The organism is Nostoc sp. PA-18-2419 (assembly GCF_005869855.1).
Lineage (GTDB): Bacteria > Cyanobacteriota > Cyanobacteriia > Cyanobacteriales > Nostocaceae > Nostoc.
Genome location: NZ_SZNH01000038.1, coordinates 1 through 57671, shown reverse-complemented (window position 1 = coordinate 57671; position 57671 = coordinate 1). Strand labels below are relative to the sequence as shown.

Here is a 57671-nt window from a genome sequence, read left to right as displayed (position 1 = left end):
TGACTCTGGTGTACCGCGTGGTCATCCATTGATTGCTAGGGTACTGGGTGACGCTGAAGTATTCCCAGATGCAAAACGGCAATTCATAAAAGGTGGCCCTGACGATGTACATGGACATGGTACAAGTGTCGCTGGCATTGCTATCTATGGAAATGTTGAGAGCTGCATTCAACAGCGTTCCTTTAATCCAACAGCTTGGTTATTTTCTGCTCGTGTAACAGATGAGAATAACAAATATGATGAGGATCTTCTCTTAGAAACTCAACTTGATGAAGCCATTCATGCTTTTATTGAAAAGTACCCTAATTGCAAAGTCATCAATATCTCGTTAGGTAATGATGAACAAATTTACCGAGATGGTCTGAAGCAGTTTCGGCTAGCTGCCAAAATAGATGAAATTGCGTATAAATACCAGCATAAAAACATTTTGTTTATAATTTCAGCCGGGAATGCTTTCTATGAAGAGGCAAGGTCAAATGAGCAATTATTAACTGATTACCCAAATTATCTTTTGAACAAGAGCGCTCGAATTATCGACCCAGCAACTTCAGCAATTGCATTGACCGTAGGTTCTTTATCATTTGGTCGTGGTAGTCTTACAGAACCTTCTGATGTTCGTCGTCAGGCGATCGCAAATTTATCAGGATACCCTTCTCCATTTACCAGAACTGGCTTTGGCGTAGATGGAATGATTAAGCCTGATGTTGTGGACTTTGGTGGAGATTTAGTATTAGACCTTAGTTATCGAGAAAGTTTAGGTCTACCTAAAGTCAATGTATTGCCACATAGTGTAGCTGGTGTTTCTGTTCTAACTTTGTGCAAAGATTTCAACAGTTCTTTATTTCACATCTGTAGTGGTACGAGCTTTACTGCGCCTCGTGTTGCTAACCTTGCTGCTCAACTTTCTACAAAATACCCACAAGCTAGTTCTAATTTGATTCGGGCGCTTATTGTTAACTCTGCGGTTCTTCCCAAGGAAATTCCGCCTGAATTTCAATGTAACAGTAACCAATCCCAGAGTTAAAACACAAAGCAAATTGAGAACCAACTAGCAATTTATGGCTATGGACAGAGTGATTTGGAACGTGCAATGTATTCTGCTGAGAATTACGTTGTTTTATCAGAAGACAATATCTTGATTCCGGTAGGCAAGTTTCATATTTATGAAATTCCTCAATTGCCACTTGAATTTTTTGAAGTAAAAGGTACTCGTATACTATCAATCACCTTAGCATTTGATCCACCAACTCGTCCTACTCGTGGAGACTCATATTTAGGAGTCACGATGGAATTCAATCTTTTTAAAGGGATTGACCGCGAAAGTATCGTAAATGCTTATGTAAATGCTAGCAAAACAGATGCCCCTGACAAATTTGCAGAAATATCAATGGAAATTTTGAAGAAAAACAATGGTTCTGGCATCTTGGTCGATTTATCTCCTGGTTCTAACCTTTGGAAAAAAGGAACGGTACAAAGGGGACAAGTAAAAATCTTTCCTCAATCCACAAAATATGATAAAGGGAACATGATCCTGATTGTGAGTTGTAACCGTAAATGGGCAAATCCAGATGAAATAGAAATGCAACGTTATGCCTTAGTAGCTTCCATTAGTCATTCTGATTCTCAAGTTAATTTATATAATCGGATGAGACTCCAGATTAATCAGAGAAGTGATAGAGAGCAAGAGCGACAAAGAGGAAGAGTTTAATTGATGATGGAGTATTACAAGCAACTGCATCATATCTTTATTAAGATACAGGAATTATAGTTTAACTTGTTTTTAGGAATGCGATCGTCATAAATTAAGCTTGCTTTCACAATCTCCAAACTATGGGACAAAGTTTCAAGTTTCAGCGTTATGGGTGCATAGTTGGTGTCAGCTATGCTTTCTACCATTTGCTGAAATGGTAGAGAGTCAAAAACCTATTAACTAGAGTTAAACATGCGCCGTTACTATCAAGTTGACTTTTAGAAGACCTAAATGAATTTACGAAACCGTGAATCGGTGTTGCAATTTATGCCGTTTTGATGCTGGATCAAATTCACGCTGAATATCGTCCCGATCTGCACGTCCTAATCTGCTCCATGTAGTCATTTCTTTAGGATTATCACTCACATCAAATCCATTGTTTAAATTAATACCCATAAGATTGCTAATCAGATATCGATCATGTAACTTATCCCAAACAAACACTTCTACAGTAAGTCCTGCTTGATTAATGACACTAAGTAATTTTCTACGAAAATCTTCTTCATATTGACTTGTTGATATAGAGTCTGCTAAATAGCACATATGAATTTCAATAACTGGTGGTTCATCAGGATTTATAATTGCTGCCAGTAATTTATTGAACTCCCTATAGCTATGTTTCACTGGATCTAAATAGGGATCGATAAACATAATAGAATTGGCATGGCAAACAAGCAACTGGAGATGAAGAAGATAATCGTTTGTTGTTCTGTATTAGTAAACTCAGGGTAACGGCTAATCATTGTTTGAAGTAAGCAAACTGTAATTTGCTGCTCTTGCCGGATCACACTCGGCTTGAGCCAGTAGCTACCATACTGATTTAAAACATCTTGGATTGCTTCTAATGCCTGTTTTGCTAATTGTTCCCTATCCACTAAAAACAGGATTTTTTCGGCATATCCCGATTGAATTAAGCGTTTTAATTGCAAACGAATTAAATCAGTTTTACCTGTTCCAGTTGGCAGTTCAAGTAAAAATCGCCGTTTGCCTAATTCAACTGCATGGTCAATGGCTTGCATAGTTTCCCTTTGATAGGAACGAACTAAGCGAGTTTCACCCTGTTGAGTGTAATACTCAGGAATTTCAATAGTAGCTAGGGGTTGACGGGTTGAGCGCATTTCCAGCAATCGCTCTAAATCCCGCCGTGAGAAAAAAGAATTGACAATCCGCGCATCATCGTTTTGATAGTCCCAGAAATAAATCAGTTCGCCATTACTGAGGAAAATAAACGGTGCTTCCAGCTTCCGAGCATAGGGAAGTGCTTGATTTTTAGCAACATAAGGCTCAATCGCACGCTTCTTAGCTTCAATCACAGCCAAGGGACGACCTCTTTGGTCAAGCAGTACATAATCGGCTCTACCTCTCCTACCATCTGCCATTTGAGCCGAAACCTCAGTCATTACCTGAGATTTATCAGCTGGGTTCCATCCAGCTTGGCGGAGAAGATCATCAATATTAATACGTGCCTCTGTCTCTTTGCTAAAGTCGCTCATCAACTCACTCCTGTCTTACCAAAGTTAGCACGAAGCCCTCAGTGCCATTTCCGCTTTATCCCAGAAGTTTTAACTTTTTCCCAACTTCAGCGCCAACTTTTGATAAATTTCGTCCAACCACACCGGAATTACAGGTTTACCTTCATCTAAAGATGCGATCGCTTGTTCTCGGTCATACACTACAAGATTTAGCGATCGCTTATGCCCCTCAAAAAGTAGCATCCACCGACTACCTTTACCAGATTCAAACAACTCCGGTTCCTTGTCTCTCAAAGTTTTCAGCGTAGTACTGGCAATATCAAAACTCAATCCCATAGACAAAAAATATAACATTGCTGCCAGTTCCATCAAATTCGGCTTTGAGTAATAAATACTACGCCCTGTTCCCGTCTCACCAATAACAGGAACAACCACACCCTTTTCCCGCCAGTACTGGAGTTGACGCAGGGTGCAGCCTGTGATTTCAGCCGCTTGTTTACTCGTAAAAAACGTTTCTTGCATGAAATCATTGTAGGCACAGCAGATAATTAAACATTTGTGCTATTATTAAACATAAATGTTAGTAAAGATATGAGCCAGATTACTATTCAGTGTCGTTTAGTATCAACTGAATCTACCCGCCAACAGCTATGGAAGCTGATAGCAGAGAAAAACACGCCACTGATTAACGAACTGTTGCTCAAGGTGGCTCAACACCCAGAGTTTGAGAGTTGGCGACAAAAAGGCAAGCACCCAGCCAAAATTGTCAAAGAATTATGCGAGCCTTTGAAAACTAACCCCCGCTTCATCGCTCAACCCGGACGCTTTTACACGAGTGCGATCGCCACAGTGAATTACATCTACAAATCTTGGTTTGCATTGATGAAGCGATCGCTGCTTACCATTCCCGCAAAATAAACTGATTGACAAAACACCGAACCTTGACAATAGAATGAAAATATTCAATAGCGCCGCAGTTCATGCTTGTTATAAGTCTCTGTGCTGCGTAAATGTTGGTTAGTTTGACTGCTGTTAAACAGTCTTGCTTTCTGACCCTAGTAGCTGCCCACCTTGATGCTGCTGTCCCTTGTGGATAGGAATTAGGTGCGCCCCCAGTAATAAAGGTGCGGGTTTACCGCAGTGGTGGCTACCCAATCACCTCCGACCAAGGAGGAACCCACCTCAATTATTTTTTGGCATGGTAAAGCGGGGGCGATTTCCCTGGGACTCCTGCCAAAACTTTAAATCGCTTGTTTAATAAGGTTTATAGCCTTTAAAGTGTCAGTTAATTTACTTTTTTTAGTGTTAACTGAGGGGCGATTTTGGGAGACGTGACAAAAATGCTTCAGAAGTATTGGCAAATCTAGGGTTTGAAGCGCAGGGGTTTCAATACCCCTCCCAGCCAGAGGCGGGTTGAAAGTGCCGAATGAGTTTGACGGCGATAGTCTCGCCCTGCCAGTTTCAATACCCCTCCCAGCCAGAGGCGGGTTGAAAGAGTAGCTACTACTGTTACAAGTGCCCATGCCCACAGTTTCAATACCCCTCCCAGCCAGAGGCGGGTTGAAAGAAAAGAGAAAAAAAAGATTGGTTGTATGCCGCAAAAGTTTCAATACCCCTCCCAGCCACAGGTGGGTTGAAAGCCGGATGAATATCAGGAAAGTTATTGAAGAAGGAGTGTTTCAACACCTCTCCCAGCTAAACGCCAACTTTATTATGTAAGGTTTCAAAATTTAGAGGTGGGTTGAAAGGAATGTCACCTTCCCAATTTTTATTCTTGTACAGGCTAGATCAAAGTTTGAGTTGATAATTTCAGGCTCAGCATAGAATAAAGGGAAGTTGGTTGTTGAAGAAGACATTAATTCGTTAAGCCTGACATTAATTTGTTAAAAATGACAATAATCTGTTAACAGTGACAAATAATTAGTTAATGTACAGATATTAAAAGCGGGCAATGGGACTCGAACCCACGACGTTCACCTTGGGAAAGTGACATTCTACCACTGAATTACACCCGCTAGTGGCTGCTAGTCAAAACTTTAATATAATTATATAGTATAACACTATTTACAGCTGTTTTTAATTGACTAAAATACATACTGTTTTCACAACAAGCGATCGCATTTAAACCTTGATCAATATCCATATCCAATACTGGAAGTTATTGAAAAGCCTACACTGCGTTGCTGAAACTCAGTGTAGGATTATCTGACCTAAAGAACAATGTCTTCACCTCGCTCAGTGAAGCGAACCTCCTTAATATTCCATGCGACATTACTTGTTAAAGTTTTGCGGAGGCTACCAAACAGAGCAAACTGTTCACAACTAGAAAGGGAACCTATTTGCCGCTTAGACTCAGGAGATATCCGCAAATCAACTGTTGCGATGCCATTTTTGACGTTAACACGATACCCAGACAAGCTAAAGTCACTTGTATCTCGTTTTTCTATGATTTTACCTACTGCATTTGTCACAGGTTGATCAGCTGGTACTGAAACCTTTTCGGGAATTAGTTCTTGACATTGAGTGTCACTAGTGTAAATTGTGACATTTGCCGTTTTAGGATTTGTAATTTTAGAAGTTGACGAGGAAGCAGTATTTTCCTTAAGAGATTTTTGATTTAAAGATTTTTCTCTTAACTGGGCGACAGTAGGAATTTGGTTGGAAGTTGAAGACGAGGAGCTATTTGTGGGTGTTGTAATAGGCTCTGGGGATAATGTAGTGCTTGATGTTGTGGTAGGGGATGGCGTTTTGCTGTCAATATTATTAGTGGTGGGGTTAGAATTACAACTGCTCAAGCCAAAAACAATTGTTACGGCAATCAGGGGTAAAAAATATCTCTTGGTTGTCTTCATAACTTTGCTCATAAGTCACATCACTGCTACCAACTTCAATATTACTGGTATCAATTCCGCATAAATTTGTGAATTTTCAGCCAGTCTTTAAAGTGTCAACATAGCATCTGGTAAAATTAGTAATTGCAATCATATTCCAAACGATGTCTGTTAAGTCGCTGCAAGGTGGCTAAATTTTAACTTACATGTTTTCTGAAGAATTTAGGATTGGTACGTAACACTATAATCATCAAAATTACATCTTTCTCCAGGATGAACTTGGTAGCATCTAAATTAAGTGAAGTAGGATCCAACAACCTTAGACTGATGGATATTGTTCTCAAGATTGATGCTAATTAAGTACATTTCGGCAATTATGAGATAAAATAAATCAATTTTTAATGTTTTAAAGGCAAAAAAATGAATAGAGGCTCTCAACAACAAACATTAAGAAGGCAAAACACGATTCTTGCTGCCAAGCATTTTTTAGCAGAGATGAGTAAAGGCGCTACTTCAGAAGAATTGAAATTTATCGCTGATAATGTGGGTGAGATTGCACTATTTTGGCACTTGATTGCAAATCCAGAAGAAATTTCTTTGTTGGAGTTGCGACCATAGTCGAAGCATTGCCAAATACGATAATTTTATTTGTTTAATAGACCTAGTTTGAAAAAGAGAGTAGGGTATACTCTTTTTTCAAGCTTGGTTGTGTATTTTTTCATAATTGAATGCTTTGAAAATATGTAGAAAGTGGGAGCGTCCAACTATGCGCTTCTACAAATTTTTCTACCTCATGTGATTGGGAACGGCTATAAGCTGCTCCACATTTAAATTGCATAATTATGGCGGGCAAGATGCCCAAACCACAAGACTTTAATAGAATTTAGATATGCAAAGTAGATGTGGAACAGCTTATTTACTAAACTTATATTTGAGGAGAGCCGACCTACCATCTCTGCGCGATATGAAACATCAAGCTTGCGGAATATGGGTTTCAAAGCTTGCTTAACAGAATTTTTTGTAATCCAGAGGGTTGTACCAATTTCAGCATTTGTTAGTCCTTGCGCTACTAATTGGACAATTTGAATTTCACATTGTGTTAAAGGGTTAGTATTGAGAGAATTGAAGAGTGTTGATTGTAATTGTAATGTTCCACGCCAAGTTGAAATATGAAGACACAAGGCACCTAAATGTTTCAAAGAGAATGCTAATCGTAGCGGATGAGGTATGTTTTTCTCAAATTGCCAAAGCCGATCAAAGAAAAATAGCCCCGAACATTCAGCAGCAAAATACTCAATCAGTTTTGCGCTCGTGTGCAATCGCACCTGTCTTAATGTAAGTTTAGATAAATCCTAAAGAACCCTGCTTCCATTCCTCTTCCCGAAACGGGGAGAGGCCTAAATAACCTTGTTCTTTCATACCAAGTTAGAGATTTTTGTTATCTTGACAGTTATAATATTTGCTGGCTTGTTCTTAACCTGAGTACTCCTAAGTTTTTTGGACTGGTTGACGTGGTTATAAATGTTTTACCAATCAATCAATATTAGCCATAGTGGCTTGATTTTAAATACTAACTTTCTTCTAAAAGACGAATGACTAAAAGACGACAATTTTTAAAAGAAGTAGCAGCACTTTCTAGCTTGTCTTTAACGAGTTGTGGTTGGAGGCTAGCCCAAGTACGCGCTAATTCTACTAGTTACGCTCACAGCGACCAACTTTATATCTATACTTGGACACAATATACTGACAAAGAATTACTAAAAACTTTTAGCACTCAAACGGGTATGAGAGTGTTGGCAGATGTATATGATTCTAACGATGTGATGCTGGCTAAGTTGCAAGCTGGAGGTGGTGGCGCTTACAGCATTATCTACCCATCTGATTATATGGTACAGAAGATGGTAGACAAAGGTTTATTAATAGAAATAAATCACGATCGCCTAATTGGTCTAGAAAATTTATTTCCCCGCTTTTCTAATCCTATCTATGACCCGAATAACCGTTACAGTATTCCTTTTAATTGGGGTACAACAGGTTTTATCTATAACTCTGAAAAAATCAAAGAGCCACCAGAAGATTGGGATTATCTTTGGCAAAACCAAGACAAACTTAATAAACGAATGACTTTGCTTAATGATGTGCGAGAGGTGATGGGTGCGGTATTGCGAATGCTAGGTTATTCTTATAACTCTAAAAACGAATTAGAAATCAAACAAGCTTATGATAAATTGAAAGTGCTAAAACCTGCGATCGCTGCTTTTGATACAGATGCTTGGCAAAATCAGATTCTTGGAGGAGATTTGCTCTTGGCAATGTGTTACTCAGCAGATGCGGTGAAAATATCTAAAGAAAATCCTAAACTCAAATATGTAATTCCTCGCAGCGGTTCTTCATTATGGACAGACACTATTGTAATTCCGAAAACAGCCCCAAATTTTGCTGGAGCTTATGCTTGGATTAATATGATTTTGCAACCAGAAGTATCAAGTCAAATCAGTCAACGTCTAAATATTGCTACGCCTAACAGCGCTGGATTTGAGCAATTACCAAAAATAATACAGAACAATTCTAATTTGTTTCCTCCAGAGTCACTTTTAGCAAATTGCGAACGGATTAGTCCTGTAGGTGAATTTGAAGAAGTTTATGACCGTTATTGGACTCAATTAACCAGTAGTTAAATAGATATATAAGTTAGGAGTTAAGAGTTTGGAATGATTAATATCGAAAAAAATAATATTTCTGAAATAGAAGTACTGCATTCTCCGCAAAGAAATTGGCTGCAACCTTTAGTATTACTCGCGCCGTCTGGAATTTGGTTATTACTTTTGTTGGTATTGCCAAGTTTAATAATTTTCGAGTTAAGTTTGGTTGCAAATATTCGACCAGGAGATGTGGTTAATCCCAATGGATTCCAAAATTATATTCGCATATTCGATCCTCTTTACTTACAAGTAATCGTGCGATCGCTATTTTTAGCGTTTGGCGCTACAATCATTTGTTTAATTTTAGGCTTTCCTGTAGCTTATTGGATTGCTGTAGTTGCACCGAAGCGATGGCAAAATTTGTTGATATTAGGCTTTGTTTTGCCTTTGTGGACTTCTTCGTTACTGCGCTCTTATGCTTGGATTACAATTCTTCGTCCTAGTGGTTTATTAAATAGTTTGTTAAGTTATTTTGGCTTACCTATTTTAGAATTGCTCAATACAACTATGGCTGTATTAATTGGTATGAGTTACAGCTTGTTACCCTATATGGTTTTAATTCTATATGCCTCTCTAGAAAAGTTAGATAAGCGTTTATTAGAAGCAGCGGCAGATTTAGGTGCAAATCCAGTTGAAGCTTTTCTTAAAGTAACTATACCTCAAATTTTTCCTGGAATTGCAGCTGGTTCGATGCTTGTATTTATCACAGGCTTGGGGGATTTTATTGACCCAGAATTACTTGGTGGTGCTTCTAGTATGACGGCAGCGCGATTAGTTTATAACCAATTTCTGGGAGCAACTCAAAATTGGGGTTTTGGTTCAGCTTTGAGTATGACGTTAATTTTAATTGTGACTATGGCGATCGCTCTTTTAATTAAGTTTGGTGAAGCTACACCCAAACGCTAAACTTTTCACAACTCACTTATAATAAGTTCTAAAATAGTTCCAATGCTTACAGTTTTTTAACACAGAGGAACGCAGAGTCAAGCGCAAAGGTACGCAGAGGTTTGCCCAATTTTATTAGCATAACCACAAAATAACCCGTCTGTTACAAGTAATGGGTAATTATTTCTATATCAGTTAAGCCATCTTCAACAACTAAAGCAGTATTCATATCAAACCTATTTAATGCTTTATCAATATGTAAACACAACTGAAATATAAAATAAAACAATTTTGAATTTTAGATTTGTTATTTAAGATTGTTTAAAAGCGATTAGAAATCACAAAGCAGTTGCTACAAAGGAGGAAAGCTCACGAAGTTGCGATTGGCAAATAAAACTTCGGAGCGGGTGTCGTGTTTTCCAATTGTCTGAGGGAAGATGGAACTATATTGTCAGGGTTGTTTATGGTTTTTATAGCTGATAACAGCTGCCCTGAGATTGCCTTGGTGTTCGCCAAGAAGCCGATCGCCTTCGTCTTTTTCTAAACCAGTCCAATGCATTAACAGGGCTAGTTTTACCCATTTACCACTACGTTCCAATAAAAAACCAGCAGCTTCTCGACTTAAACCTGTGAGGTCTTGCAAAATTCGCAAAGCGCGATCGCGTAACTTTTGATTTGTTACCGCCACATCCACCATGCGATTGCCGTAAACTTTGCCCAGGTGGACCATTACCCCACTAGAAAGGATATTTAAAGCTAATTTTGTGGCTGTACCAGCTTTCAGGCGAGTAGAACCAGCGATGATTTCAGGCCCTGTCAATAGGCGAATGTCAACATCAACATTAAAGCTAACTTGTTCGGTTGGAACGCAAGCGATAAAAATAGTAACGGCTCCGCGCTGACGAGCTGCATTCAAGGCACCGTGAACATACGGCGTTGTTCCACCAGCAGTGATGCCAACTACTACATCTAGCTGTGTGATGTGTCGCCCTGCGATCGCAGTTTCACCATCCTCGATGCTATCTTCTAAATCCTCAGAACTGCGTACCAGCGCCCCAGCGCCACCAGCGATAATTCCCTGTACCAACTCTGGGGGCGTACAAAAAGTAGGGGGGCACTCAGCAGCATCTAATACCCCTAACCTACCACTAGTGCCCGCACCAACATAGAACAGGCGTCCTCCGTGGTGCAAACGCTCTGCGGTGCGTTCAATTGCTTGTGCCAACTGAACTTTTGCCGCCGCAACTGCGGCGACTGCCTTTTGGTCTTCGTTATTAAACAGCTCCACTAACTCCAGAGAACTCAACTGGTCTAAGTTCAGACTGTTAGGATTTACTAACTCGGTTAAAAGATGCCCACGTTCTTCTAAGTTTGTCATTTGTTGTTTGTCAATTGTTAGTTGTCAGTTGTCAGTTGTCATTCGTCCTCCGTCCAAGGAACTGACAAATAAAAAAATATCCCAAATTTTCTTGTGGGATGGGTGTCCTCACCCGTCGTATATTCAGGGCCAGCTTTCCTGCCCACCCCACAAGAGGGATAATTTATTCTCTGGAAATCCCTAAAACTCATTACCAATGACTAATGACCAATACTTTTCTACGAGAGGTTGCGCCCTTTGGCTACGCTCTCCCAAAGCTCAGCACAAGTGACCAATGATTAATGACTAATTACAATAATCCTTCAAGTTGGCGACGAATTTTGTCTAGTTCAGAATTAGACAAATCTGGTTCTTCTGCTGGCTGTTGCTTGGGACGGGAAGTGTCCTCAAAAGTATCTTCTTTCTCGACATCTGGTTGCCAGTCGGTTTGTTCAACGTTAACTTCTGGGGGAGTGACAACTGAGTTGCTGTTTTCTGAGATGATTTCCCAGTCATATCCAGCACTTTCGCAAAATTCTTTGATTTCCTCAGCGTTGATCGCCTCTGGTGTAGGTGTGGAGAAATCTTGAGCTTCCAGCATCAAAGCATAACGCGTGGCGTCGTCTTCTGACTCGAACATCAGAATTGTATTGCGTAGCTCGCCGCTGTAGGCATCGCCTCTGCGAATCGTGTGAATCCCTTCGTTTTCTGTTCCGGCATTAAACATTAACACAAAAACACGCATAAATGTAGTTATCTATTATTTTCAGGTCTAGATCTATTTATATTAAAGTTCTAGGCTATCCCTTAAGGAAAGTCACACTCACAATTTTCACTTTATTCAGATTTTCCTGAAAGCGCCAACATCATTGAGCATAAGTATTGGATTGAGCAAATGCCGTAACTTGACCCATGAGTTCTTGGGTTTAGTTAACGTATCCTGGAAATGGCATAGTCAATTTAATGTGCCAGTTAATGCTTGTGTGTGCCAGCTATATCCGGCAATTGATACAGTGAAAGCAAATGACTAAATCTCCCAATCAAAATTGTTACTCCCCTTCCCCCATTCGTAAGCGTCTGTGGTTGCTGGTGTTGAGTCGCGGTGGTATTGCCTTGGGAGGAATTTTGCTGATTGGAATTGTCGGTGGTATTTGGCGGTTGTGGATTTTTGTCCAAAAAGAGTTAACACCCTTGGCACAACAAAGTCTCACCACTACACTCAACCGTCCAGTCGAACTCGGAAAAGTCACACAATTTTCGTTGACGGGAGTGCAGTTTGGTGCATCAGCTATCCCAGCGACAGCTACAGATCCAGATCGAGCCGCAGTCGAGGCTGTGGAGGTGACTTTTGACCTATTGCAGCTAATTTTTAACCGCCACCTCAAGCTAGATGTCACCTTAGTCAATCCAGATATTTACATTCAACAGGATAATCAAGGGCGCTGGGTTTCCACTAATATCGCATCATCAGGTAAAGGTGGCGTCATTAAAACAGATTTGGATAAAGTGTGGTTTCGCAATGCCAAATTGGTGTTGATGCCGCAGAACAGGGATGAGAGGCTGAGGGGCAGAGGAGCAGAGGGGCAGAGGGGCAGGGAGCAGGGGAGCAGAGGGGTGAACAATAACTCCTCACTCAACACTCAACACTCTCCTGTATCATTTTCCCAACTAAATGGATCTGCCCAACTTATAGCAAACAATCAGTTGGTCAGGTTTGAAGTCGGGGGTCAAGCAGACAGTGGTGGTAGTATTTCCGTTCAGGGAGAGACGCGTTCTCAGGTATTAACAGGGAATTTACAGTTGCGAGTACAAGATTTCCTGGCTGCGGATATTACTCGTTTAATTAAGTTACCAGTGAACTTACAAGCGGGTCGAGTCAATGCCGATTTACTGGTTCGGTTGGTAGCACAACAACAGACTTTATTGTTTGGCAATGCTGCTGTTGGTGGAGTAACGGTTGAATTGCCCAAAGTGCCACAACTATTGAGCAATACCCAAGGAAACCTCCGTTTCCAGGGAACCGAATTGCAGTTAGATGATGTTACTACTAACTATGGCAAAATTCCCCTAGTGGGTGGTGGAATCATTGACACTCAAGCAGGCTTGAAGTTGGCAGCGCGTGTAAATGCAGTCAGTTTGGCGAATGCAGTAGATACCCTCAAGGTAAAACTACCTGTGCCAGTAAGTGGGAAAGTACAAGCTTCTTTGCAGATTACTGGCTCGACTAAAGAGCCAATTCTGACAGGCAAAGTTGCCACAATCCAAACTGCCCGAATTGATAAACTGGATTTTAATAAAATTAGTAGTGAATTTGAGCTTGTTACTGGTTCTTCTTTAATTACTCTCAAAGATATTCAAGGGTTCGCTAAAGTCGGTGGTGAAATTACCGGCGCTGGCACAATTGAAATCGGTAAAACCCCACGGCTGGATTTAAATTTTGCTGCTAAGAATGTTCCAGGAGATGCGATCGCTAAACTATACCAAATAACGCCCAGTTTCCAAATTGGTAATCTCTCGGCTACAGCACAACTATTCGGCGCTCCTACCAATGTCCAAACTGTGGTTAAATTCCAAGCTCCTAACGCAACTTATCCCGGAACTGGCGAAGTAGCGATTGCTCCCAATCGTACCCTCTCTTTTAGTAATGTAGCTCTGAATGTGGGTGGTGGTACAGTCCGCGCAACTGGTAGTTATGCCAATGAGCGTTGGCAAACCGTTGCTGTTGCCTCTGGGGTAGAGGTGCAACGTTTTGTAAATCCAAATCAACTCCAAAATGTCTCTTTGGCAGGGGCACGATTTAATGGGCGTCTCATCCTCTCAGGCAGCACAGCACCATTTGAAATTGCCACAATTCGCACTCAGGGCGCAGCAGTCACAATTGGTGGCGGTACAGTTGCAGTTTCCAATATCCAACTCCAAAACAAAAATTTCTCTGCTCAACTTGTAGCTAATAATGTACGATTGGCAAAAATATTGAAACAGTCTTTGCCAGCTTTAAATAATCCTTTGGCTGGTACGTTCAAAATCGCAGGCAACAGAGATAATTTCAGTCTCAAAACTCTCCGTGGCAGTGGTGAAGGCCGCCTGACAATTGGCGGTGGTACGGTTATAGCAAAAAATATCCAACTTGCTGAGGGTTTATATCAGGCACAAGTGCAAGCAAAGAATGTGCCTGTACAGGAGTTGGCAGCAGTACCAAAGCAGTTTCAAGGCGCGTTAACTGGTGAAGTAAACGTGGCGGGTTCTGTTGAATCTTTCCAATTGCAAGCCATCCAAGCCAGTGGTCAAGGGCAAATAAATGTTGGGCGGGGGATAATTACAGCCTCTAATATTCAACTTGTTAATGGTGCTTATCAGGCGCAAATCCAAGCAAAGGATGTACCTGTGCGGCAGTTGGCAGCAGTACCACCGCAGTTTCAAGGTGCGTTAACTGGTCAGTTTAACGTCGCGGGATTAGTTAATTCTTTGAGTCCACAAGCAATCCAAGCCAACGGTCAAGCATTAATAAATGTTGCAGGTGGAACGATCGCAGCCTCTAATATTCGAGTGAGTAATGGTGTATACCAAGCACAAGTTCAGGCAAATAACGTACCGTTGCAGCAGTTGGCAGCAGTACCACCACAGTTGCGGGGAAAATTAACTGGTCAAGTTAGCGTGGCGGGTTCTGTTGAGTCTTTCCAACCGCAAACAATCCAAGCCATTGGTCAGGGAAAAATCAATGTTGCAGGTGGGACGATCGCTGCTGCTAATATCCAAGTAAGTAATGGTCGCTATCAAGCTGTAGTAGATGCCTCAGGCGTAGAATTAAATCGCTTCAATCAGCAATTGCGGGGTCAATTAGGGGGCAAATTGCAATTAGCTGGCACACTGGCATCGTCCCAATTAGCTGATGTGCGTGCTGCTGGACAAGTGCAGTTATCCCAAGGTATCCCTGGACTTGAGCGACCACTGAGTGCGGCGATCGCTTGGAATGGTGAAAGGCTGACCATTGAGCAAGCAACTGCTCCCGGTTTAAATGTGACTGGTAACATCTTAGCCAATGCCAAACAACCGGGGATACCGGAAATTACTGCCCTCAATCTCAACGTCCAAGCCCAGAATTACGATTTAAAACAATTACCGATCAATCTTCCTAATCAGGTTGCGGTGGCAGGGAGAGTAGATTTTAGTGGACAAGTCACTGGCAAGCTACCTTTACCAAATGTAGTCGGAMAAATTAATTTAAGAGATTTGGTTGTTCAAGATATTGCTTTTGAACCGTTGTTAACGGGAAATATTAATTCGGCACAGGGACGAGGGTTGAATTTGAATCTGGCAGGAAATCGCGACCGCCTGGCTTTTAATTTAGATGCCAATAATCGCCCGAAATCTTTTTTAGTTCAATGGCAGCAAGCATTGGCATCAGGTAATGTTCGAGGAAATGACTGGACAATTAAAGTCGCAAATTTTCCCTTACAAATATTAAATTTGACTCCACCACCAAGTACTCGTCTCGGTACTGGAAAAATCGCTGGATTGTTAACAGGAGATTTGCTCTTTAATCAGCAGACATTGGCAACAATTGGAAATTTAGTGATCGCCAACCCAGAAATTGGCCGGGTAAAAGGCGATCGTTTAGCAGCTCAATTCCGTTACAGTAATGGTAAAGCTACACTTACTAGTAGCCAATTTATCAAAGGTAATAGTAGTTATGCTGCTATTGGTACTTTTGCTCAAACTCCCCAAGGGCCTCAACTACAAGGGAAACTCAATGTCACCCAGGGCAAAATCGAAGATGTTCTGGCTGTAGCACAGGTATTTGATTTACAAGATTTGCAAGGTGGTTCGGCCCCAACCTACGGCACAGCTGCGGATCTGACTACCAGCGGCCAAGGCTGGTCAAATCAGCCGCTATTAACCCAACTCCAGCGGTTTTCTGAAATTGAAGCCTTGGTAGCACAACAGGAACAACAGCGACTTGATTCCACTCCCATACCAGATTTAGCTGACTTAAAAGGCACTTTCAACGGGCAAGTGGCTATAGATACGGCTACAGCTAGTGGATTAGCAGTGCAATTTAATTTGAATGGAGAAAATTTTGCTTGGGGTAAAAAGGAGGAACGCAATCGTTTTTATACTGCTGATAAATTGATTGCCGAAGGCAACTTTGAAAATGGTGTTTTGAGTTTGCGACCTTTACGAATCGAATCTGAAAACAGGCTGATTGCTTTCACTGGTAACGTTGGCGGTAATGAACAATCTGGTCAGTTGCGGGTGAATAATTTTCCAGTACAAATATTAAATAATTTTGTCAAACTACCAGTTGGTATTACAGGTAATCTCAACGCTACAGCGGCTTTAGCAGGCAGTATTGCTAATCCCCAAGCCAGAGGAGAATTGCAAATCGCCCAAGGAGCTCTAAATCAGAACCCAATAGAATCAGCAACGGCAAGTTTTAGCTATGCCAATGGGCGCTTAAACTTTGATAGTAATGTAGCAGTTACAGGGCCAGAACCTGTGGATATTACTGGCAGCATACCTTATAAATTACCTTTTGCAACCGTTGCTTCAGACAGCGAGCAAATCAATTTGGATATGAAGTTGCAAAACGAAGGATTAGCACTGCTAAACGCATTGACTAATCAAGTGATGTTTGAAAAAGGTGAAGGAGAAGTAGACCTGAAGGTACGTGGAACATTGCAACAACCACAGGTAGATGGAATTGCTACTGTTAATAATGCTACTTTTTCAGCCCAAGCATTGCCAGGTAAGCTCAGACATGTAACAGGTAAAATACTATTTAATTTTGACCGGATTTTAGTAGAAAATCTTCAAGGTAGATTTAGCCGAGGCAAAGTAGAGGCGGCTGGAGAAATTCCTATTTTTGATAGTAAGAATTTAATTATCAACAATCCTTTGACCATTAATCTCGAACAGCTAGCATTAAATCTTAAAGGACTTTACCAAGGAGGCGCTAGTGGTAATTTGCAAATTACTGGTTCTGCCCTCAACCCACTAATTGGTGGTCGGGTGGATTTATTTGATGGTCAGGTATTGCTAGCAGAATCTACTAACACTACTACATCTGCAAATAATAATGGTGTTGGTTTGTCATCGATAAAAGCCAATAAGCAAACTCAAGCGGAAATTGGAAATGGGATTCCAAATGCGATTGCTAGATTTAATAATCTAGATTTGGAACTAGGTAAAAAGGTGCAAATAACCCGTCCACCTATTCTCAGTTTCCGTGCAACTGGTAATCTCATAGTCAACGGCTCAATTAATCAGCCCATACCCAATGGCACTATCAAATTAGAACAAGGTGGCGTAAATTTATTTACTACCCAATTTAACCTTGTTCGTGGTTATAAACACACTGCAACTTTTAGTCCCTCCCAACCCCGCGACCCTGACTTGAATATTCGACTATTTGCTAAGGTACTTGATATAACTCAAGGTAATGATTTGACCAGGGTAAATTCTACAGGTTTATCAACCTTAGAAAGTGTTCGAGTCGAAGCTACGATTAATGGTCTCGCTAGCAAACTAAATGAAAATCTAGAACTAACAAGCAGTCCGTCACGCAGTCAAACTGAAATTGTTGCTCTTTTAGGAGGTGGGTTTATAGACACCCAAGGACGTGGTGACAGTACTTTAGGTTTAATTAATATTGCAGGTTCAGCAGTATTCAACAATTTTCAGTCAGCTTTTAACCAGATTGGTAGTACCTTTGGCTTGAGTGAACTGCGGATATTTCCTACCGTTATTTCTGAGAATCCTGAAGCGGGAAGACCCAATTCAAGTTTAGAATTAGCAGCCGAGGCCGGAGTTGATATTACTTCTAAAATATCCGTTTCTAGTATTAAAATATTAACCACAAATGACCCATTTCAATGGGGTGTTAATTATCGAATAAATGATGAATTTAGGGTACGTGCTTCTACTAATTTAACCGATGATAGTCGTGCCGTAGTAGAATATCAAACACGGTTTTAAACTATCCAAAATTTAAATTAATATATCTAGAATAGTTTGGATAAAATGTAAAATCCACATTCCACACCTGGAACTGTCGTACACTAGCAAAAAGTAGCTCAAGTAGTACACAAGAACTAAGGAAGATAAATAGTCACCCAGCTTACTGATTATCATTAAGCTGGGTGAGTCAGAAAAAAGGGAAGTTTTGTGATAGATATAGAATTTTTATTCTAAGTTCCCTAAGCTATGCTCTATATGGGCTAGTGCCCTCCCTGGCATTTGGACTGGACGAGTTGGCAAGAAAGACTTCGAGCGATTGCACTTTGATCTAGTTCCAATGGCACAAAGAGGACATAAATTTATCATCTTTGACTACGAAACTTTGTATGATTGTTTTTCACTAAATATAGCTCGTTTGGTAGTTTCATGACTTAAGTAATGAAATGTATCGATTACTCGTGTAAGCTAAATAAGCTGATAATCTCAGCGATTGTATCAAGTAAAAATATAGTTCTACTTAGATATGTGATCGCATATCTTTATTAAAATGCCAAGCTCAAACTTGAAAGATAACCCATTATGGTTCAAAAATGCAATTATCTACGAATTAGGTGTTCGCACGTTTGCCGACAGTAATGGTGATGGTATTGGTGATTTTGCAGGGCTGACAGAAAAACTAGACTACTTACAAGATTTAGGTATTACCGCCATTTGGTTATTACCTTTTTTTCCTTCACCACTTAGGGATGATGGTTACGATATTGCCGATTATACTAGTGTCAATCCTATCTATGGCACGTTAGAAGACTTTAAAGCGTTTTTGAGCGCTGCTCATCAGCGCGGTATTCGGGTAATTATTGAATTAATTATTAATCATACCTCTGACCAACATCCTTGGTTTCAAAGGGCACGTCGCGCCCCGAAAGGAAGTCAGGAGCGAGATTTTTATGTTTGGAGTGATACTCCGGAAAAATACCAAGAAGCGCGAATTATCTTCCAAGATTTTGAGACATCTAACTGGTCTTGGGATTCAGTTGCCCAAGCTTATTGCTGGCATCGTTTCTATTCTCATCAGCCAGATTTGAATTATGATAATCCCTTGGTGCGCGAGGCAGTATTTGATGTTCTAGATTTTTGGTTGGAGATGGGTGTAGATGGACTACGCATGGATGCTGTACCTTATCTCTACGAACGGCAAGGAACCAACTGCGAAAACTTACCCGAAACCCATGCGTTTTTGAAGGAGTTGCGATCGCACATCGACACGAAATTTCCTAACCGGATGTTACTAGCTGAGGCGAACCAATGGCCTGAAGACGCAGCGCAATATTACGGTGCGGGGGATGAGTGTCACATGAACTTTCATTTTCCCCTAATGCCACGCTTGTTCATGGCATTGCGGATGGAAGATAATTTCCCGATTGTAGATATTCTCCAGCAAACTCCATCCATTCCTGATAACTGTCAGTGGGCATTGTTCCTCCGCAACCATGACGAACTGACTCTAGAAATGGTGACAGATGAAGACCGCGATTTTATGTACGGGGTCTATGCACAAGACCCAATGATGCGGGTGAATTTAGGCATCCGCAGGAGATTAGCGCCGCTTTTAGGTAATGACCGCCGCCAAATTGAGTTACTCAATAGTTTACTGTTATCTCTACCAGGAACTCCCGTACTTTACTACGGTGATGAAATTGGCATGGGAGATAACGTTTATCTGGGCGATCGCAATGGTGTTCGCACACCCATGCAGTGGAGTTCTGACCGCAACGCAGGTTTTAGTCGCGCCAACCCGCAACGCTTGTATCTACCCGTCATCGTTGATTCAGAATATCACTACGAAGCACTCAATGTCGAGGCACAACGGACTAATAGTAATTCTCTTTGGTATTGGATGAAACGTTTACTCGCTACTCGTAAACGGTTTCCGGCATTGGGTGAAGGGCGTTTTGAATTGGTACAGTCTAATAATCGCAAAGTTTTTGCCTTCAGCCGAATTACCTCTGAAGAAGATGTCTTGGTAGTAGCAAATTTATCTCGTTATGTGCAAACGGTATCCTTAGATTTATCAACCTTTAATGGGCTAATACCAATAGAAATTTTTGGTTCCACTGAGTTCCCAGCGATTACAGAATCGCCCTATTTCCTCAGCTTAAGTCCTTACGGGTTTTACTGGTTCACCTTACAACGTAAACTTAGCTCAACTCAAGAGCCTAAACCCCATGCAGACTTGAGCTATCTGTTGGTAAACGGTTCATGGCAGAATGTGATTCGGCAACGAGAGTCACAAAGCATTCTCGAATCATCACTGCGGGATTATCTCTATACCTGTAGCTGGTTTGGTGGCAAAACTCAGACTGTACAATCAGTACAAATCATTGAAGCGATTTCTTTACCCTATAACCAGCAGATAGCTGAAATTGTTTGGTTACAGGTAGATTATACCCAGGGAAACCACGAAACTTATCTGTTATTTCTCGCCTATGCAGAAGGTGAGCAAGCAACACATCTTTTAGCAGAAATGCCGCAAGCTGTAATTGCCCGGCTTGAGGTGCGAGGCAAAATAGACACTCCTCCACCCAATACTAAAGAAGTCGGAATTTTATTTGATGCTTTAGCAGACAAGAACTTTCTCACCTCACTACTAGACGATGCGATCGCTAATCATCACTCTTATAAAGGAATTACCGGAGAATTATTTGGCACTACTACTGATTCATTCTCTGAATTACGCCAACAGTTAACCAATAGTGAGCCGACTGTCCTAAATAAAGAAGAAGAAACCAATACTTATATAGTTTATGGCGATCGCTTGTTATTAAAACTCTTCCGTAAAGTTGAGGAGGGTTTGCACCCAGATTTAGAAATCCGGCGTTTCCTGTACCAGAAAAAACGCTTGCAACACTCATTTTTCCTAGCTGGTGCTTTAGAGTACCGCCGTGCAAAAACAGGCAATAAAACTGCCCAAGCCACGACTATAGGCATATTACAAGAGTTTATTTCAGATATTCGCACTGGCTGGGACTACACCCTTGATAGTTTGCAAAAATACTTTGATTTAGTGACCACAGAACACGCCACTATTACCGAGGTGCCTCTGCCATCAGGTTCCTTGTTGGATTTACAGAGAATTGAAATTCCCGAATTGGCAAATGCAACTATCACTTCTTACCTGCAAAGTGTTGAGTTGTTGGGTAAATCTACAGCTGAATTCCATATAGCACTGGCTACAAATACAGATAGCTCAGACTTTGCTCCAGAATCTTTTTCATCACTTTATCAACGTTCGATATATCAAAATGCACGTAACTTAACTGGACAAGTATTTCGGTTGTTAAAAGAACGAGCAAACTACTTACCAGCGGATACTCAATCATTAGCATTAGAAGTTCTTAATAGTCAACAGAAAGTCTTAGAACGCTTTCAGTTAATTGTTGGGCAAAAAATTACTGCATTGCGTACTCGTCATCATGGAAACTACCATTTATCGCAAGTATTTTACACCGGAAAAGAATTTATTATTCCTGATTTTGAAGGCGAAGCAGATCGTAGTTTTAGCGAACGACGGATAAAGCGATCACCCCTACGAGATGTTGCAGGAATGTTGATATCTTTCAACTATGCAGTTAAGGAAGCTTTGGCCTATCAAAAAGAATCTGGGATGATCCTCCCAGAAAATTTACCCCTTATAGAACAATGGGGACAGTTCTGGTATACCTGGGTCAGTACTAGCTTTCTCAATTCTTATTTAGAAACTGCTAGTCAAGAATCTTTCCTGCCAAAGACAACACAAGAACTAGATGTGCTGCTTTTTGCCTATCTTCTAGAGCAAGCGATTGATGCACTCGGCAATGAACTAAATAATCGTTCTGATTGGGTAGAAATTCCACTCCAATTTATTCTGCAATTATTGAGTGAAACTGCTGTTGGATAACAATTAATTTGTCGTGTTATCAAATTAATGTCGTTCAACTTTTAAATTGATGAAATTCAAATCTCAGCTATGTTTTAGCACTTTGGATTCCTTGAGATAACCCTAAACAAAAAAGACTTGCACTGTGTGTGTATATGGGCTAATACTTGATACCTAAGTTGGCACGGTGCATTGTAAAGCGATAGTAATATGTTACTCAAATGTATTACTAACGACAAATATAGGGGTTATCGACCTAATAAGATACAATTTTGACCTCTGTTCAAACCTCTCTCCTAAAATGAGAGAGGCTTTGAATTATTCTCCTTTCCAGCAATAAAAGTTTTCTGCTTCCCTCTTTTTTTAAAGTGACTTCCAGAAAATAAATTATCCAATTTCATGCCCATCAAAAAGACTTTCTCTCCCCCTGCTCCCTGCTCCCCTGCCCTCAAGGCGTTCGCGTAGCGTCCCGCAGGGATGGAATATTTTTTTAATTGGAAGTCCCAAAGTGACGTAAGTTGTACATGACCTTGAGTCTTATTCATTGAGAGTAGTATTTGTGCAAAACTTTTGGCTACACCAAATCCTGGGCTAATTTTCTGATTGAGCTATCAGCTTGTGAGTAAGCTAATTATATTATCTTATAGCATATAGCACATATTATACGTAGATATTTATTAGCGATCGCTTTTCAAAAAAAACTTTTTGATTTACTGATTGTAAATATAAATAGCTAGAATCAAAGTGTTTACTTAACTGAATTTGCTCTAAAAGTTTTGACTACTGTATCTTGTCCCCGCTGCCATCAACTGATTGATAGTCAAGCTATTAGTTGTCCCTATTGCCGGACAACACTCAAAGCTTATGGTCATCCCGGGATTCCATTGCATCGTGCCACTGGGGACGAGTATTTGTGCGACACCTGCACCTATCACGCTGATGATACTTGCAATTTTCCCCAGCGTCCCTACGCCAAAGAGTGTACCCTTTACCAAAGTATTGCACAGACAAAGTTAGATTTAGAACAGCAGCGTTATTCCAAAAGTTTTGTGGTAATTGTGAAAACTTGGCTAAAACGCAATCAGGCTTTGTTGTTGTTATTGGGTTTATTATTATTATGTTTGCTATTCGTTATATTAACTTCCTGAATTTATGTTTTTCCGGAAGTAGTAAATGCGGAAAATGAGTGAGGTGGGGAGATGAAACAAATAACCAATGTCCAACACCCCATACTCAATATCTAATGTCCATTCCCAAACCTTTAGGCTGTGGTGATTGTGGGTGTTTCCGGCTCAACCTGTATCGATGGTGCTTCTTCTTCAAATACAGCTAAGTCGAACCAAAAAGTGGTACCAATGCCAACTTCACTTACCAAATGGACTTTACTACGATGCCTGTCGATGATATTTCTGACAATCGATAAACCTAAACCCGTGCCTTCTAGGGTGTGAACTCGGTTTTCTACGCGGAAGAAGCGGTCAAAAATTGAGTGTTGGTCTTCTATAGCGATGCCAATTCCAGTATCAGAAATTTCAATTCTGACTGGTGAAGRTTGGGCGTGATTGGGCTTAGAATTTAGTTGATAAGCTCGGATTGCGACTTTCCCGCCAGCTTTTGTAAATTTGAGGGCATTACCAATTAGATTACCAAATACTTGTACCAACAAATCATAATTGCCTACCACCAAAGGTACATTAGGGGCAACTTCTTGAATCAGTTCAACACATTTATCTTTAGCATTTAGTTGGTAAGTACGTAATGTTTGCTCGATCGCTTGGGTTAAATCCACTCCATCAAAGCTATAGTTGCGCCCAGATTCGAGTTTTGATAAATCTAAAACATCGTTAACTAAGCGAGTCAGGCGATCGGTTTCATGGTTCACTGTTTGGAGAAACTCTTGGCGTTCTTTGATACCTAAGTCTTCGCCGTAGTCATGCAGGGTTTCAATATAGGTTTTGATGTTGAATAGAGGCGTTCGCAGTTCGTGAGAAACGTTGCTGATGAATTGGCTTTTGGCTTCATTTAATTCCACTTCACGGGTAATATCTTGGACAGTAATCGCAATGCCTTTAATGCTTTCTCGTTGCAAGTTGAGTACTGTAGTCAAGAGAATCCGGATTGTCCGCTGGATGGGTTGGTTGAGAAAAATCCGGAATTCGGCGCTTTCGCATTCGCCTGCGGCCATTTCGTACAAAGGGCGAGTGATTTCCATTTGTATCGCTGGGGGTAAGTGATACAAGACATTGCGGCCTACCACTTCAGCGGCTTCCCAACCAAAAATTTGCTGCGCTGTAGGGTTAACTAAAATCACTTCCATATTGTTATCAATCAACACAGCACCATCAGCGATGGTGGAAACTAAGGTCTCTAACTTGGCTTTCTCTGCGGTTAGTTCCTCGATATTTTGTTCTTCATAGCGCTCTAATCGCTCTGCCATTTCATTAAAGCTGAAAATTAACTCTCCCAGTTCACCCCCTAAAGGTAAATTAATCCGCTGCTTGAAATTTCCAGTTGCAATTTGTTTCACCCCTACCAGCAGTTCTTTAATCGGCTTGGTGATGGTCAAAGCGTTAATCACTCCTGCCAAAATCACCATTACCCAAATCGTAATAAAAACCGCAATGGTGACATCGCGGGTAAAATTCGTAGAAATGACAGCAGTCTGATTGGGATTAATCCCGATCGCTAATACACCTAAGTATTTTTTATCGACGATCAAGGGAATAAATACATCAGTAACCGTCCCTGATGGGGTTGTATGTTGTCGCACCATCGGTTTTTCACCGTCACCAGGGTAATCTTCTGGCAGTTGTATCCGCCGCTCAATGGTAAGGGAGTTTTCTACCTCCGGTTCCCAAAAAGGAATGCCAAAAAAGATTTTTCCAGTTTCATCGGCGTAGAGCATATAGCGCACACTAGAGGTGCTGCTATAGAAACGCTGGGAAAATTGAGCAACCTCAGTCAGATTATTATTAGCCACTAGGGGAGCAACGTTGGCAGCCAGCAGCAGTCCCAAATCACGCCCAAAGCGGGTGTCATTCATCCGTGCATCCTGCTGAATGGTGTTCACAGCCCAGAAGGTCAAGCCACTCATCACTAGGGAAACTACCATTGTCGCCACAGCCAACAGTTTGGTCTGGAGGGTGAAATCAGACCACCAACTAGCTATCGCATCTCGAATTGTTTTTAACAGAGCTAGCATCTTAAATAAAGTTGTTAGTAGTCCTTGTTATAAACCCCAACAACTAAAAAATTAACAGTTAATTTGACAAATATGTTAGAGACGAGGGGGGAATGGCGAAATTCAGTAAATCGTAAAGTTTTTCCAAAGAGCGAGTGATCGCTAAAATGCTACTGCAAAATCTATGTACTGCCGCATCTTCGGCTCGTGGAATGCCAACAATATATCCTGCTTGGCAACACCTGCACGAACTAGGTCAGTTGCGATACCATCTTCTGCCTAATGGAAATCAAGGCTAGCTTTATAACTTATGGGGTTTGCTCCTTCTGCTTTCCACTCAATACTCTATGCCCAATATCTCTCCGGTAATATATCCCCTCAAATTGAATATGTTTTATTCCTGCGTAGGCTTGGGCGATCGCTTGCTGAAAATTTTCTCCAATTCCGGTGACATTTAATACCCGTCCTCCATCTGTGACTATTTGTTGTTGCTGGTTCAATTTCGTACCTGCATGAAATACAGTTGCTCCGGTTTTTTCTGCTTCTTTGATGCCAGTAATTGCCTGGTTTTTCGTGTATTCTCCCGGATAACCGCCGGATGCAGCGACAACTGTGGCAGCTGCTCCTGCTTTCCAAGCAATCGGCGGCAGTTCGCCTAAACGCTGCTCTACGCAAGCTAAAAGCAGCTCTTCTAGGGGTGTATCTAACAGTGGCAAAATCACTTGGGTTTCAGGATCACCAAAGCGGCAGTTAAATTCCAGAACCTTGAAGTCACCATCGGGTGCAATCATTAATCCAGCATACAGTACACCACGGTAGTCGATATTTTTGGATTTTAAGGCTGCGATCGCTTTTTCTAAAACTTCGCTTTGAATGCGTGCCATTAACTCTGGTGTAGCAATGGGTGTGGGCGCATAGGCTCCCATCCCACCAGTATTTTCGCCTATATCGCCTTCACCAATCCGTTTATGGTCTTGCGCTGGCAATAAAGGTCTAATTGTTAACCCATCTGTTAAAGCTAAAACTGATACCTCTTGCCCAATTAAACATTCTTCGATGACCACAAATTCACCAGCGCTGCCAAATTGTCCTTCAAAAATCGCATCAATCGCACTCTGGGCTTGTTCAACTGTTTGAGCCACCGTTACACCCTTACCAGCTGCCAAGCCATCAGCCTTGACAACAATTGGCGCTCCCTGAGATTTTACATAAGATTTTGCTGCTTTTGCCTCCGTAAATACCGCAGCCTGCGCTGTGGGAATCCCTGCTTCTTGCATTAGGGCTTTTGCCCAAGCTTTACTCGCCTCAATCTGCGCTCCGGCTCTGATTGGACCAAATACCATCAGTCCTTTATTTTGGAGATAGTCTGTGATGCCCTTAGCTAAAGGGACTTCTGGACCGACTATCACCAGAGTGATGCCATGTTCTAAAGCGTATCGGCTTATACTATCAAAATCATCTACTGCTAGAGGTAAATTCTGGCAATATTCCATACTTGCTGTGCCCCCGTTTCCTGGCACACAAACAATCTGCTCAATTTGTTCAGATTGCAGCAGTTTCCATGCCAGAGCATGTTCGCGCCCCCCATTACCTACAATTAAAACTTTCACTGATTTCCTCGTGCGTCCCTTGCCAAACGAAAATATCTTAGCGGCTCTTGCGGATCAATTTTTCCATTAATTCTCGCACTTGTGCAAGTCCCTAGGCATTCGATGGAGAGATGAGGGGATGGGGAGGTGGGGAGGTGGGGAGATGAGGATGATGGGGGAAAGAATAATTAATGACAAATGACCAAGGTTATTAATAGTAAAAACTAAATAAATATACTGAAATATTTTGAATATAACTATTTTTTAAGTAATTTTAGTGATTTTTGACTATTGAAATCATTAGTTAAAAAATCCTGCTTAGGTAATGACGTTTATTGGTTACAAGTATTAACCTGTGAATGTAGACATTAATTAAAATATCAAAAAATACGTAACATGGGTAAAATTATCGTCACTGGAGTTGCTGGTTTTATTGGTTCTCATCTTACAGAAACATTGCTGCAACAAGGAGAAGAAGTCATAGGAATTGATGAATTCAATGATTACTACGAGCCAATGTTAAAGTATAAAAATATTGCACACTTGAATGATTCACCTGGCTTTACATTAATTGAAGGAGATATGCAGTTTTTAGATTGGCATCAACTCCTCAAAGATGTTGATGTAGTTTATCATCAAGCGGCACAAGCAGGAGTGAGAGCGAGTTGGGGTAAAGGTTTTGGAGCTTATACAGAACGAAATATTAACGCTACACAAATCTTACTAGAAGCAGCCAAAGATGCCAAAAGTCTCAAAAGGTTAGTATTTGCTTCTTCATCGAGTGTGTATGGTGATGCAGAAACATTACCTACGCACGAAGGAATTTGTCCTCAACCAGTTTCTCCCTATGGCATTACAAAGCTAGCAGCTGAATTTTTGTGTGGGCTATATCATAAAAACTTTGGCGTGCCATCTGTGTCATTGCGCTATTTCACAGTTTATGGGCCGAGACAGCGTCCAGATATGGCATTTCATAAGTTCTTTAAATCAATTTTACAGGATCAGGCGATTCCGATTTACGGCGATGGACAGCAAACGCGAGAATTTACATTTATTAGTGATATTATCGCTGCTAATTTAGCCGCAGCGATCGCACCCCAAGCAGTGGGAGAAATCTTTAATATCGGCGGCGGTAGTCGGGTGGTTTTAGCAGAAGTTTTGAATCAAATTGAAGAAATTGTAGGCAAACCAATTAAAAGGAACTACATAGAACAGGCGATGGGAGACGCCCGTCACACTGCTGCTGATATATCTAAAGCTGAGAAAATTCTCGAATATCAACCGCAAGTCTCCCTAATAGAGGGTTTAACAAAAGAATGGCACTGGATTAAATCCTTGTATTCGTAATATTAAGTATAGGGTGTGGGATTGCGTGGTTAGGGGATATTCCTTTTTCATTCATGGCGGTGAAACTTGTTTCATTGGGACTGCCTTCTGTCCCCTGCCTTCTACCTCCCCTAAAGGGCAGTTAAATGGGCAATAGCTAATTTGCTGAGGCTACGGCATCATCCTAAATTTTCCGTGCGTTAGGACTAACTTCGATAACGCACCCGACAAAACTATTGCCACGAGCGCAATTCATCAATGGTATTACGAATTAGGGAAGTTATTTGAGCGCGACGGGTTTCAAAGTTGGCGGCAATATAAATCAGTAGAATACCAATTAGCAAACCAACAACCCATTTTAAAAATGAGTACTGCAAGCTGAAAATTACCGATTGATAGATAGTAGTAATTAAAAAAGTAGCTGTACCAATGTAGAGAAAAGCCCGCACTCGCAAAGTTAACCCAGCGAAAATGGCGATGAGGCTAAAAATTCCGGGTATCCAAGGCGTATCTTGATGAAAGAAAATTGCCCACCCACAAATCAAACCGCTACCTAGCAAGCGGAAGCTATGACGAACTATTTTGAATTCTGCTAGCCTCAGTTGAGAATCTACTTGAGCAATATAAAGTAGTGATAACCCAATTGGTGTTACATACCACAATGCATCATGCAGATTTAAAACATCAAACCAACGGTACAGCGCCCAATCAATCAGCACTACACTAATATATGTAAAACGGATGTTTTCACCCATTTTTGCCAAGAAGATATAATATCCGGCAGTGAGTACCAAAGTGATTGGGTAAATCTGCAATCTAGTTTGCCATAAAATCAACAGTGGTAAAATATATGCAGCTTTTTGCCAAGGTCTTTTAGACCAACCCCAACTTTCCCAAGGTAAGATATACACGAAGTAGGCGGCTACAGAGGCGATCGCACCATTCCAAGCAAGTAATTGTGTACCAAATAAATGCCCTATTGGTGTCTCTTGCAAGAAAAGACTGAAGACAACTGCCTCTAATAAACCCAGGTAAACCCAAATTTCATCTATTGTCATATCCCAAGCTGAAGATACAGATGGTTGGGGCGATCGCTTTCCCTGAAAAATCGCATAGCGAATCAAAAATACCCCAGTTCCCAATCCCACCAAACGATTAACTCCAATGGGAACGGCAATGGCAGCCATTAAGGTGCAGCTACTCCAAGCCCAGTGAATATCGGCTATTCCTTTGAGTTCTTGGGGAGTTAAGCGTAAGTAGCCCACAAGCCAAGGTGAGAGGATGCGATAAGCATACATAATACTGGCGCCAAGGGCAGACATGGCAATCAATCCATCACCTAATTTTCCTCCTGAAGCTTGTAATATTTGATAGAATAAAAGTTCATAAGCAGAAATTGATACGCCAATAATTCCTAAGTACAGCAGGAGTTTAAAATCTTGTCGGCGTCGCCCCACGCTAATAATTATTAAAGCTACACCCAAGGAACACAAACCCGTCCACTCAGTGAAGGTATCTAAACGCAGTAATACACTGAATACAGCATAAATTAATGGCAGAATATGAAAACTGCTAGGTAAGCTTTGTAATTGATATCGTCGTCGCCACCACTCTCCTACAAGCCCAGTTAGTAAACCCAAGGCGATGTTTGCGATCGCAATCCTCATCATTGATCGCTCACCAAACCCCAATACCTGGGCTGTCAACAATTCTAAACACCAACCAATACCATAAAATGCCCAATTTGTTGGTTGTCGCCAACTGCGATAGACAATGCCTACCAAAATAATACCAGTAGCAATTAAGTACAAAAATCCGGAACTAGTCACCCCTTGGTAAATCAGCACTGAGTGCAGCGTCAGATTAAACAACTCATAACCACATAAAGCGATCGCCCATTTATCGCTAGCAGTTGCGTAAATAAGTGCTAATTGGTTACCGCGTCGCTTGAGTGCTGTGCGGATTAACCATAAACTTAGAATGGCGATCGCTCCGACAACATACCAACCAGTCAGTACCAGACGAGGGAAACCAGGCACACCCGTCCACAGCAGCACTCCAATAAAACTTAAAATAAATCCTTCCGTAATTAGCGCCACTTGGTTTCGCAAATAGCGCGTATTTACCAACATTACTCCTGCACCCACCCCCAAACCAATTAATCTGGTTTCTGGTAGCTGTAAAGTCAGTAATTGGGCAATTCCCACAGCCAAGACACTCAAGTAACGGGCAATAGTTCGATTCTCTATAGTTGCGGCATTAGCAACACCTGCCAAAGCTATAGGCGTAACTAGCCAAATGACTCCCCAATTAGCCCTGCTATCAGCTACACCATACCAAGATGCTTCTGCATTTATCCACAACAGCAAAAAACTAATACCAGCTAGTCCTAAACCCATGTCCCATGCACTACGTCGCCATAGTCCATGCCCGAGGCTAAATCTCCATTCTGCAACCATCAAAGCTAATAAAATGCCTGCCCAGGCTTGTCTACTCAGTGTTGGTGCTAACCAATCGATGATAGAGCAAAACGTCAGTACACCAATGATATGAGTTAGGTATACTAAACGAGGGGATAAAGGAGAGCGGCGTTTGCTAACGACGGCAAGGGTAGCGGTGGAAAATAGTAGATTTAGCGATCGCAAAGTCGGATTAACTATCGCTATTGTGGTGAGAAATGTTCCGAATAATAAAGTCAGTAGTTCGCCAAACTTAGCCAATTCTCGCTTCTGGGCGCGATATAAATTATCTGTCAGTGCCACCATCAAAATTAGGTAGGGAAATAAAACTATACCCAGCAATGCCCAAGGTTCATTTTCAGCATTTATCAGCCGAGTGGCAGTAGCGAGCGCCAATTGCTGTAAACTATCGGGTAATAACCGCCAAAAGAGCCAAATTGTCTGTAAACCAATGATGAAAACTGCCGCTAAGTCAAATTTTAAACTGTAGCGTTGCAAGCGATTTCCTACAAACCACAAACCTAAACCACTCACACCTATAGCCTGCCAGGGATAATTAACTACTGAAACCAACCAACCCAGCAAGAGTAAAATCGCACCGAGTCTTTCCCAGAGTGAGGGGGATGAAGGAGATATTAGTGTTACTTCCTCCTCTTCCCCTGCCCCCTGCCCCCTGCCCCCTGCCCTCTGCTCACTGTGCTGCACTAACCAAGTCACTAACCAGCCGCAAATACCAATGGCTAAGCCAAGTTGCCCTACATCTACCCTGACTATAAAAATCGCCCGCATTAGCAGGACTATTAAAGCGTAAATGATTACTGTTGCGCGTAAACTAATATTTAAGGTATGGCGATCGCTAGCATTTTGCAGATGTGGATCAGGATTATCAAAAACGGTAATTATAGTTGTAGCTATCATTGCCAAATAAACGGCAATTAAGGGAAATCCCTTTAATTGCCAACCCCAATGCAGATAACTCAACCCCAGAATATTTAGTACAGATAACTTTGAGATATCTAAATTGGAAAAAATAGTCCGATTTTTGTAGATTAAAACAGTAATAGCAGTGAGGGTAGGGCAGGCGATCGCAACTACAATCCAATTTAGAGGATTTTCCCATAACCGAAAGCTATCCATCGCCCAAAAGTTGACTGGCACTAATAAAACAGTGACAATCAGTAATGTCTGGGCTGTCAGTCTCAGGTTATTTTGTCTACTCGCCCAAAAGCTTAACCCCCAGAAACTCAAAGTATAAGCAAATAAAACTCCATACTGTAAAGAAGCAGGAAATTTCTCCCACTGACTGGCAGCCAGTACCCCAGACGACACTACTACCAAGAATACCCCTAGAAAAAGCAGCCACCGGACACTCAATTCTGCCCCTAAGGACTGCAACATTGTACCGATAAAGTTGGGCTGAGCTGCTTTTTGTGAGGGTTGTTTAAGGCTACTAGCTTGTAAAGCTGCTACAGGCAACTGTTTCACCAGATCTGAAGTTGCAAATATTGCCTTTGGTTCAACTTTAGCCTGGGGCTGTAAGACTACCGTACAAACAAGAAATTCTTGGCATAGCTGCCTGACTTGGGAATCGGATATCAAACCTAACCGCAGCCATATCTCAAGTCCTTCTAATAACTGAGGATGGAAGTCTGGGAGTCTGATTTCGATTTTTAGCGGGCGCTCAAGAGGCGATGACATAAGCCGCAACAATACAGGTATATACTTAAATCATGGATTAATTAAAGTATATTTATGATCTAAATTTGCCACTTATGAAACTAATTAATATTAATTTTTAATCTCAATACCTCCACCATTTTTTGGTAGATTAAGTTGAGCGTACCCCTACGCTATCTTGCTACGTGTCTTAACCTAACCTCCAAATATATCGTTGTGGAAAGAAGTTATGGGTAGCTTGATTTGCTTGTCTGTGAGAGTACGGTAAGCCAGCTTGTGGGCCTTATCTTCCTCAAAGACCACTAACTGATAAGGGATTAAGTGGATTTTGTGATTTTCCAGAGTAACTTGTCTACCTGCTGTAACTTTGAGTTATAAATTTTCTCAATTCCAGCTTTCAAGAACTCAGTAGGCTGGAACAAGAATATATCACTAAGCCCATTAGTAACCTCTGGTAATTTATTTGGAGCAACAAGTTGGATTTGTACTTTTGGCAGGATTAAGTGACCAAGCACTTGTATTTCTGGAACCATGCTATCAGTATCACTAATTAAAAGTGGTTTGTCAGCTCCAGAAACTATCCTAGCAATTTCTGGATATTGTCCGAACCTCTCTGGATATTTGTTCCACCACATTTGAGATTGAGAACTGAGTAAACAAGATATTACTCCACTGAAGATTATTAACAAAGTTACAACCGACCAAACTTTTTTTTGTAAAATTTTAGTAGAATTGTACTTGATTTTTGTGGCTAATAAATAAGCCACAGCTAACTGTGTACCTAAAATACAGGGAAGTGTATATCGACTAGTACCATATCGCTTTTCGAAGATGAAATCTAATATTATTAAGGGAAGCCCTACAGACCCAATCAATGTCAAAACAAATAACCAAACTTTTTGAGGACTTTTTTTACAGAGGATATAGATTGAGTAAATTATTAAAGTTAAAATTATTGCAATCAAAGGCATTAAAGCATATTTAAGTTTATCAGAATCGCTCGGGCTAACGCCTAAATCAAGAAATCCACGACTAATAAGCCCAGCCCACCTAGTAGCTGAATTCAAAAAAGTTTGTTTAGCATTCGCCCAATATATAGCATCTGAGTGAGGATATTTAATAATAATCAATATCCACGGAAAGAAAGTCATAAATGCTACAAACGATGAAACAAGATAAGAAATCGATGTTTTATTCAATCGGAAGCGTTCAAGTGTAAGTATATAAATTCCCTGTCCGAGAGCAATGAAACAAAAAAATATATGAGTATAAAATCCTACTATTAATGTTGCTGCATAAATGCACCAACCAACYTTTGTTTTTAAGCGCATTGCTYGCAGCAGTGCTGCACTCGATATTAAAGTAATTACTATCCATAAAGTGTATGCCCGTGCTTCTTGTGCATATATCACGTGAACAGGTGAAACAGCTACCAGTGCCATTGCCATCCATCCTGCTAGCGAAGACTCAAATAATTCTTTACACAGCCAATAAATACAAGGAAAGGTCAACAAACTAATAAACGCCGAAAAACTTCTCGTTACAGCTACAGAGTTGCCAAACCACTTCACCCAAAGGCGATTCATTAAGATATGTAAAGGCAAAATTTGTGAGTCTTCTATAACTATGCCGTTAATTACATCAGTTGTAGTTTTTTCATTATTAGGATACTGATATTTATTCAATTCCTCTTTATTTATCAAATGACCATCACCTAGATTTTTAGCCATTTCTGACTCCATATATCCAGATATACGTAATGATGTTAAGACTTCATCACTCCAATAAATTTTTTTGTCGATATTGACGAAGCGAAAAAAGACGCCTATTACTATTAATATGACAATTAAAAAGCGTAGCCAATCTCGAGAACTCAGCCAATTTTGTGATAATGCCTTTTTCATGCAGTTTTCAATCCTGTTAAAGCTTTAGTCAAAAGGGTTATATTCAATTACATATAAATTTTGAGCAATATCCTTGTATGTTGTCACAAAGATTTTGAAGCATTTTGCTGCTTTTGACAATATACTTGCACGCTAAATATAATTGTTTCGTCCTATCATATAATACTAATTAATTGAAATATAAAATACTTTTCTTAAAAATAAAAAGATTTTATAAAGTTTTTATAAACAAAATATAAATACGTCCCACGCAACCTGAAAACAAAAGATACCTTAAGGTTTGTGGAAACCCGAACCCCATGAATTTTTCAAGGATTTGGGTTGATGTTGGGATGTTGACATTAAATAGTACTTTAAGTGTTGCACACGTGATGCATATGAGTATCCTATTTGATAGTCATCTGATACTATTTATCTATATAGCAACCTATTGCATCCACATCAAAATACCAAGTGTTTGCATTAGTTCTATTGTCTTTGTCCCCTTAGCTAACCATATCTGCCAAAAGCCCTCTGTTTTATCAGGGGGCTTTTATTCTGCTTTAACTGACGCTATTGCCAAACAAATATTTTAGCTGTATAGCTTGGTAAATTAGTGACTAGACTATCATCTTGAGCTTCCACTTCACAGTTACCGAACCAATCTCGCCAATACTCAGCAGTTGGAAAATCAGGAATTTCATATCTACTTAAATTCAGAGGAGAAAAATTTACCACGACGACGACATGAGAATCCTGTTTATCCCAACGGCTATAAGCCAAAACTTTATCTTTTGCATTTTCATAGAAAAATTTTATACTATCACTTTGCAAAGCTAAATTTTGCTTGCGTAAAGCAATCAGTTTTCGATAATACTCAAATAAATTATGATTTTGGCTATTTGCTAACAAAGACCAAGTAATTTTTCTTGGTTCGGTCACATCTTCACTTTTTTGCTGGTATTCGCCAAACTCTTCTCCCATCCATAGCATTGGTATACCCATCGCTGTCATTAAGAGGACTGCTGCTAACTTTGCTCGTTTAAATGCCTCTGCGTCAAAGATACCAGCATCACCTAATTCTCGCAACACGCGTTGCCGATCGTGTGTTGCTAAATAATTTATCACATTAGTAGCAGTTGCATAACCCTGCTTTCTCGGGTCTAAAATTTGCTTTAATTGCTCTAACTCAAATGATTTATCACAAATAGATGGAATTATAAAGTAGCGAAAACTTTCGTGCCAGCAAGCATCTAATGGTCCATCTGGTCTGACGACAGTGCTTGTATCAGGAATGTGTTCGGCAATATTATAAAACTGCTTGACTGCGCCATGTTTTTTTGTTTGCTTAGCCAGCCAGTCAAGAAATTCAAAGTTAGCCAATTGACGGACTGCATCAAAGCGAATTCCATCAATGTGATATTCTTGAATCCAAAATTGTACTACATCACCGATGTATTTCCATGCAGGTTTAACATTTAATTTTTCATCATAATTATCATAGTTAAACTCTGGTCCCCAATAATTATCGGGGTCTTCCGGATAATGCATGTGTTCATAGTACCAATAATTCCGGTCAATTAGCATTAACGGACATTCTTCATCTGTGTGATTATAAATTCCATCCAAAAAAACCCGAATACCTCTACCATGACACTCATCTATTAATCGCTTTAAATCTTCTGTGGAACCATAACTAGATTCTGTAGCAAAGAAGTGACGTACTTTATAGCCCCAGTTATAGTTACCTGGGTACTCATTTATTGGCATCAGTTCGATTGCATTAATTCCTAATTTACACAGATAATCTAACTTAGCAATTACCCCTAAATATTTGCCTCGTTTATCAGGGTCAACCCCATCGCCAGTGAAGTCAGCAACGTGCATTTCATATAAGATTAATTCACGATTATCAGGCAACGGCATTTCGTCATGTCGCCAAACATAAGTATCAACAATACGTTGTCCATCTTTAACCCGCACTAGGGCCTGCTTCTCTATTTCATTAACATCTGTTGCCCTAGGGTCAATAACATCTACCCATTCATCAGGTGCAAAATTGGGACTTTTGGTTTGAACGCGAAATTTATATTGATAAATGTCGTCTTTTAGTTGTATTTGAGTACGAAAATAACCATCTTCACCTTTTTGCATTGGTATTTCCTGCCAATTAGAAAATGACCCAATTAAAACTGCTCCTTGATTACGAGGAGCAAATAAGGTAAATTCAATTAAACTTTCCATTTCCAAATTTATAGAAATTTCTATAAAAATAATCAATAAAATGATTTTGTATTACTTAAGAATTTGTAGCTTCTTTCTTAAGTAATAAATTTTTTCTATTCTTTTTATTTGAATTTTAACTTACGTCCAGCGAGATTAGTTATCCTAACGACGAAAAACTTGGCGAAAACCAAAATAGGCGATCGCATCTTTCATATTTGAGACAAAACGTTTTAAGATACCCATGCGGGTGTCAGTGACGTACTCCAAAGTCAAAACAATCCGCTGTTCATTGTTACCCAAAGGAGTAACTCTATGGTAGAGTTTGTCACCGTTAAATAATACTAGAGTACCAGGGGTTAAGGAAAGCGATCGCGTTTGCGTTTCCCGTTCTGGAATATCCTTGTAAAGCTGATATTCCAACTTACTAGATGAATTATCAACCAAACCAAGCAACACCGTATAGCGTTTCCCGTGATAGTAAGAGGTATCGTAATGATACTGAATATGGTCTCCCGGCTCAGTGTAATAGTACAGCGCGTAAGTATGAGGATCACTATCAGGACAGGGAAGGAGTTTTTCACCAGTAATTTCGTTGAGAAACTCGAAAAAGGAATTTAGTTGATAAAACTCTCCGAAAATCGGCGCTAGACTGTCTAAGCTATAACGGCTGATACTACCGCCTTTTTTATGATTGGGGATATAGTTCCGATTGATAGCAGGTTGCAGCGATGGTAATAAACTCAAAAACTTATTGAGAATGGAATTAGGAAGAAAGTTTTCTAGTACCAAAAATTCATTCTGTGCTTGAAACTCACCTTGAAGTTTTTGATAATCAACAGCTGCTATAGCTTGATAAATTTCAGTTTGAAGCTCCATTAATCAATAAGTCAAATTATTTTAAATTTTAGATTAACCCCATACCTCTTTGTTGCACATTCCCTAATTTGCTTGAGATTGCGGGAGTGTCCAAAATTGCCAAATTACCCAGACTGCAAACATTGGCGCACCAATTGTCGCTGCCATTAATAACGGTTCTAGTCCATTGAGTAAGGTAACTAGGGGAAATAAATACAGCACATCTTCAATATCAAATCCGGCAAAATTTGGTTGACGGCTGGCGTCTTTACCTAAACGCTGTTCTATTTGATTTCGTAAATGAAAGATGCAAGCAACAGACACGCCAGATAATATTCCCATAAACAACGCTGACGAACCAAGTTCGCTTCCTTTAAGACCATATCCAACACCTATAAATAAAAGTATGTGGATGATGGCATCACTAACAAGGTCGTACTGATGTCCCCATTTGCTACTTTTCCCACTCAAGCGGGCTAATTCACCATCAGTGTGATCCAAAAAGTTAGATAAAGCAAATAGCCCTGCCCCAATGTTAGCCCAGATATTATTACCAACCGCTAATCCAACAGCCGCAGCTAGTCCTGTTACAAGTCTGACTGTGGTGAGATGATTCGGATTTACCCAACTGTCTTTTAGAGGTAGAACTAGCCAATAAGCAAGTTGAGCATCCCAAGGCTTTGTAGTCATAGATGGACTTAAATTTGATGTCGTCTCGCTATTTTACCAGAGACTCTTGGCACTAAGTGTTGAGCTTTTTTGCTTTTCCAAGATAGTAACCTGGGTTGAGAGTAGGAATATTCTACTTGAATGCAACTTAGTATCAGCTCAGTTGTGATTAATTGATAATTGATAATTCATAACTTCTATCTTCTTGTAGTAGGAGCTTTCCATCTTTAGTTAGCTTCAGATGGTGCCCCCGCCACTCTACAGTGTTGCCAAGAAAGCCAAAACACCAGATCACAAAGCTTAACAAGTCGTACCCAGGAACAAGCCACAGAAACTTTTTGGCAATTAGATCTTTGAGACTGATAGCACCAACTACCCAAGCCATCACCAATCTTGTTGTCCAACAGATACATAATCCTAGCCATCCTAATATTGAACCATCCGTAGCAATCAGCAGCAGCAAGCTGCTGACAACACCATAGGTAAAAATTAGTCCTCGATAACCCCAAGGACGAGAAACTCGTTTACCACGCGCCCAACGGATCTGGCGCTTGATGGCATCAACTAAGTTGTTATTTGTCTGTACATGTTCAACTACATAGTCGGAAAGCACAACTTTATAACCTGCTTGCACAGGTAGATAGCCAAGTTGGAAATCATCTGCTAAATAATCAGCAATTGTTTCAAATCCACCGATCGCTTCTAATACTTTTTTTGGTATAACGATGGTAGAACCAAAGGCATATTTTATACCATTTTCCTGGATGTTGCTGACTAAGACCCCAGCATGAAACTCTGTAGTAGTACCAATAGCCTCTAATGTCGATATCCATCCTTGAGTTAAGGATCGATACATGCAGGTAACTACACCCACGTTTTTGTCTTGCAACGGCTGGATAACTCTTTGCAAATAATCTGTTCCAACTCGGATGTCACTATCAGCAAGCAGTAGAATTTCGTGTTTAGCTTTGGCTGCGGCGTTTGCCAAGTTGCTAACTTTTAGGTTTGTCCCGATCAGGCGATCGCTTACAATCAACAGAATATCCAAATCTGAAAAATTGCAGATGATTTTCTCTACAATCTCTATGCAAGGGTCTTGAGAGTTTCGCACGGCAAAGATAACTTGATATTCTCGATAGTCTTGCTGACAAAATGATGCTAGGTTTTCGTAAGCATCGCTATCAACCCCACAGAGAGGTTTGAGGATACTAACAGGTGGATAAAACTCTAGATTGATTGGTTGAGGATTGGCAAAAAAAGTTATTGCTGCATAAATCGCATAGCAATAAAACCAGACAGATATTATGCACCAAAGTAGCAGAAAATCAATTAAAACTAGGCGAATATTTGTTAAGAAGGTAGATGCAAACATAGCCATTTATTACCAACCAAGCAATACAAACATTTTTGAGATTCACTGCCAAAAAGTTTAGGATTTTTTCATGTACGTTCAATGAAATTGGGATGACAAAGTTCGCCATATCATGAATCGAAAATTCTGAAAAATCAAATTTAGGTGCTACGTTGGCATAAAAAATGATGATTAGTAATTTCAAAGCCGTTACTAAGTAATACTTCGCGTACTTGACTACTTAACAAGGCAACAAGTTCTGCTTCACCTGCCCCCACTGCTGCATTCAAAGGATCGCCATGAATAGCGTTGGCGTTCGCGCAGGGTCTGGTAGAGAAGCCCGCCGTAGGCATCGCTGGATGAGAGTAAATCTCCACGACGTTTGCTTGAATTTTAGGTATTAATTTAAGTAAATAATCCTCCGTAATTCCACCAGTTTGTAATAATCCGTAAACTCTTTGGGTAAAGTTAATGCCTTGGGACTTTAACAGTCTTTCACCATACCGGCGTAGTCTGCCAAATACTCCTGACCAAACTAGCTTTGTCAGCAGATGACTGCGATTAATTCTCAGGGTCAACCCTAATTCCTCGCTTGGAAGACGAATAGCTTTAATCTTAAACTCTGGTGCCAGGTCAACTAAAATACGCAAAACCACTGGATGGATATGCATGTGCAAATGTCCATCCACATGAGAAAGAGGCAAACCAGTAGAACGATATTTTTTTAACTGGGCGCGAATTTCTTGCCGCAGTTCTTGACGAGTTTGCCTGACAAATTGATAGCGTAACCCAGCGATGGCGGGATTGTTTGAAAAGTTACCTTGTTGGTCAACTAAGTGAGGAATTTCCTCCGGCGGGAGGACAGACCGTCCACATGTCAACACAAGATGTAGACCAACAGCCAGATTTGGGTGGGCACGTGCCAAGGTGACGGCCTCTTGGGCAGCATCAGCGCTCACCATCAAGCTGGTACTAGTTAGCACTCCTTGGTCGTGTGCCTTGATAATTGCTTGATTAACTCCTTGAGAGAAACCAAAGTCATCACCATTGATAATGGCGAATCGCTGCGCTTGCATATGTTTTGGATTTTTAAGGTTGTGATAATTGAGCTATTGAGTCAGACTGACGCCGAGGTATGAGTGTAAGAGTCTTTAAGGCAATTTTGGCCAGGTTTGGCATTAGTTGTGGTTGGAGTAGTTCTTTGTCAAATACGCCAAGTCGTCGCGTATTTTCTTGCAAACAAGTAGATAACAATAACTCTGGGGTTAAATTATCTATAAAGTTGCTGGCGCCGATGGCTGTGAAACCCTCTTGTTGTTCTTCGTTAGAACCACTAAAAGCTTTAACTTTATCTTGTAAGGCTCTGCTGTAATGTAAAACAGCATTGATTCCTCGCAACCAATTGTTTTTGCCTTCTTGAATTTGTAGGTAAGTGATCCAATTTATAAAGAACATAATGTGACGAGCTTCTTCATCAAGAACCGCATCGAAGATATCAAATAATGGTTCTGGAATATAACTAATATGACGCCGAGCAAGTCCGAATAAACCAAAGGCTAAAAAAGAGTCAAGACATTCACCAAAGCCAAAGTCAAGGAAAGCTGTTTTGATATTACTAGGAAGTACAGGTTCAGGAGGCGGATAAATTTGAATATCGTACTGATTGATGAGAAACTTAATTAGTCTACCGTGGCGAACTTCCTCCACACCTTGTAAAGCGATCGCTTCTTGTAATAAAGGGTCGCTAATTGTGTTTGCAAACGCATTCACCATTACTCCAGCCTCTAGTTCAGTATTGAGTGCTTCTCGCCAAAATGGAATACTTTGCAAGGTTAAAAGAGCTTCATTATCCAGAGTCGGCCAAGGAAGGCGTTCCGGCTCGTAGTCCAAGTGACTTTCTATAAAGCTACGGCAAAAAAGTTCTTTGTGTTCTTTAGTTCCTATTTTCATGGCTGAAGAATTTTTTAACTTTTTGACAAGTAATTGGACAGAATTAATTACACAATTTCATGGCGCTCGGAATGACTGTAAATATTTTTATTCATTCACTTATTTGACTGATATCATTTACCAAAAATAATCATACAGATCCAAACCCAGGAACCCAAACTAAATCAGACTTTCTTAATTACGAATCACGTTAGCGAGTCTTCGTCCCTTGCGCGTCTCGCAGAGAGCGTCATTGCGAATTACGAATTGGTATGGTTATATCAATTCCTGGAAAAAACAACCACTGATTCTGGTTTCGCAGTTGCTTGGGTGCGACGGTCTTTTAAATAGGAGAAAAATTCACGTCCCTCACGCAGGCGGCGAACTAACATTTGGGGATCGTTGAGCATTTCGCTAACAATTGGGATGATAGCTTTGGGACGGAAATAGAACTTACGATACATCCTCTCAACTGCATCTTCAATCTCAGCACCGGAGAGATTTGGATATTGCAGCGTGGACATTTGAATTCCGGAACTAGCAACTAAGGAATTGTTGCTAAACCAATTATTTTCCTTTGCTTGACGATAAAGTTCTGTTCCAGGATAGGGAGCAGCGATAGAAACCTGAATTGTATGAGGACTAATATCGCAAGCAAAGCGGATTGTTTCTTCAATTGTTTGTTGGCTTTCGTCGGGCAAACCAATGATAAATGTGCCGTGTACAGTAATGCCAAGTTTATGACAATTTTCCATAAACTTCCGTGCTACTTCCAGCTTGATTCCTTTTTTAATTCCATCAAGAATTTGCTGATTGCCAGATTCAAATCCTACTAACAGCAGGCGCAAGCCATTATCACGTAATTTTTTGAGAGTGTCATAGTCAAGATTTGCACGGGCGTTACAACTCCAAGTTAATTTGAGTCGCTGCATGTGTTCGCTAATAGCGATCGCCCGATGTTTATCAATAGTAAATGTGTCGTCATCAAACATATATTCTCGCACTTTGTCGCCGAAGATAGCTTTGGCTTGTGCCATTTCGCGCCCAACAGCTTCTGGGCTTTTAGTGCGGTATAAATGTCCACCAATTGTTTGCGGCCAAAGGCAGAAGCTACATTTTGCCGGACAACCCCGCCCAGTGTAAAAAGAAATGTATGGATGCAGTAAGTAGCCAATAAAGTATTTTGTAATATCTAAATCTCGGTGATAAATCGGCAATACACTGGGCATAGAATCCCAATCGTGAATCAAGGGGCGGTCTTGATTATGATGGATATTACCGTGGCGATCGCGGTAGCTTAAACCTTTGATTTCCTCCCAAGCTTTATTTTCTGCTAGTTCCTTGCAGGTATAGTCGAATTCGTGGCGACATACAAAGTCAATAATTGGGTTTTCAGCTAGCGTCTGCTCTGGTAATACTGCAACATGCGCTCCAATCAAGCCAATCTCGATATCAGGTTTTTGAGCTTTGATTGTCTCGGCAAACTTCACATCGTTAGGCAGCGAAGGTGTGCTGGTGTGCATGATAATTAACTCGTAATCTCGAGCTATTTCCATGACATCTTCTACTGTTTGATCGTGTGGTGGTGCATCTATCAGCTTACTACCAGGAACAAGGGCTGCGGGTTGCGCCAGCCATGTAGGATACCAGAAAGAAGTAATCTCGCGCTTGGCTTGATATCGGGAACCTGCACCACCATCAAACCCATCGAAGGAAGGAGGACTGAGAAACAAAGTTTTTTTCACAGGTATTTTCCCTCATCTGTAGTTCGGACGTTTTACTTAAGACTTTTTTAGGAGCAAACCTAAAAAGCAGCATAGCCGATCCCAGTCATAAATCATTAATTAATGATTACTGTCAACCGTCAACTATTAACGAACTTTGGTGAGGATTTTTTGGGAATAAAACGAAGCTGATTCTTCATTTTTGGCGCAATCTTGGGCAAATTTAATCAGATGATGTCCTACAAGTCCAACATGAATCAAGTTCTCAATCTCACCTGCTTTCAGTGCTGGTTTAGCCATTTTCCAGAAGGTTTGACGATAGTTACTAAATACACCTATCCGCAGCAAAATATTGATTAAATAGGTTAAACCTTTGCGAATATTACCCCCAGAAGTACGAGCCGGGCTGTTAGGAACTTTGATCCGGTTTGGATAAGTATGTTCCATATTGTAGGCGAACCGCTGATATAAAAATTCTGGCTCATAAGCTGTAGTGATGCAGCGCCGCCACATCTCGACAACTTGCTTATAGGGCATTAAAAACTCAACATTTGATTCGCGGCTTTCATCAAATACAAGTCGCCCTTCTGTTTCTAACCTGCGCCATAAAGGAGTTCTTGGTAGTGCATGAAGTAGGTTAATTGTCAACATGGGAATTTGGGACGCTCGAATAAATTCCAGAATGCGATCGCCTGTTTCTGGTGTATCTGTATCTAAGCCGATGATGATTCCCGATACGACTTCCATGCCATAGCTATTTAAAATCTGAATTGCTTTTAAAATTGGCATACTCAGATTTTGGTCTTTGGAAATAGCGTGGAGAGCCTGTGGTTCCGGTGTTTCAATGCCGCAAAAAACTGTGCAGAAATAAGCTTCGCGCATCATTTCCAGCAGTTTTGGACTTTGAGCGAGGTTGAGGGTTGCTTCACAAGCAAATTGGATGGGGTAGCCATTGCGTTTTTGCCAATCAATCAGGTGAGGAAGCAACTTCATGGCGGCGCGGCGATCGCCAACAAAGTTATCATCAACAAAATACACTGCTCCCAAATTACCTGATTGCCGCATTGCATCTAACTCAGCGACAACTTGTTCTGGTGTTTTCATCCGGGGATTGCGTCCATAGAGTTCTGGAATATCACAAAACTCACAACGATAAGGGCAACCACTGGAAAACTGCACGTTTGCCAGGAAATAATCATCGATATTCAACAAATGGTAAGCTGGTGTGGGAAAGTCCGTTAGGGGTAAACGTTCCTTGGTTTCAAAGCGAATTTGTGCTTGGGGACGTTGGCAGTTTTGGTCTAGATACTCGATTAGGCGATCGGTTGCGTCTCCTAATTCACCCAAATTTAAAATATCAAACTCTGGATAATATTCTGGGCAACCAGATACAGAAGGGCCGCCAATAACTGTAATTTTGCCGGCTCGATGGGCAAGTTGATTAATTTGATTAATCTGTGGTTTTTGGATGTGCATTCCACTGACAATTACCACATCAGCCCATTGATAATCAGCCTTAGTTGCTGATTTGACATTCTCATCAATAAACCGGACTTCCCATTCTTGAGGTAAGTAAGCAGCCACAATTAAAATACCCTGGGGTGGCATAAAAGCCCGAACATTACCCATCAGTGGGTAAGCGTAATGAAATGTGCCAAATGAGCGGCTATATTTAGGAAAGATACAAAGGATACGTCGATGATGTTGGGGAATGTAGCGGTTTTTTTGAGTATTAGATGCGGTTTTTGACTCAGCCGCAATATCGATTGAATTCTCTAAAGACTTTAGATTTACAGTCATTGCAAATTTCACCCCGAAAAACTGAGCAGCTAATTTAACAATTTACTGATATAACTCAGATGTAATTCCAACTAGCTTACCGCGTTCTTTCAGAAATTTTTAACTGTAATATAGAAAACTTACCTGAAAACTGCCGATTTACTTAGTCCATAAATAACTATCTTGAAAACAGGGCATGGGGTATTGTCGCGGCGATCGCTTCCTTGCAATCGAGTCGCAAGCCCAAAAAGCAAACATTCCCCTAAGAGCAAGCTCTTAAGGGTTGGGGGTGGGGTTGAAGCGTGTTTCATCCAAACGAGAACCGCTAGCTGCTATCAGCGCCAAAGACTTGATTTTATGGGCTTTGGGGGTGATGCCAATATTTGTAAGCAGCGTATGCCATAGTCACGACTCCGGTGATAATCGCAGATTCATCGACTTCAAACAAGGGATGATGTAATGGGTGGTTAATGATTCTTTCTTCGTAGCCTACACCCAAGCGAAACATTGAACCAGGGGTGTGTTCTAAATACATAGAAAAATCTTCAGAACCAAGGGAGGGTTCGGGTAAAACTTGGACGCGATCGCTACTCCAAGCTTCTTCTGCGGCTGATTGCAATAATTGAGTCAGAGCATAATCATTCTGCACGCTGGGGACGCCCTGACGATAATTAACTTGATAACGTGCCCCGTAAGGACGGCAGACATTAGCTACAATATTTTCAATCCAGTTTGGCAGATGCGCGCGGGTTTCGGGATGGAGCGATCGCACTGTTCCGAATAACTGCACTTTATCAGCAATTACATTCGGCGCTCTACCACCATTTATCTTGCCAATGCTCAACACTACAGGACGCAAGGGATTCTGTGTCCGGCTGATGGCTTGTTGCAATCCAGTAATAATTTGAGCCGCAATCCAAATCGCATCAACCGCTTCATGGGGACGCGCTCCATGTCCAGATTCGCCAATAATCAGAATCTCTAAATCATCAGCAGCAGCAGTCAATGCCCCATAACGTACCCCAATAGAACCTGCGGGTATAGAAGGGAAAACATGAACCCCTAATATAGCTGAGACGTTTTCCATCGCCCCATCTTTCATCATCCAGCTTGCTCCTTGGGCAATTTCTTCGGCTGGCTGAAATAAAAACCGCACTTTACCACCCAACTCCTCTGATATTTGGGACAGCACCATCGCTGTTCCTAACCCCACTGTGGTATGGACATCGTGACCGCAAGCGTGCATTATACCAGCAGCACGAGAGGCATATTCCAAATCAGCGCCCTCTTGAATTGGCAAGGCATCCATATCGGTGCGAATTGCCAATAAACGCTCATTTTGGCTAGTATTTTGCAGTTCTCCAATGACGCCTGTTTTACCAACTCCTTCTTGCACATGCAAACCACTCGAAGACAAAACACCAGCTACAAAGGCAGCTGTCTGGTACTCCTGACCGCTGAGTTCTGGGTGAGAGTGAATGTGGCGGCGAATTTCAATTAATCGGGGCGCTAGTTTTGCTGCTAAGTCTTTAATATGGGTAAGCATTGATATCAACTAACTCTACAGTCTTGCTTCCATCATAAAGAAATGTTAACAAACAAAAAAGTAATATATTCTTCAGGTATGGGGAATTGGGAATGTTGATTGTTGAGTTAGGAGTTATTCTCCGTATCTCTCCATCTCCCCTTATCCCCAGAGGAAGCCCCACCTTCCCCACCTCCCCACTCCTATTTCCCGTAGCAAGTTGTGCCTGGAGTATTCTCAGGTCTAAACTTGTTACATTCCCTGACATTTGGACGCTCTAACGACCAACCGTAAGGTTTGTCAGAGGTAACAATACCATTACTCAAAGTTGTTAGTCGGTAGTTTGCCGCCCGAAAATTGGTATATAGCAATTTGGCATCCTTTAAGTTTGCCGCTTCTAAATTGGTGCTCATGAAACCGGCATAGGACAAATCGGCTTTTTCTAAGGATGCTGATTTCAAATTTGCACCCGTTAAGGAAGCACCACTGAGATTCGCCGAATTGAGAATAGCACCTTCTAAATTTGCACCTGTGAGATCGGCATTCGTGAGATTAACTTGAGATAATGTCGCACCGCTCAAGTTAGCCCCTCGCAAAACTGCTCCACTTAGATTTAGTTGAGTTAGGTCAGCACCACTTAAATCGCACCTGGGACAAGTTTTTGTTGCCTTCAACTGTTCCAAATCTTGCACGTTTGATGCAAAGGTCTGCCCTGTAAAGCCGAAACAAGCTAACAGGACAACGGTAGTGACAATCTTAAGTTTCATATTTGTTACAGATATTTACAAAGATGACAAGTAATGTAGACTGGGTACTGTCATCGTTACATATAAGACATGCCAAGTGAATAACCGGAATGAAGCATTGATTAAGAAGCGATGAATATCCGATAAATTCTTGCGGTAAGACTACTCAAAGTGAAATCTAGGTTATACAATCGAGTCGTAAGGAACTATACCGAACTATTTATAGACTACCACATATGCGATCCCCCTAGCTCGAAAAAAAAACGACTAGGGGGATCTTGTTTTTAGGTATTTAACAAGCAGTGGAAAGTTAAGGATTAGGAGTTAGGAATTTTCCCCTCTTGTACCCCTATGCCTCCTTATTCCCAATTAGCGCCACCCCAAAAAACGCAACCCAGGCACAATTAAATAGAAACTTACTCCTAACCAAAAGCTGAGAAACCAGCCTACAGAACCAAAAAAAATCAAAGGCTTGTATAACTCTAGCCAGCTTGGTTGACTGGAAAATTCCAAGATCCGAGGTGCTAACTTCAAAAGAATCAAAGCTGTATAGCCGATCGCACTACCAAAGGCGGCGAACACAGCGTACACTAGATGATGACTGCGAAGTCCCAAACTTAAGGTGAGCAAGCAAACTTCCACTAAAATCACTGCTACTAAGCCTTCGCCGTTGTCTTTTGGTGTAATTAACTGCAAAATTAACCAGCCAAAGCCGTAGCTAATCATCCCCATTATTGAGGCTACTAAAAACCGCCGCCGTTGACCAAAACACCCCGATACTGTTAGTCCCCATGCGGTTCCCCAACCTGCGACTACAAAGACTAAAATATCTGCGCCGAAGGTGGGTTGAGTATTTGGAACTAATTGATTTATCTGAATTGAAAGAAATTCTACAACCCGACGCCCCAAGCTTGTACGATAGGCCAAAATAAAACCAGCGATCGCACCAAAACAAGCACCAACAGAAGTTAGCATTATCGCCCAAATTGTCGCCAAACAAGCTTGGAGAATTTTTAGGATTATTTGAGCAATAAAAATAATCGTTTGACTTAAAGCTTGGCTAAATTGAGCTAAAACTTGTTCAACAGCTTGTGTTAACAGTGTAAATTTCTGAGAGGCTTGCTTAACATTGTGCCGCAGTTGCGATAACCTTGGCGACGGTAATGGTTGGGAAATCTTTGCTAGGCGTTTTTGAATCATAGCTGCATTTAGTGGGCGCGATCGCACATCCTCCTGCACCATCTCATCGAGCAAGTTTGCTAACTGCGGGTTGACATTCACTTGAGTTCGCCACTGCAACTTCCCAGTTTGCCCGTCTTCCAACTCCGGGGGATACTTACCTGTTAGTAGTTCAATTATCGTTCGACCCAGAGCAAAAAAATCGGCACTCGGTCCCACAATTCCTCCAGTCACTTGTTCTGGTGGACTGTAGCCAGAAGAAAATAACCGCGTGGAACTAGACCGAGAACGCAGTTTGGAAGCGCTGACTTGTTTTGCTCCGCCAAAATCAATTAAGACTAAGCGATCGCTTTTTTCTTTTCCAATCGTGGCTATAGCTGGTGAAGAGGTATCCAGCATCAAATTAGAAGGTTTAATGTCTCGGTGAATAATTTGACGTTTGTGTAATTCCTGTAAAATCTCTACAGCTTGGGCGAACCAGTTTAAAACCAAATTCTCCGGACAGCCTTGGGGATACTTCTTTAATATCTCCTCTAAAGTCTGCCCATTGATTTTTTCCATTACCAGACAAGGTAATTGGTGCGGTTTKGGATTGAACAAATTTACTTGAAAATACCCATCGGCATCAACTTTCGGCACACCCGAATGCTGTAAGCTAGATAAAACCGCCGCCTCTTGAGTAAATAATTCCAGTGCTTTTGGTGAATTTTCCACCAATACTTTCAGCACTTTCTCGGTTTGAGTTTTTTCATCCCAAACCGTATAAATTTCCGCAAATCCTCCCGACCCCAACCGTTGAACTGGGATATAGCGGTCTAGCAACTGTAGCGGTGCGCCACAGCTGTTACAAAATTTGTTTCCCCAAGGTTGAGGATAAGGACGTTGACAATCAGGATTTATGCAGTGAACCGCACTCTGGTTGATGTGGGACACAACCGCTACAATACAAAGGCTGACTTGATTTTAGCGTTTCTTTAGATTTCGTGATTTAAAAACAGCGAAGATGTGAAATAGCCCAATTTCCAGTCTAAAAAGTTTGTAGTCAGTTTTGGGAATCATCAAGACAAGATTCTCTTAAATATATTTAAAAGCTTGACGAATCCTCATAAACTGTTACCTACTTCGTCTTCAATTACAACATCTCAAGAATGGTACACCTACTACAAAGCCAACGCTGAGTTTCAATTAGACATTCCTTGGGCGCGTGGTGCAGAAATCGCAAAGGAAGACAAAATAAAATCGCAGATTCGTTGAGAGCTTGGCAATTGGGTGAGACATCAGATGGGTTGCACTTGTTAGCTGCTAGCAAAAACTATGCACAAGCTATTCAAGATTTTAAATACATTAATGTAATTCAATTGTTTATCAAGAAAGAACAACGTCATGGAGGCGATTTAGGACGGTTTCTCGACTTGGCTGAGATTCCTCGCTAGCGCAATTGGAGTGACACGTTGTTTCGTAAAATTCGCTATGCAATCCCAACAATGGAGATTTGGACAACTCCGGTAATTATGGTTGAGACTTTACCACTGGTTTATTAGAGACCATTTATAAAGTAAATCTTAAGTAGGGTGTGTTATGGCTTGTGCCTAACACACCGTTTTATCTGGCGGTGCGTTAGGCGCTAATATTAAGTTTTTCATGAAAACTAAATCGAAAGATGCGCCTAACACACCCTACAATAATTTTAGTTTTACTTTATAAATAACCTCTAAAAAAGTCTATCTGCTCAAAGTGGATACTCCCACTCTGACTGGCTTTGTGTTTGGACTTAGTATAATTAACTAATTAGGTGATTATGAGCGAAGATCAAAGATTCAATCATCCCTTTCATATGTATAATGCTATTTTTGCACAGCCTGAATCTTTTGCTGAAGCTATTAGGCGAAATAAAAATCAAATCGACCAAGTTGCAATTAAAATTGCTTCCTGCCAGCGACTATTTATAGTAGGTATTGGCACTTCATATCATGCTGCTAAAGTTGGTGAATATTTGATGCGAACATATTGTGAAGATTTATTTACTTATGCATGCCACTCTTTTGATTTTTTTCTGTATGGACCAAAGTTAAATTCAACCGATTGCATTATTGCGATCAGCCACCGAGGTAATAAAATTTATACTTTGAAATGTTTAAATCAGGCTAGAGAATTGGGTTGCTCTACTTTATTTATTACTGGTGAAACAGCACAGAGTGGACTATTAGAAAATCTAGATAAAAATTTTACATTTCAGACAGTTCCTCAAGAAAGCTCATCTGCCCATACAGTCAGTTATATCGGTACTATTGCTATTTTAGCATATTTATCTGGGCAAATTGGCTTTAATCAAACCAATAAAATCCTACTTTCAGAAGAGTTTTTACTTAATGATATTCCTCAAAAGCTAAAGATTATACTTGATAGAGAAATACAAATGAAACAACTCGCTAATGAGTATTTTAAAGCTCGACGTTTTTGGTTAGTTGGAGGTGGAGAAAATGCTATTACTGCACATGAGATAGCTTTAAAAATCAAAGAGACTTCTTATTTGCAAGCTGAAGCTATGTCAATTGAAGCTATTCTTCATGGTCCCTTACAATGTGTTGAAACAGAAGATTTTTTTATATTAATTGCTCCAACAGGCAAAGCCCAGAAGCGAGTTATCGAGTTATCAAAATTAGTCCAAGAAATTGGTGCTCATTATATTATGATCATTGACCAACCAACACAAATATCATTACAAAATTCTGAAGTTGATTGTATTGTACCTAAAGTTCCAGAACCTTTTACTGCTTTAACATGTTTATTACCACTGCAACTATTTGCTTATTATCTAGCTTTAGCAGTAGGTACAAATCCCGATGGATTTCGGCTTGAAGACCCACGTTTTGCAAAAGCACGTAGCCTTATAAAATTGTAGTGACTATATGAAGATTTCCAGCTATTGTATTGTGTGACGATTGGTGCCAGATCTGCTATCTTTGCCCCATGAACCAGACCACTCGGTAAGTCCAATTTTATCTTATGTAGTAAGCTACATAATTTCACAAGTTCGTAGCGAAAAAAATTACCTTAATTAAACCTTTGGTTTAAATTTCAACCCTCAATTCACCACGAATTTATGCAAAGTTGTACTTAGAGAATGATACCTAAAAAATGGGATGTGCCATCTGTCATAGCATTTCACAAAATATTTGATACAAATGATTGGTCCTGAAGGGGTGACAAAGGGGCTGAAACGGAGGAAATAGGGAAGAGTGATCGTTTTGGGGTAAAAAAAGATAGGTCAGTATTCTCAACAAGACCTATCAAATGATAATCTTCGCTAAATTCTACCAAAACTGCGCTCAAAATCTACTAACACCTGCACAATACAAGATGCTAGAAATCTTGGTTCTGCTATTGCAATTTCATAAAACTGTGACGATAGAGAAGCTGTCATCTGTATTTCCACAACCAATAAAATTTGAAAGCCGACGACGGAGCATTCAAAGGTTTTTACTACTGCCCCAGTTGTCAATTGAGTACCTATGGTTTCCAATACTCAAACGATGGATAAAAAATAGCCCTGCTTCTAAGAATAAAAAACTAATATTTGCCATAGATAGAACACAGTGGCGTGGAGAAAATGTGTTTGTAATTAGTTTGATTGAACAAAAAAGAGCAATACCTGTGTACTGGCTATTGTTATCCAAAAAAGGATGTAGCAATTTAGGTGAGCAGAAAAAGTTAATTCGTCCATTGTTGAGGTTGTTTAAGGAATATGAAATCCTAGTATTGGGAGATAGAGAATTTCATAGTATTAAGTTAGCAAATTGGTTACATAGTAAGAACATTAAATTTGTACTGCGTCAAAAGCAAGGCACTTATATTCGACAAAAAAACCAGTCTTACCAACGTTTACAATCCTTGGGGCTAAATCCTGGTATCTCGTTCTTTCTGACGGGTATTCAAGCTACCAAACAGAAAGGTTTTACTAATTTTAATCTAGCCGGATAWTACAAGCGCAAATACCGTGGTAAGCTTGAGCCTGCGGGGTGGTTTTTGTTAACGAACCTTGATAGTCTTCCAGATGCCGTTAAAGCATTTAAGTTGCGGAGTGGCATCGAAGCTATGTTCAAAGATTGTAAAACTGGTGGTTATAATTTGGAATCAACTCACGCAACTGGACAACGATTAATTGCACTAATTTTATTGATTGCAATCGCCTACACAATTGCAGTTTTAGCTGGTCGCAAATCCCAAAAAATGGGGTTACAACAATATGTTGGTCGGCTTCAAGAATTAAAGCGTTATACACGCCGACATAGTACTTTTTGGATTGGATTATATGGGTGTTTATGGGTAGGTGCTATGGAGTTCTGGTCAGATTTGGCGATCGCACTTGTGCATCTCAAGCCTGGTAAACTACCCTATTTTCAACGGGGTCTACGTGCTATGACCCTTATTCAATCAGCCCTCTAGCCTCCTTGTCACCCCGTCAGTGATTGGTCTTTAATTCTTTCCCCCTGCCCCCTGCTGCCATTTGCATCAATTTTAAAGTGAAACGGTATCAGCATTGGGGTATTGAAAACAAACGGTTTTACACAAAGCTGTACTACTTTAAAAATTGCTCCCTAGCTGTCTGGCTATAAGTCGGGCAAATAATCCTTCTTGTGCAATCAATTCTGAAAACTTACCCACTTGCACTACATGACCTGCGTCAATTACATAAATCCGGTCTGCATAACGAATTGTGCTGAGGCGATGGGCAATCACTACTCTAGTAGCATTTAACTGAGCTAAACTTTCAGTTACGATCGCCTGGGTGCGGTTATCGAGAGCGCTGGTTGCTTCATCCATTAAAATAATTTTGGGCTTGGAGACTAGCGATCGCGCAATCAATAACCTTTGCCGTTGTCCACCTGAAAGATTATTACCACCCTCAGCGATTATAGTATGCATTCCCATTGGCATTTGCTTAATATCATCAGCCAAGCCTGCCATTTGTGCTGCTGACCAAGCTTCTTCAACAGAAACCAAAGCCCCAGCGGTAATATTATCAAAAATTGAGCCTGTGCCGATTTTGCCATTTTGCAGTACCACCCCCAACTGTCGGCGTACAGCTTGGAGTTCCATCTCTGCTAAGTTTTTGCCATCATAATAGATGCTGCCTGTTAATGGAGTTTCAAAACCCAACAACAAGCGTAATATCGTTGATTTCCCACTTCCAGAAGCGCCAACAATCGCGATAAATTCTCCTGGTTCGGCATGGATAGTGACATCATTGAGAATTAAGCTGCCATTCTCCGAGTAGCGAAAGCTAACACGTTCTAGGGTAATCTGACCCCTTAATTGACCGGGGTTAACCTTAGTTGAGTCATATTCCGGCTGCGATCGCCATATCGGTTTTGCCCGTTCCCAGATTGGTACAATACTCCAAATTTCTGATGTACTATTGCTGAGGTCAATTACTCCTTTGATAAAAATCGCTGAAGCATAATTAAAAGCAACGAATATCCCAAGTGAGAGACGTGTCTGCATCAACAGCATGGCAAATCCAAAAAGCAATATAGAATTTACCAAAGGAAGTGCTTCATTAAAAATAGAAACACCATCTTTAATTTGTTGCGAACTCGCCTTCAGCCGGATCTGCTGGCTGTACTTTTTTGCCCAAGCCGCAAATGCGCGTTCTTCTGCCATCGCTACCCGCAGCTTGGCGACACCGTTGATTAGTTGTACGCTAAGTCCTTGAATCGCGCCATCGAGTTCTAGCTGTTTTTGTGATTTCTTCACCAATAAGAAGCTAGAAATAACAGTAAATATAGCAGCAAAGATGGCTAAACCAACTCCCACAAACGCTAACTGCCAGCTGTAAATAAACATTAACACCAAGTTGAATAAAGCAAAAACTCCACTCAACAAGGTTCTTTGGGTAGCACCGCTKAGTTTTTGATGAATTTCTCTTACTGCCATCACCCGGTTAACCAAGTCACCAGAAGTGTACTGGCGAAAAAATCCTGGACTTAATCTCAGTAGCCGATCCCATATAGCTGGCTGCAATACGCTATCAGTTGCGCTTTCGATGCGAAGGGTAATAATGCTTTGGGCAATTTGAAAAGCGAACTGTGCAAAGGCGACTGCAAACAGTACTAATCCAATCTGCCAAAGCATTGCGCGATCGCTTTCGGGAATCGCATTATTAATTAAAATAGCCGTTGCTTGGGGCGCGACCATTCCCAATATCGTGCCTAGTATCCCAACTGCAAAAATATTAGCGATGTCTTTTTCATAACCCTTAATTCCAAACCGCAGCAGGTCAATGGCATTGAGTGCCACTTGGGGTAATGGTCGATACAAAATATATGCAACTGATGTCAGTGTTTTTGCGATTGACTCATTTACAGGTGTACGAGTCCGTGCTACTGGGTCAAAGATGACATAGTCTCGATTATCTGTAGGCAACAACGCCACTGGGCGCTGTTCCAACTCAGTATAAGTTAACATCGGCCCTTGGTCTTGACGCCACCAGTCGCCTGCCAAAGTAATGCGGCGAACCCGAATTTGGGATGCGCGGGCGATCGCTGCTACAGGGTCTTTAATAGCACTAAAATCATCTGCGGGTGGACGAATCTCTATCCCTAATGCTCGTCCGACTGCTCCCAATGCTACTAATAGAGGCGGTCCTTGTTCAAAGAACGTAACTTCTGGCTGCGGCTGCAATACTGTTGCTAAGTCTGAGAGTGCGTTCTCTATTACTTGCTGATTAAATTGCTCTCGTTGCTGAAACTGACGAAATTCTGCTTCTGCTTCCTTATTTGCTAACAAACTGAAGTAGTCAAAAAGATAAGTATGTAAGCATACTAAACCTATGGATATTTCTTCGTAATTTTTGATATCTGCGGTTAGTAATGTTTGTCCGATGACCGCATTTTCCGCCTCTAACCACATACCACTCGCAAGCGGAAACACTGGCGAGGCACAATTAAGTGTTAATTCCTCAACTCCCATCCAGCGAGTACTTCCTTGCTGTAACTTCACCCACACAAGTGTTTGCTGCCATAATAGAGCTTCACTTGTTGATAATGAAAAATCGCGCTCAAATGCCTCTGCAAGATTTAATGGCATTGCTAAGACTCTTTGCTGAGAACTTAGAAATTGTCCTAAATGATTTACCCAACCTTCTAAAAGTTCTCTGGCTTGAGATTCAGCTGCACTGATTGTCTTAACCAAATCAGCCGTTGACATCTGGGATAATTGAGTGGGTTCAATTGCTACGGCTACAAAACCCCATTGGCTTACTACTTCAGATGACAACGCTGCACCAAACAATGCTTCACCAGCACTGACATGGAACAGATAGCGGCGATGCTCCTCAACAGTACCGTTTTTAATAGCTGCAAACACCGCCAATGTTCCAGACTGTACTATCCAAAAAGTTTCTAGGCTTTCCAACAGTAATGGTTCGTTTGCGTGAAGGGAGTATATGGGAACAGGATTCACTTCAGGTAAAAAGGTGGCTTGGGTTATAAATTTCCAGACAAGTTTGTTGTACCCTGGTGGTCTTTTTCATTATGCATTGGTACAACCAACACTTTATCTATTCGGTTTCCATCCATATCAATTACTTCAAAGCGTAGTCCTGCCCATTCGAAATGTTCAGCCAGCAAGGGAATATGTCCAAGCTGGTTGACGATAAATCCCCCTAAAGTTTGATAGTTGATCCCTGCCCCTGGTGGCAACTTTCTGATGTTTAAAATCTCTTTAAGCTCGTCAATCGGCAATAGTCCATCTAACAACCAAGACCCATCTTCACGTCTGACTACATCGGGGTCAGCTAGCTCTTCACTAGATGGGATATCACCCACGATCGCTTCTACAATATCAGTAAGTGTAACCAAACCCTGTGTTACGCCATATTCATCCACAATTAAAGCAAGGTGAGTGCCAGATTTCTTAAATAACTCTAAGAGTTTCAAAGCCTTCATGCTTTCCGGCACATATAAAAGTGGTTTTAATAAGGCTTGCAACTCAATGACTTGAGTTGGATTTTGGGATAACAATTCTTTGGTTTGGATGATACCTAACAAGTTATCAACGTTCTCCTGACCGACTGGGAAGAAAGAATGAATACTTTCAATGACTTGGCTGCGGATTTTTGAGAGCGGATCGTCGATATCAAGCCAGACCATCTCTGTGCGTGGTGTCATAAATGCACTAACTTGTCGGTCACCAAGGCTAAATACTCGCTCTACTACATCTTGTTCAGCTTCACCCAGCAGACCCGCTTCATGGCTAGCCGCCACTAAAAGTTTCAATTCTTCAGTCGAATGAAACAATCCTTCGCCACTTCCTGGTTCTAAGCCTATCAGCTTCAGAACTAAATTTCCTAAATTATTCAAAGCTTGGACGGCTGGGCGAAATACAGCTAAGTATAGTTCTAAGAGATAGATCACCGCGAAGGCCGTTCTTTCGGTGCGCTGGAGTGCTAGACTCTTCGGAGCCAATTCTCCTAAGACGATGTGGAGAGACGTAATGATTGTGAAGGCAATTAGTACTGATAAAGTATGAGCGCTAATTTGCGATAAAGATTTCGGCAGCCAGTGGAAAGCGGGTTCGAGGAGTACAGCAACCGCTGGTTCTCCAAGCCAACCCAAACCCAAGGATGACATGGTAACACCAAGTTGGGTAGCTGCTAGATAAGCATCCAAGTTATTCACTGCCCGTTGTAAAGCTTTTGCACGGGGATGGTCTTCTGCAACCAACTGCTCGACACGACTACGGCGGAGCGCAACTAAGGCAAATTCGGCTGCCACAAAGAATCCGTTGGCTAGCACCAAGAAAATTACAGATAATAATTTGCCCGCAGTAAACCAACTCAATGGACTGTTCATGACCATTTATTATAATGAATTACAAATTACGAATTGGTATTATGCCTCTGCTACGTGAAGTAAGCTAACATAAGTTCCACCCTGCTGCCATAATTCCTCATGAGTGCCACGTTGGACGATTTTACCTTGCTCCAGCACAATAATTTCATGGCAATCACGAATTGTGCTGAGGCGGTGAGCTACTACAATACACGAACAACCACGTTCTCGCAAATTGCGGTTAATAATCAACTCAGTTTCGGCATCCAAGGCACTGGTTGCCTCATCCAGTACTAACACTGTAGGCTTTCTCACCAAAGCGCGGGCAATTTCTAAACGCTGGCGTTGCCCCCCGCTAATATTCATACCGCCCTCAATCAATTCAAAATCATATTTGCTAGGTAGTGAGGCAATCGCATCATCAATAGCTGCATCCTGGCAAGCCTGCACCAAATCTGCTTCTGACACAGTAGAATCCCAAAGAGTGATGTTTTCCCGGACAGTCCCAGCAAATAAAAAGATATCTTGTTCAACCATTGCCAACGAGTTAGCCAACACAGAACGCTGAATTTGCGATCGCCCTACACCATCAAAGCAGATTTCACCCTGCCAAGGCTGATAAAGCCCACAAATTAATTTCGCAATTGTAGATTTCCCACATCCACTCCCCCCCACAAGTGCTATCCGTTGTCCTGGCTTGACAACTAAGCTGAAATTCTCAATCAAAGGAGGTTCAACACGACTGTAACCAAAGCTGACATTTCGTAACTCAACTTGACCCTGTAATTGCCAGGGGGATGAGGAAGAAAGGGAGATGGGGAGATGGGGAGTATGAGGAGAAAGAAAATTTATGCTTCCTGATTGACCCT

At 41.0% G+C, this 57671-nt stretch carries 42 protein-coding genes, 1 tRNA gene and 1 pseudogene (1 of these 44 running past the window's edge); 15 read left to right on the top strand and 29 right to left on the bottom strand.

The annotated features are described in order from the left end of the window. Positions 1 to 1024 carry the 3' portion of a S8 family peptidase gene (locus tag FCR06_RS26895; protein ID WP_223280310.1) on the top strand. It extends 803 nt beyond the left edge of the window, so 1024 of the gene's 1827 nt are visible here — the last part of the coding sequence; its start codon lies off the left edge, out of view; its stop codon occupies positions 1022 to 1024. Between the two features lie 54 nt (positions 1025 to 1078). Continuing rightward, the gene (locus FCR06_RS33895; RefSeq protein ID WP_223280309.1) at positions 1079 to 1708 is read left to right on the top strand and encodes a hypothetical protein; all 630 of its coding nucleotides are present in this window, start codon (positions 1079 to 1081) and stop codon (positions 1706 to 1708) included. A gap of 279 nt (positions 1709 to 1987) precedes the next feature. Here FCR06_RS33895 and FCR06_RS26890 read toward each other — a convergent pair whose 3' ends face one another. The 3 genes from FCR06_RS26890 to FCR06_RS26880 form a co-directional block, all read right to left on the bottom strand. Further along, positions 1988 to 2401 carry a hypothetical protein gene (locus FCR06_RS26890; protein ID WP_138505223.1) on the bottom strand — a complete coding sequence of 138 codons (414 nt, stop codon included), beginning with the start codon at positions 2399 to 2401 and terminating at the stop codon, positions 1988 to 1990. After that, positions 2380 to 3243 carry a DEAD/DEAH box helicase family protein gene (locus FCR06_RS26885; RefSeq protein WP_223280308.1) on the bottom strand — a complete coding sequence of 288 codons (864 nt, stop codon included), beginning with the start codon at positions 3241 to 3243 and terminating at the stop codon, positions 2380 to 2382. The genes FCR06_RS26890 and FCR06_RS26885 overlap by 22 nt, the downstream gene beginning before the upstream one ends. Before the next feature lie 69 nt (positions 3244 to 3312). After that, positions 3313 to 3744: a MerR family transcriptional regulator gene (locus FCR06_RS26880; RefSeq protein WP_138505221.1), complete on the bottom strand. Its 432-nt coding sequence runs from the start codon at positions 3742 to 3744 to the stop codon at positions 3313 to 3315. A gap of 69 nt (positions 3745 to 3813) precedes the next feature. Between FCR06_RS26880 and cas12k the strand changes: the two genes are divergently transcribed. Further along, positions 3814 to 4140 carry a type V CRISPR-associated protein Cas12k gene (cas12k, locus tag FCR06_RS26875; protein WP_411268024.1) on the top strand — a complete coding sequence of 109 codons (327 nt, stop codon included), beginning with the start codon at positions 3814 to 3816 and terminating at the stop codon, positions 4138 to 4140. A 445-nt stretch (positions 4141 to 4585) separates the two neighbouring features. Here the strand turns inward: cas12k and FCR06_RS34910 are convergent, their stop codons facing one another. The 3 genes from FCR06_RS34910 to FCR06_RS26865 all read right to left on the bottom strand — a co-directional run bounded on the left by FCR06_RS34910 (position 4586) and on the right by FCR06_RS26865 (position 6086). Next, positions 4586 to 4759 carry a hypothetical protein gene (locus tag FCR06_RS34910; protein WP_411268023.1) on the bottom strand — a complete coding sequence of 58 codons (174 nt, stop codon included), beginning with the start codon at positions 4757 to 4759 and terminating at the stop codon, positions 4586 to 4588. A 406-nt stretch (positions 4760 to 5165) separates the two neighbouring features. Continuing rightward, positions 5166 to 5237 (bottom strand) — tRNA-Gly (locus FCR06_RS26870). 195 nt (positions 5238 to 5432) lie between these two features. Then, positions 5433 to 6086: a sporulation/spore germination protein gene (locus FCR06_RS26865; protein WP_138505219.1), complete on the bottom strand. Its 654-nt coding sequence runs from the start codon at positions 6084 to 6086 to the stop codon at positions 5433 to 5435. Between the two features lie 387 nt (positions 6087 to 6473). Here FCR06_RS26865 and FCR06_RS26860 point away from each other — a divergent pair, with 387 nt between their 5' ends. Continuing rightward, complete coding sequence (locus FCR06_RS26860; protein ID WP_138505217.1) at positions 6474 to 6671, top strand: hypothetical protein; 198 nt, start codon at positions 6474 to 6476, stop codon at positions 6669 to 6671. Between the two features lie 209 nt (positions 6672 to 6880). Here FCR06_RS26860 and FCR06_RS26855 read toward each other — a convergent pair whose 3' ends face one another. Further along, positions 6881 to 7378, bottom strand: a complete 498-nt coding sequence (locus FCR06_RS26855; RefSeq protein ID WP_138505216.1) for a helix-turn-helix domain-containing protein — start codon at positions 7376 to 7378, stop codon at positions 6881 to 6883. A 267-nt stretch (positions 7379 to 7645) separates the two neighbouring features. Here FCR06_RS26855 and FCR06_RS26850 point away from each other — a divergent pair, with 267 nt between their 5' ends. Then, a complete protein-coding gene (locus tag FCR06_RS26850; protein WP_138505214.1) occupies positions 7646 to 8731 on the top strand; it encodes a spermidine/putrescine ABC transporter substrate-binding protein in 1086 nt (361 codons plus the stop codon). A 33-nt stretch (positions 8732 to 8764) separates the two neighbouring features. Beyond that, entirely contained in the window at positions 8765 to 9661 is an 897-nt protein-coding gene (locus tag FCR06_RS26845) for an ABC transporter permease (protein WP_138505212.1), read from the top strand. 430 nt (positions 9662 to 10091) lie between these two features. Here FCR06_RS26845 and murQ read toward each other — a convergent pair whose 3' ends face one another. Together murQ and FCR06_RS26830 are read right to left on the bottom strand one after the other, a co-directional pair. Then, a complete protein-coding gene (murQ, locus tag FCR06_RS26835) occupies positions 10092 to 11018 on the bottom strand; it encodes an N-acetylmuramic acid 6-phosphate etherase (RefSeq protein WP_138505210.1) in 927 nt (308 codons plus the stop codon). A 289-nt stretch (positions 11019 to 11307) separates the two neighbouring features. Beyond that, positions 11308 to 11742, bottom strand: a complete 435-nt coding sequence (locus FCR06_RS26830) for a DUF3110 domain-containing protein (protein ID WP_411268022.1) — start codon at positions 11740 to 11742, stop codon at positions 11308 to 11310. A 278-nt stretch (positions 11743 to 12020) separates the two neighbouring features. On the opposite strand from FCR06_RS26830, the gene FCR06_RS26825 reads away from it, so the two are divergent. Together FCR06_RS26825 and treS are read left to right on the top strand one after the other, a co-directional pair. Then, a complete protein-coding gene (locus FCR06_RS26825) occupies positions 12021 to 17972 on the top strand; it encodes a translocation/assembly module TamB domain-containing protein (protein WP_138505207.1) in 5952 nt (1983 codons plus the stop codon). A 529-nt stretch (positions 17973 to 18501) separates the two neighbouring features. Beyond that, entirely contained in the window at positions 18502 to 21891 is a 3390-nt protein-coding gene (treS, locus tag FCR06_RS26820) for a maltose alpha-D-glucosyltransferase (RefSeq protein WP_138505205.1), read from the top strand. 275 nt (positions 21892 to 22166) lie between these two features. On the opposite strand, the gene FCR06_RS26815 is transcribed toward treS, so the two are convergent. After that, a complete protein-coding gene (locus tag FCR06_RS26815) occupies positions 22167 to 22415 on the bottom strand; it encodes a hypothetical protein (RefSeq protein WP_138505203.1) in 249 nt (82 codons plus the stop codon). Positions 22416 to 22646: 231 nt separating this feature from the next. On the opposite strand from FCR06_RS26815, the gene FCR06_RS26810 reads away from it, so the two are divergent. Continuing rightward, positions 22647 to 23018: a zinc ribbon domain-containing protein gene (locus FCR06_RS26810; protein ID WP_138505201.1), complete on the top strand. Its 372-nt coding sequence runs from the start codon at positions 22647 to 22649 to the stop codon at positions 23016 to 23018. Between the two features lie 113 nt (positions 23019 to 23131). On the opposite strand, the gene nblS is transcribed toward FCR06_RS26810, so the two are convergent. The 3 genes from nblS to purD all read right to left on the bottom strand — a co-directional run bounded on the left by nblS (position 23132) and on the right by purD (position 26661). Then, a complete protein-coding gene (gene nblS, locus FCR06_RS26805; protein ID WP_138505199.1) occupies positions 23132 to 25072 on the bottom strand; it encodes a two-component system sensor histidine kinase NblS in 1941 nt (646 codons plus the stop codon). 141 nt (positions 25073 to 25213) lie between these two features. Further along, positions 25214 to 25318 (bottom strand): element excision factor XisI family protein, encoded by a 105-nt coding sequence (locus FCR06_RS26800; protein WP_411268026.1) that lies wholly within the window; start codon positions 25316 to 25318, stop codon positions 25214 to 25216. A gap of 41 nt (positions 25319 to 25359) precedes the next feature. After that, a complete protein-coding gene (gene purD / locus FCR06_RS26795; protein WP_138505197.1) occupies positions 25360 to 26661 on the bottom strand; it encodes a phosphoribosylamine--glycine ligase in 1302 nt (433 codons plus the stop codon). Between the two features lie 375 nt (positions 26662 to 27036). On the opposite strand from purD, the gene FCR06_RS26790 reads away from it, so the two are divergent. After that, on the top strand, positions 27037 to 27987 hold the full coding sequence (locus tag FCR06_RS26790) for an NAD-dependent epimerase/dehydratase family protein (RefSeq protein WP_138505195.1): 951 nt from the start codon (positions 27037 to 27039) through the stop codon (positions 27985 to 27987). A 212-nt stretch (positions 27988 to 28199) separates the two neighbouring features. Here FCR06_RS26790 and FCR06_RS26785 read toward each other — a convergent pair whose 3' ends face one another. From FCR06_RS26785 to FCR06_RS26770, 4 genes are all read right to left on the bottom strand, one after another. Then, positions 28200 to 32123, bottom strand: coding sequence for a DUF2157 domain-containing protein (locus FCR06_RS26785; RefSeq protein ID WP_138505193.1), 3924 nt, complete (start codon positions 32121 to 32123; stop codon positions 28200 to 28202). Between the two features lie 296 nt (positions 32124 to 32419). After that, positions 32420 to 34006: a glycosyltransferase family 39 protein gene (locus FCR06_RS26780; protein ID WP_138505191.1), complete on the bottom strand. Its 1587-nt coding sequence runs from the start codon at positions 34004 to 34006 to the stop codon at positions 32420 to 32422. Positions 34007 to 34558: 552 nt separating this feature from the next. After that, entirely contained in the window at positions 34559 to 36229 is a 1671-nt protein-coding gene (locus FCR06_RS26775) for an alpha-amylase family glycosyl hydrolase (protein WP_138505189.1), read from the bottom strand. A gap of 144 nt (positions 36230 to 36373) precedes the next feature. Continuing rightward, a complete protein-coding gene (locus tag FCR06_RS26770) occupies positions 36374 to 37087 on the bottom strand; it encodes a 2OG-Fe(II) oxygenase (protein WP_138505187.1) in 714 nt (237 codons plus the stop codon). 192 nt (positions 37088 to 37279) lie between these two features. On the opposite strand from FCR06_RS26770, the gene FCR06_RS34905 reads away from it, so the two are divergent. Next, a complete protein-coding gene (locus FCR06_RS34905) occupies positions 37280 to 37342 on the top strand; it encodes a KxYKxGKxW signal peptide domain-containing protein (RefSeq protein ID WP_411268025.1) in 63 nt (20 codons plus the stop codon). A 15-nt stretch (positions 37343 to 37357) separates the two neighbouring features. On the opposite strand, the pseudogene FCR06_RS34440 reads toward FCR06_RS34905, so the two are convergent. From FCR06_RS34440 to FCR06_RS26725, 9 genes and pseudogenes are all read right to left on the bottom strand, one after another. Continuing rightward, positions 37358 to 37756 (bottom strand): annotated as a pseudogene (locus tag FCR06_RS34440) (CDP-alcohol phosphatidyltransferase family protein); the annotation flags it as partial. A gap of 148 nt (positions 37757 to 37904) precedes the next feature. Then, a complete protein-coding gene (gene hpnI / locus FCR06_RS26760; RefSeq protein ID WP_138505183.1) occupies positions 37905 to 39107 on the bottom strand; it encodes a bacteriohopanetetrol glucosamine biosynthesis glycosyltransferase HpnI in 1203 nt (400 codons plus the stop codon). A 140-nt stretch (positions 39108 to 39247) separates the two neighbouring features. Next, a complete protein-coding gene (hpnK, locus tag FCR06_RS26755) occupies positions 39248 to 40162 on the bottom strand; it encodes a hopanoid biosynthesis-associated protein HpnK (RefSeq protein ID WP_138505181.1) in 915 nt (304 codons plus the stop codon). 13 nt (positions 40163 to 40175) lie between these two features. Further along, entirely contained in the window at positions 40176 to 41036 is an 861-nt protein-coding gene (locus FCR06_RS26750) for a ferritin-like domain-containing protein (RefSeq protein ID WP_138505179.1), read from the bottom strand. Between the two features lie 260 nt (positions 41037 to 41296). Next, positions 41297 to 42760, bottom strand: a complete 1464-nt coding sequence (hpnJ, locus tag FCR06_RS26745; RefSeq protein WP_138505177.1) for a hopanoid biosynthesis associated radical SAM protein HpnJ — start codon at positions 42758 to 42760, stop codon at positions 41297 to 41299. Between the two features lie 126 nt (positions 42761 to 42886). Beyond that, positions 42887 to 44539 carry a B12-binding domain-containing radical SAM protein gene (locus FCR06_RS26740; RefSeq protein ID WP_138505175.1) on the bottom strand — a complete coding sequence of 551 codons (1653 nt, stop codon included), beginning with the start codon at positions 44537 to 44539 and terminating at the stop codon, positions 42887 to 42889. Positions 44540 to 44873: 334 nt separating this feature from the next. Then, positions 44874 to 46064 (bottom strand): M20 family metallopeptidase, encoded by a 1191-nt coding sequence (locus FCR06_RS26735; protein WP_138505173.1) that lies wholly within the window; start codon positions 46062 to 46064, stop codon positions 44874 to 44876. Positions 46065 to 46246: 182 nt separating this feature from the next. Beyond that, on the bottom strand, positions 46247 to 46810 hold the full coding sequence (locus tag FCR06_RS26730) for a pentapeptide repeat-containing protein (RefSeq protein WP_138505171.1): 564 nt from the start codon (positions 46808 to 46810) through the stop codon (positions 46247 to 46249). 348 nt (positions 46811 to 47158) lie between these two features. Further along, positions 47159 to 48901 (bottom strand): serine/threonine protein kinase, encoded by a 1743-nt coding sequence (locus FCR06_RS26725; RefSeq protein ID WP_138505169.1) that lies wholly within the window; start codon positions 48899 to 48901, stop codon positions 47159 to 47161. A 159-nt stretch (positions 48902 to 49060) separates the two neighbouring features. Here FCR06_RS26725 and FCR06_RS33045 point away from each other — a divergent pair, with 159 nt between their 5' ends. The 4 genes from FCR06_RS33045 (at position 49061) to FCR06_RS26715 (ending at position 52414) form a co-directional block, all read left to right on the top strand. Continuing rightward, positions 49061 to 49222 carry a hypothetical protein gene (locus FCR06_RS33045; RefSeq protein ID WP_189523593.1) on the top strand — a complete coding sequence of 54 codons (162 nt, stop codon included), beginning with the start codon at positions 49061 to 49063 and terminating at the stop codon, positions 49220 to 49222. 11 nt (positions 49223 to 49233) lie between these two features. Continuing rightward, the gene (locus tag FCR06_RS33040) at positions 49234 to 49401 is read left to right on the top strand and encodes a hypothetical protein (RefSeq protein WP_189523592.1); all 168 of its coding nucleotides are present in this window, start codon (positions 49234 to 49236) and stop codon (positions 49399 to 49401) included. 365 nt (positions 49402 to 49766) lie between these two features. Then, entirely contained in the window at positions 49767 to 50870 is a 1104-nt protein-coding gene (locus tag FCR06_RS26720) for an SIS domain-containing protein (RefSeq protein WP_138505167.1), read from the top strand. A 392-nt stretch (positions 50871 to 51262) separates the two neighbouring features. Continuing rightward, on the top strand, positions 51263 to 52414 hold the full coding sequence (locus FCR06_RS26715; protein ID WP_223280307.1) for an IS4 family transposase: 1152 nt from the start codon (positions 51263 to 51265) through the stop codon (positions 52412 to 52414). Between the two features lie 138 nt (positions 52415 to 52552). On the opposite strand, the gene FCR06_RS26710 is transcribed toward FCR06_RS26715, so the two are convergent. The 3 genes from FCR06_RS26710 to FCR06_RS26700 form a co-directional block, all read right to left on the bottom strand. Next, a complete protein-coding gene (locus tag FCR06_RS26710; RefSeq protein WP_223280306.1) occupies positions 52553 to 55384 on the bottom strand; it encodes an NHLP bacteriocin export ABC transporter permease/ATPase subunit in 2832 nt (943 codons plus the stop codon). A 71-nt stretch (positions 55385 to 55455) separates the two neighbouring features. Next, positions 55456 to 56823, bottom strand: a complete 1368-nt coding sequence (locus FCR06_RS26705; protein ID WP_138505165.1) for a hemolysin family protein — start codon at positions 56821 to 56823, stop codon at positions 55456 to 55458. Positions 56824 to 56862: 39 nt separating this feature from the next. Then, positions 56863 to 57671: ATP-binding cassette domain-containing protein (locus FCR06_RS26700; protein WP_138505163.1), on the bottom strand; the 809-nt coding region annotated here is incomplete at its 5' end.

Excerpts from the sequence above, each read along its gene's own strand:
- FCR06_RS26890 (WP_138505223.1), bottom strand. The coding sequence starts at position 2,401 with ATGTTTATCGATCCCTATTTAGATCCAGTGAAACATAGCTATAGGGAG.
- FCR06_RS26885 (WP_223280308.1), bottom strand. The coding sequence starts at position 3,243 with ATGAGCGACTTTAGCAAAGAGACAGAGGCACGTATTAATATTGATGAT.
- FCR06_RS26880 (WP_138505221.1), bottom strand. The coding sequence starts at position 3,744 with ATGCAAGAAACGTTTTTTACGAGTAAACAAGCGGCTGAAATCACAGGC.
- cas12k (WP_411268024.1), top strand. The coding sequence starts at position 3,814 with ATGAGCCAGATTACTATTCAGTGTCGTTTAGTATCAACTGAATCTACC.
- FCR06_RS26865 (WP_138505219.1), bottom strand. The coding sequence starts at position 6,086 with ATGAGCAAAGTTATGAAGACAACCAAGAGATATTTTTTACCCCTGATT.
- FCR06_RS26860 (WP_138505217.1), top strand. The coding sequence starts at position 6,474 with ATGAATAGAGGCTCTCAACAACAAACATTAAGAAGGCAAAACACGATT.
- FCR06_RS26850 (WP_138505214.1), top strand. The coding sequence starts at position 7,646 with ATGACTAAAAGACGACAATTTTTAAAAGAAGTAGCAGCACTTTCTAGC.
- FCR06_RS26845 (WP_138505212.1), top strand. The coding sequence starts at position 8,765 with ATGATTAATATCGAAAAAAATAATATTTCTGAAATAGAAGTACTGCAT.
- murQ (WP_138505210.1), bottom strand. The coding sequence starts at position 11,018 with ATGACAAACTTAGAAGAACGTGGGCATCTTTTAACCGAGTTAGTAAAT.
- FCR06_RS26830 (WP_411268022.1), bottom strand. The coding sequence starts at position 11,742 with ATGCGTGTTTTTGTGTTAATGTTTAATGCCGGAACAGAAAACGAAGGG.
- treS (WP_138505205.1), top strand. The coding sequence starts at position 18,502 with ATGCCAAGCTCAAACTTGAAAGATAACCCATTATGGTTCAAAAATGCA.
- FCR06_RS26815 (WP_138505203.1), bottom strand. The coding sequence starts at position 22,415 with ATGAATAAGACTCAAGGTCATGTACAACTTACGTCACTTTGGGACTTC.
- FCR06_RS26790 (WP_138505195.1), top strand. The coding sequence starts at position 27,037 with ATGGGTAAAATTATCGTCACTGGAGTTGCTGGTTTTATTGGTTCTCAT.
- FCR06_RS26785 (WP_138505193.1), bottom strand. The coding sequence starts at position 32,123 with ATGTCATCGCCTCTTGAGCGCCCGCTAAAAATCGAAATCAGACTCCCA.
- FCR06_RS26775 (WP_138505189.1), bottom strand. The coding sequence starts at position 36,229 with ATGGAAAGTTTAATTGAATTTACCTTATTTGCTCCTCGTAATCAAGGA.
- FCR06_RS26770 (WP_138505187.1), bottom strand. The coding sequence starts at position 37,087 with ATGGAGCTTCAAACTGAAATTTATCAAGCTATAGCAGCTGTTGATTAT.
- hpnI (WP_138505183.1), bottom strand. The coding sequence starts at position 39,107 with ATGTTTGCATCTACCTTCTTAACAAATATTCGCCTAGTTTTAATTGAT.
- hpnK (WP_138505181.1), bottom strand. The coding sequence starts at position 40,162 with ATGCAAGCGCAGCGATTCGCCATTATCAATGGTGATGACTTTGGTTTC.
- FCR06_RS26750 (WP_138505179.1), bottom strand. The coding sequence starts at position 41,036 with ATGAAAATAGGAACTAAAGAACACAAAGAACTTTTTTGCCGTAGCTTT.
- FCR06_RS26740 (WP_138505175.1), bottom strand. The coding sequence starts at position 44,539 with ATGACTGTAAATCTAAAGTCTTTAGAGAATTCAATCGATATTGCGGCT.
- FCR06_RS26735 (WP_138505173.1), bottom strand. The coding sequence starts at position 46,064 with ATGCTTACCCATATTAAAGACTTAGCAGCAAAACTAGCGCCCCGATTA.
- FCR06_RS26730 (WP_138505171.1), bottom strand. The coding sequence starts at position 46,810 with ATGAAACTTAAGATTGTCACTACCGTTGTCCTGTTAGCTTGTTTCGGC.
- FCR06_RS26720 (WP_138505167.1), top strand. The coding sequence starts at position 49,767 with ATGAGCGAAGATCAAAGATTCAATCATCCCTTTCATATGTATAATGCT.
- FCR06_RS26705 (WP_138505165.1), bottom strand. The coding sequence starts at position 56,823 with ATGAACAGTCCATTGAGTTGGTTTACTGCGGGCAAATTATTATCTGTA.